The organism is Leptospiraceae bacterium (genome assembly GCA_024233835.1).
GTDB lineage: Bacteria > Spirochaetota > Leptospiria > Leptospirales > Leptospiraceae > JACKPC01.
The window spans coordinates 892,401-950,071 of the sequence record JACKPC010000002.1; the positions used below are offsets into that span (position 1 = coordinate 892,401).

Here is a 57,671-nt window from a genome sequence, read left to right on the forward strand (position 1 = left end):
AATACATCCATTCATTTATGGTATGCAGGGAAGACATAATAATAATGGAAAGTTAGTCTCTCACTGGGGAAGTAAAAATAAACTGGCTCGTATAAAAGAGTTGAGAGAACTAAATCCAAGTATAAAAATCATTCCAACTATATTCAGATGGGAGAATAAAGGCGAAAAAATTTCAGAAAACATTGGAATGAATGGAAGAAAAGACATCAGAGACCTTCATATAAAGTATATATTAGAAGAAGTAGATACATATAACTATGATGGGATTGATATTGATTACGAAGGAATGACCTGTGATAAAAAAGAGAAATTTGAAGAGTTCATAGTTATTCTTTCGAAAGAATTAAAGAAACGTAATAAAATATTATCAGTAGCCGTCCATCCCAAAACTCCCTCCAAATATACCCGCACAAAAAACTGTAAAGGTAAAAATTTAAAAATGGATTTTCAGGAAAACTGGAGAGGACCTCTCACCCATGATTATAAATTCTTAGGGAAATATGCTGATAGAGTTAAAATAATGGCCTATGAATTACATCCGAGAAAATACCATAATCCGGGTCCCGGTCCTCAAGGTCCTAATGTATGGTTAGAGAATATTATTGAATACGCAATTACCCGAGTACCCAATAAAAAATTATTTATGGCTATCCCTACTTATGGATATGATTGGGCTTTAAATTGCAAGAGTCGTGCAAAAGCAGTTTACTATTCTACTGCTTTAAAGATCCAGTCTAAAAAACACAAGTTTTACCAACCTACAGATGTAGAAGAAATTTTTAATCGACATGCAGGTCGCTCAAAAAGCTGGAGAAATATGGGTAAGTTTATGGATATACATAGGGACAAAGTTTATGAAGATCCATCCTTATGGTATACAGAAGGAGGTTGTGATAGAGTAGCCTTTTTCATGAACCGTAAAGCCTTTGAAAAGAAAATGGAACTTTTAAGAAGTTATAATCTTGCCGGCTTCTCCTTCTGGCAATTGTTATCTGACAATGATCCGGGAATAAACAAATACCTGAGTTTACTTTTAACCAACCAGGTTCCTCCCATTCCTATTGCTGAAAGAAAAATTGAAATGTTAGAAAATAGAGAAAGAGAAAAAATCGCTTCAGCTCAAGAGCCAAAAAAAAAAGGAAACAGAGAGAAAAAACAGATAAAGAATTAATACAGCGGTGACAGAACCTTTAGAAACCCTTATTACAACTGACCCTGCGCTTGCCGGAAATATATTAGCAAACGCAGGGATTGTTATATTTCCAACAGAGACAGTATTTGGTATTGGGGCCTCAGCTTATAATGAGGAGGCTTGCAGAAAAATTTATACTATAAAAAATCGACCGAAAGACAATCCTTTTATCCTACATATCTCTAACCTTGATAGAATTAAAGAACTTGCTATACTAAAACCAGAACATCAAGAATTAATCTCAGTGTTCTCGCCAGGACCTATCACTTACATTCTTCCTAAAAAAGATGAAAAGTTATTCTCTTCCGGTCTACCTACTATAGGTCTAAGAATTCCTTCCAATCCTTTAGCACAAAAAATGTTGGAGCATTCAAATCTTCCTATCGCAGCTCCTTCTGCAAACCTATCCGGTAAACCTTCTATAACCCGCTGGGAAGATGCCCGAGAAGTTTTTAAGGGCAAGGTAAATGCAATTCTTATAGGAGAACAATCTGAAATTGGTATGGAGTCTACTGTAATCAATTTAAGTACCTCACCACCTGTTTTACTCAGACCGGGTGGAATATCATTTGAAGAATTAAAGTTTTATTTACCTGATTTAAAATTAGGAGCCGAAATAAATACCGAGCTTATTTTAAGCCCCGGTTTAAAATATAAGCACTATTCACCCGAATGTGTTGTGATAGCTGTTCCAAAACTTCCTCAGATTGAAGAATTAAATGCAGGCCAAATAGGTTTTGAACTAAATGTAAAAATGGGATTAAACTTAAAAATAAATAACAATCAGGAATATATGAAAAATTTATATTCTTTCTTCATTGATTGTGAAAAAAAAGGACTTGAAAAAATTTACTGCGAATTGCCCAAAAATGATAACCTGAAAGAAACAATAATGAATCGTTTAGAAAAAGCAAGTGAGGTATAATTTACTTAGAGATAAAATGGGTTAACTCCATTGCAATTTTATTAATAGCAAAATCCATATAATGTGGATCTTCCAACTTGGTTTTATATAATTCAAACTTCCTTCGAATTGTTTTGCCTGCGATCTTACGATTAATCATAGGATCAACTTCATACTCATCTATATAAAAGAAAGTATCTAAATTACTAAAGGCTGCATTACTCATGGTTTTACTTCCCTGTATGTATCGGGCTTCTCTTCCTTGATAAGCCAAATAAAAATTGTATAACGGTTCTCCAATTTAACTAATACATAAAACCCCATACCGATCAACCAGAAATAGTATTAAAAAAGGTCTTTATAAAAAATTATTTCACCTTTTTGTATATACAACAGGCAAAATGATACATAATACTTGGATAAGAAACCTTTCTCTACCAAAAATAGCTCTGCTAACTTTCTCATTTTGGAAATTTTTTTCTTATTAAAAATTTGGAGGGGGGTATCCAAAAAATCTATTTCCCAATTTTTTACTTCAGAAAAATAAAGAGTCTCACCTTTCTGGCTGATAATATCGATCTCTCCCAGATGCTTACGAAAATTCCTAACAAGAATAGTATGTCCTTCTTTTAGTAAGTATTTCTCTGCCTCATCTTCACCATGTTTTCCCTTAGAAGATGTACTCATTTTTAGAATGGAGAACCTACTGCACGAATAATACTTAAATCGGTATTCTTCATAAGATTAATAAAGAAAGGATTCTCTTTTAGAAGTTTTCCTTCCGGGGTTTTAAAAACAGCAACATTTGGCCTCAAAGGCTTTGAATCATTTGTACTTACCACAGCTGCAATGGAATTATCAGAAAGCTCTACATAGGAACCTACCGGATACATCGATAAGATATTAATAAATAATTTAATAAGACGTAAATCAAATTTATTCATATTTGCACTCAACATACTACGAAGGGCAACATAAGGCATCTTCTTTTCTCTCCAGGGCCTATCATGAATCAGGGCCGCAAAATGATCGGCTATAGCATAGATCCTCGCCATATCATCAATATCAGCTCCTTTCAACCTTTGAGGATAACCACTTCCATCAAAATTTTCATGATGCTGAAGTGCAAGTATCGTAAGAGATTTTTTAACTTTGAATACATTATTCAGTATATGATAGCCAATAATAGGATGCTGCTTGATTATTTTAGCTTCGTCTTCAATAAGCTTTTCTTTTTTTTCGGAAATATCAGGAGGTATTTTTGTCATCCCGATATCGGCTAAAAGAGAAGCAGAAGTCAAATCCAAGAGTTTAGAACGATTTAACTCAAGAGCCTGACCTATCATGGTTGCATAAAAAGCAGAATACAAGACATGATTATAAAGATAATAACCCTCCACTTCGTATTGAAGTAAATGATAGGATATATTACCTGAGTTTTTCACAAGGTTAATGATGTTTTCAGCAATTTCTCGGAAAGGAGTAAATTCTACATTTTTCTTTTCTGCAACTTTTCTGAAATTCGATTTAATTGTTTGAAAAGAGTCACGATAAAACTGGATAAAGGTATATTCAGCATTTTTAATATTCAGGTAATCACGCCTGACTTCTTCAGCTTCCTCCTCAAAACTCTTACTTAAATCTAACTTTTCGAGGATAAAATCATCAGAATCTGCCAGTTTCACACTCGGCTTAACGTTCGCTTCAGATGAACTTTCTGAAGGTTTAGAAAAATCATCCAGAATTTCTCCATTTGTTAAAATCTCAGTAAAACCAAACTTTTTTAGTCGACTAATATCAGCTTCTGTTAAAGGGGTAAATTCGTTAATGAATACATTATCCTGATCTAAGTACACTGGCTTAGAAAATTTTATCCCCACACGCAGTTCTGAAACCTTTATTTTCTTCATTAAAAAGTCATTTCTCCAATGTACAAACTTAACACAAACAAGATTTTAATTCAAATCTTTTTCTATTTTCTGTATAAACCGGTATATGGCAGCCACCGCTTTATATAAATTCTCCGGAATCTCTTCACCTTCCGGTACAAGACTTAAAACATTCGCTAAACCTTCATCCCGAATAATCGGAATATCATTTTTTTCAGCGAGCTTCCGAATTAAGTCCGCAAGGCTCCCTTCTGTATTTATAAGAACCTCCGGGGCTTTATTCTCACCCGGTATGAATTTTAATGCAATACTTTTTTGATTTAAGCCAGCCATTCTGAACCTTTATTCTGGTTTTCAGACGGTTTTAAATAGTATATAGAACTACTGAACCCTTTAAATCCGGAAGCAAGCATTTCTTTTGAAAAATCTTCTATCAAAAAAAGGGCTGTTTCATAGGACCTTTCTTTATTGAAAAAGAAATGCACCTTCAAGTCCTTCAGATCTTTTTCCTGCCAGTCTAATAAGACGGATAAATTTCCTATCTGAGAAGAAGAATACCTTAAAATATATGTATTTTTCTTTGCTTTTTTCCCAAAATACGCTTCTGCTTCTCCATCCTGAAATTTCCAAAAAAAACAGGCAACATCCTCTTTCCACTCCAAAAATGGAAATAATGTATTCAAAATTTGAAACACCTTCAAATCTTCGCTTTTATGTAAAGTGGACATTTTTGCTTCTTTTAGCAAGTTTGAGATAGGTCTTTCTGTAAACCCTTTTAATTTTTGAATAAATTTTTCTTCTTCCAGGTGATGCTTTGAAAAAGATCTTTCTAATAAACGGAATATAAGGCCTGTTTGTCCTTTTTCTAGTTTGAGACTTAATAATTCTCCCGGATGTAATTGTAATCCAGATTTCGCATGTAGAGTTCTTCCATTCAAAACAATTCGGAAAAGTGTAGAAGATAATCTTTCAGTTACTTTTGCTTTAACATAACCTTCTCTGAAAATATCCTGTATAGATTCGCCGGATTCAGAAAAAATCCGTATCGAAAAATTTCGATTTCCAATTTGATTTGTTTTCACTCTCTAAACCTTACATGCCTGCTCAATAAAGACAACAGATTTATTTTATTTGGAAGGATTTTCTGTGTACCTTAGAATATCCCAGTTCCTTAATCTTTTTTCTATGAAGTTCAGTTCCGTAGCCTTTATGTTTTTCAAAACTATATTCCGGATAAAGTTTTGCGAGTTCTATCATGTAATCATCTCGATTTTCTTTGGCAATAATAGAAGCCGCGGCTATAGAAGCAATTTTTTCATCACCTTTTACAATAGAACGGTATTGTAACTTGCCTTCCGGGTCTTTAGATGTAAAATTATAATTACCATCAATTAAAAGGAGTGGTGAGCTTAATCGGGATTTATTTTTTAAAGAGAGGATACCTTCAAAAATAGCTTTAGAAATTCCAAAAGAATCAATATATCTGTGGCTAACAAAACGGTGTAGAGTAAGAGATGAGAATTTTTGTATATCGAGGTATAAACTTTTTCTTTTTTTTGTGCTCAGTTTTTTAGAATCGTTCAAACCCTCTAAAAGATTCCCTGCATATATCTCTTTCAGTATCTGTGGCTTAAAGTAAACTATAGCAAGGGATAAAGGCCCGGCTAAAGGGCCCCTCCCCGCTTCGTCGATCCCGCAGACTTCGAAGTGTTTCTGATATTTCAGTTCTTCCTGTAAAAAACGGGCATTGGAGTTAAATAGATCAGGCTCAAGCAGCGTTAGTCTGCGGCTCCTGCTTTTTTTCCTGCTCTGCTTTCTCCTTTGCAGCTTCTTCTTGCTGTCTCTTACGTTCAGATTGAACAATAGAACGGCTTCCTCTTTTCTCTTTAATTCTGGCATTTTTACCAGATTTGTCTCTGAGGTAGTAGAGCCTGGACTGACGAACTTTTCCTTTCCTTAAAAGTTCTATTTTTGCAATCTTTGGAGAGTACAATGGAAAAATTCTTTCAACTCCCACATCAAAAGAAATTCTTCTCACTGTAAATGTTTTTGAATTTCCTTTATTGGAGATGGCAATCACTACACCTTCATAAACCTGAATTCTTTCTTTACCGGATTCTGTAATCTTGAAGTGGATTTTTACAGTATCACCTACATCAAAATTTTGTCTACGGCTCATATCTTCTTTAAATAAATCGTTTATAATCTGATCCATATTTTCCTCTACCTTGGAATTATCTTCCTATTTAATTCTCTCCATTTTTGAATTTCCGCATGGTTACCGCTTAATAATACTTCCGGAACCTTCCAACCCTTATAATCTGAGGGCTTTGTGTACTGCGGGTATTCTAAAACATCTTCTATGTTATGAGACTCGTCCAGAAGACTCCCCTCTCCTCCCATAAATCCCGGTAAAAGACGAGAAATAGCGTCGCACACACAAAGTGCAGCCAGATCACCGGAGGAAATTACATATTTTCCGAGGCTTATTTCTCTGTCAACAAGATGTTCAGTTACCCTGTGATCGACTCCTTCATAGTATCCGGAAATAAATGTCAGGTTTTTTCCATCATAAGCTAATTCTTTAGCCCTTTCCTGGTTAAAAACTTCTCCACTCGGACTTAAAAGACAAACCAGGCCTTTTTCATCTCCCAGTGATTCTAAAGCTTTCTCAATGGGTTCTACCTGTAACAGCATCCCGGGTCCACCACCATAAATCGTATCATCCACCCGTCTAAATTTATCCGAAGAAAAATCCCTTAATTGAAGAATTTTTACAGAAAACACACCTTTCTCTATGGCTTTTGCTTGAAGACCGGCTTCAAAATAGGCCTGGATCTTTTCCGGAAAAAGACTGATAAAGTTAAATTTCATAGCCAATCGGGCCAGTTTTTTATTTCGATTATTCCTTTTTCGATACTCAATTCCCCTACAAACTTCTCAACAAATGGCACCAAAATTTCAGTTTCTCCATTCTGAATTAACAGTATTGGGTGAGCAGGATTATCCATAATATCTGAAATTGTATATCCCGGTATTTCCTTATTGTCGTATGAAACTTTCAAACCAATAATTTGAAAAGAATAGTATTCCCCTTTTTTCAAAACCGGAACATCTGCCTCCGGTAAAAAAACCTTCATACCTTTTAAGCTCTCAGCAGCTTCTCGGGTTTCAATTCCTTCAAAACGTACAATGCTGAATCCTGCCTTATTTCGTTTAGAAAGCAACCTGAATTTACGAAGGTTTACCCCTTCCTTCTGGCCGAGATAAACTGTTCCGGGAACTTTGTAAGTACGAAGTATTTCACCAGAATAACGTGCTTTTATTTCTCCCTGTAAACCAAAAGCACTTCCTATTACAGCAACATGAATAAACTTTTCAGTCAATTATTTCTAGAGTATAGGTTTTATCTTCTTTTGAAGTAGCAGCTGTTAACAATGTCCTGAGTGATCGGGCTATTCTACCATTTTTTCCAATCACCTTTCCAATATCCTCAGGTGCAACCCGAAGCTCGAGAATAGTTTCTTTATCTCCAGCAATTTCTTTCACTGAAATGGCTTCAGGTTTTTCAACAAGAAATGAAACAATATAGGTAACAAGAGATTCCAATCTTATGCCTCAGCAGGTTTGTTTTCTAATTTCTTTAAAATCCCTGATTTTTTTAAAATATCTCGCACGGTACCGGTCGGCTGAGCTCCTTTTTTGAGCCAGGAAATAGCTTTATTCTCATCCACAACAATCTGTTCTTTTGAAGATGTAGGATGATAGTGCCCAACGATTTCGATAAATCTTCCATCTCTGGGTGAAGTATTCTGCGCAGCCACTATCCTGTATTCGGGGTTATTTTTACAACCCATTCTTTGTAGTCTTAACTTAACCAATGGCAAATCCTTTTATTTCAAAATAGTATATGAGGTCAACTTTTACATCAAATTGATAGGCTTTAATTTGTCAAGCTTTTCAGTTCAAGACCTACTCGGTTTACATCCCCTCCGGTAAATAGAGCCGAACCAGTAACACAAATGTCCACACCTATCTCAGAAAGCATACGAATATTTCCCGAGTTAACCCCTCCATCTACTTCTAAGAGTATCTCATATCCTTTTATCATTTCTTTAGCTTTTCGAATTTTCTGCATACCATTATGGGTAAACTTTTGTCCATAAAAACCGGGATCCACTGTCATAATAAGTAATAGATCAATATAAGGAAGTACAAACTCAATAGATTCTAAAGGAGTGGAAGGATTGAGAGCTACTCCCGCTCGAATACCACGAGATCGTATATCTTCACACAAACGGACCATGAAATTTGTTGTTTCTGCATGAAAGGTTATTATTTCCGGCTTTAGATCGTAGTATTTAGGTACCTCTTTTTCCGGTGAATGCACCATTAGATGAACATCAAGAGGGATTTGGGTAAGCTTTGATACTTCTTTACAAAAAGCCTCTCCAAAACTTATTTGAGGAACAAAATTTCCATCCATTACATCAAGGTGAATATAATCAATCGACTCGTGGTTTAAGGACGGAAGAAGTCCTGACAAAGCTGTTAAAGGACTGGCCAGTATAGAAGCGGATAGTTTCATAATGAAGACAAGGCTTTTATGGCTTGCATTTGTAGCAAGCTTTTTTCATAGATTAAACTTCTTGTATAAACCAAATGAAATGCTCAGAAAGATAAAGGGGGTCGTCCAGACCGCTACAAAAGGTGGCACTGCTGAGCTTTCTCCGAGAGATCTTCCGGTAGAATACATAATATAGTATAATAAAACAACCGCAATAGTTAGCCCTAGGGAAGCCACTCCCGCTGATTTTCGAGTAAATGAACCGGCAATTGCACCAATTATCACCACAATTAAATTCATAATAGGTACAGCAAAAATAGAATGTCTCTCTACCTCCAAATCCGCATAAGGCATTCCTTTCCCGGCTCTCACTTCCATTTCGTCACTCAAATCGGTGAAATTCATTTCTTCAACTTTTTTAATCGGCTTTGCGAAATATTCTGCGTCTTCAGGAAAAGTATATTCCTTTTCTTTAATCTTATTATATGCCTTCAATTCTAAGGTATCAGTGAAAATTATTTCTTCGATTTCTTTCAATTTCCAATTTTTTTTCTCCGGCTGATAGGAGGCTGTCTGGGCTGAAATTATATATTCAGGATGATTTTTCTCTCGAATTCGAATATAATTGAAACCACCCCTGACCGATTTTGTTCCAGGATCATACCAATAAATGTAATAAAATCCTTCTTTTCCTTTTATATGAACCTGATAAACCAGATCTGTTTTTGTTCCTACCCCCTTTTTTATAATGGAATGCTCATAAGCCGCAAGAGAATTCGCTTTTCGAACCAGGTACTCATTGAGAAAAAAAACCAAAAACCACATCAAAATACCAAAAAAAATCAGAGGAGCAATGGTGCGATAAAAGGATACACCGGCAGCCATAATAGAAACCAGTTCCTTGTTAGCACTGAACTGTCCGACCACAAAGCAAACAGAAAACATCAGTGCAGGAGGCACCACCATTAATATCACTCTCGGAAGACTATAGAGTAAAAAAAGGTATACGTGAATTTTAGGTTCTTTGGAAGCATTAAAATCCTTCATATTATCCATTACCACAGAAATTAACAGGATCCCGGAAAGCATTACAAGGGTACCAAAAAAAGTTCTTAAAAATTCTGAAAACAAATATCGATCCAATATTCGTAAGCGATAGAATGGGTTAAGCTTCAGAAAAATAGACATATACCCGTCCATTCTGGAAAGTTATTAGATTTATAAAAGAGTTTTTTATTGAACTTAGCTTCTACGATATTTTTACTGGAAAAAAAAATATCAGAAAGCACTGTTGTATTATGCAACCGGAAGTTTTGATTATTGATGATTTACAGGAAGTCTGTATGTCTATCCAAACCATTCTAAAACATACCGGAATTTTATCGAAATACTTTACCAATCCTGAAGAAGGTTTAATGTATTTTAAACAGGAAAAGAATCCAATTGTATTTCTGGACGTAAAATTACCGGGTAGAAGTGGTATCGAAATTCTAAAAGAAATGAAATCGATTTCTCCACATTCACAAATTATAATGATAACAGCCATTCGAGATATTGAGCCCGTAATCCATAGCCTTCAATATCGAGCCAATGACTTTTTATTAAAACCCTTCTCTGTTGAAACGGTTCGTATTGCTGTTGATAGGGCTCTCGAATATTACAAACTACAGAGAGAAAAAGAAGCTTACAGGCAGGCTATAGAAACCGATTTACGTTTTACAGCAAAAATTCAAAGAAAGTTTGTTTCACCTGAATTAGAACAAGAAAATAAACTTTTTCATATCCATTCAACTTCAGAAGTCAGTACAGATTTTTATCATTTTTTTCCTTTGGATGATGATAAAGAACTTCTGTTTTTTGGAGATATAGAAGGAAAAGGTATCTCCTGTGGTTTTTTAGCCCTGATAACAATTCAGTTTATTCAATGCTCGGTTAATAAAGATATTGATTCTAATCAAATTTTATATGAATTGAATAATCAATTCATATATGAGTTTGGAAGTCATACCCTTTTAGCTTCCTGCATTGTTGTTGATAAAAATAAGAAGACACTCACCTTTTCTCCTGGAGGAATGCCCTCTCCTATTCTTTATTCAGTAGAAACTTTTAAAATTATAAATCCAATAGAAAATCAGGTTATTGGAACACTACCAAATTTACAATTTGAACAACAGACTTATCTTTACAAACCGGGAGATTGTCTGTTTTTATATAGTAATGGTTTTTGTGAATCTCCCGATTTTCCCAAAGACAGTCAATTTCATACTCTTATTAAATCTCTTGGACAACATTTTTCCTCTAAGAAAGAACTCAAAAATACTAAGACAATCATGGAGGAATATATCAATAATCTACTAGAAGAAAATCTAATTTTTGATGATCTTTCCTATTTATTCTGGCAACTTGAGTGAGAGAAAAGCAGAATAGTATTTATAAAATTCTTTATAATATTCTTTTTTCCATTCCCTTATATTCTGTCCCGGCATAGAATCCAATTTATTCTTCAAGGAAATATTTTCCTCCAATAACTTCCCTTTCTCCGGAGTATTTGATTTTTCTAACATTTTAAATGATTTGTATAATAGGTAATCCATTTTTAGAAAATATTTCCTTTGCTCTGCTGAGTGAGCTAAGACAAGCATTCTGTTTTTTTTATTATAGTCCCCGACTAGCTGGTAAATATTCTGAAGCCTTTCTTCGTCTTTTTTACTCCTTTCGGATAAGCTATATAAATTAGAAAAAAATACCAATAAAGAGAAAACGGTGAGAGGTAAAACTACATTTCTTGTAATAACAGCTTCTTTATAAAGTAAAACACTCAGAAAAGATAAGGGCAACCAGTAAATAGACATGAGATCCCAATCAGCCGGAAAACCCAGCATAGGATTATGGATAAAGGCATGAAGAAGATACCCATAGAAAATAAGTAGAATAAATTTTTCTGCTGTAGATGTTTTAAACTTTTTCCAGAACTCTCTCCTGAAAAACAGGGTATATAAGAATATTAATAAAGGAACAAAGGCAGTAAAAAAAAGAACCGAAAGAATTTCATAAATGTGATTGGCAGATACCAATCGTTTTAGAGGATAAAAAGGTGGAGATGCAATATGAGAATCACTCAAGTCCAATCTGGTATCTGAAAAACATAAAAAATAGATATAGACCGGCAAAATAATGATCAAAGCTGTTATCAAAGAGAAAAAAGCATTTTTTAAGAAACTGCGAAGATCTTTAGAAACTTTATAGGTTATAAATACTAAGGCAGGTAAAAGATAGCCACTAAGTAAATGAAATAAAGCCGCCAGGGAAGATAAGGCCGCTATCGGCAATAAAATATGAAGAGGCTTTTTATTTTCTTTTATTCCCATATACCCCCATATCATAATAGATAAAATAATTGTTGTACTAATCGTATAATTTTCCATATAGGAAAAAAATAAAAACATTCCTCCGCTACTCAAAATAAGCAAAAAAGCTTCTTTCGGTATTTGATATTTTTTAAAAAAGTAATATAATAAAGACAGAGAAAAAAAACCGGAAAAAAGGCTGGTAAATCGATAGGCCAGTTCCGGATCCTGAAAAACATTTCGGTATAAATAAGAATGGACTAAGGTTGATAGGATCTCATCTGCACTAAGTTGGTATCCTAAAACAGAACTTTCTAAGGCAAGCATTTCTCTCAGTAAAAGACCATCTCCTAAATTAAGAGCTTTTACAGACAACAAATACATGGCGATTATGTAAGTGCTTAAAAAAAGGAAAAAGTAATACTGATTTTCTTTTTTAAATAAACCTTCTTCAAAAAAACGGAATATCCAGGAAAGTAAAAATATAAAAACAAAAGCACCTGCAAGAATATAAAAAGCCGGAACAGGCATAAAAACATACCAGCTCCTGGAACTTAATGAAAAGAGAATATAGATTAAAAAATAGAAACCTGCAAAAACAAATGCTTTCTGATATTTTAGAAATTTCAACTTTAGTTCCTTGTAATATAATTTTGTCTATGAAATTAAAAAAAGCGAGAAATGAATTCTCGCTTCTTAAAGTTTGAGTTCCGGCAATACTCTATTCCGGTTTTGCAATAATTTTTCCATGCGTTTTCCGTTCTCCGATCTCTTCCAGGGCAGAAGGTATATCGGAAAATGGAACCGTTTTTTGTATAATCGGTTTTATCTTACCTTTTTCATACCAGGCAAGAATATCTTCCACACACTTGCGAATTTTATCAGGATGATCTTTCTGATAGAGATTCCAGTGAAGTCCAACAATACTGATGTTGTTTAAAAGGACGAGGTTAGCCGGGATCTGAGTAATCGTTCCGCTGGTAAAACCGACCACAACCAATCGTCCTTCAAACTTCATACACTTTAAAGATTTTAAAAGTGTATCTCCTCCTACCGGATCAATCACCACATCTGCTCCGCCCATTTCTTTTCGAACAGTTTTGTCCCAGTGCTGGTTTTCTCTATAGTTGATAACCTCATCTGCACCACAGGATTTGGCAATCGCAATTTTCTCCTCAGAACCAACAGTAGCAATTACCTTAGCTCCTATAGCCTTTCCTATCTGTATGGCAGAAGTTCCGATTCCCCCTGCACCGGCATGAACAAGCATAGTTTCCCCTTCTTTTAACTCGGCTCGACGAACCACCCCAAAATAGGATGATTGATACGTTACGGTTATACCGGCTGCTTCTTCATAACTCATTGAGTCCGGAATATTATATACGTCGGTTACAGGAGCTTTTACTTTATTGGAATAACCACCTAACCAACATAAAACCGCAACTCTGTCACCCACCTTTTTATTGCTTACACCAGGTCCCACAGCACTCACAACGCCTGCTACCTCGACACCGGGGATAAAAGGTCTCGGAGGTCGCACCTGATATTTACCGGCAATAAACAGGATATCGGGAAAGTTTAAACCAATCGCGTGAATGTCAACTAAAACTTCACCTTCACCGGGAACCGGATCGGGAAGTTCTTTTACTTCCATCTCCCGTGGAGTACACCACTTATTTACAACATAAGCTTTCATATTCCTGAATTTAAAAAAGACCCGATGTTTTTCAAGCGATTTATTATGACTTAATCATAAAATCCTTCTGTTGCATCTTCCACATAGTCTTCGAGTTTAGAATTACTGGAATTATCCAAAACAATCATCGTATAGCCATCCTCAAGATCCCGTCCAAAATAGGTTTGGAACCCCGTCCAGGAACCACTATGCTCAACAAAGCTTCCACTCGGATAAAGCATCCAGCCATAACCATAATAACTTTTTTTTCTCCCGGTTTTGCCCGGACGATAGGCTTCTTCGGTCATTTTTTTTGAAATTAGCTTATAGTTTCTCATTGCCATATCAAATTTTAAAAGATCATCTACCGTACTACATATATTTCCATCTCCTGTTATTCCATCGAGATACTCTATATTATTTTCTTTATATTTTTTACCGCGTTTTTTAAAACCGATGGTTTTGTCCGGATGCTGTTTCACATCTGTTGTACAGGTATAAGTTCTATCCATATTTAAGGGTTTTAATATATTCTCATCTATAAATGAATGATAGCTTTGTCCGGATACTTTTTGAATGATAGAGGAAAGGAATACATAACCGGTATTACTGTATTCGTGTTTGCTTCCGGGTTTAAATCTCAAGGCTGGTCTATATTTTTTAAATAATTCATATACATCTTCATTTTTTACAATTTTTTTGTTTCCTAAGTATTTATCACATAAACTCATATAATCAGCGAGCCCGGAAGTATGTTGAAGTAAATGCTTAATCGTAACGGCATCTGCTTTTATACCGGGTAAATATTTTACAATGGGGTCTTCAAGACTTAAGGTTCCTTTTTTTTCCAAAAGTAAAATAGCTGTAGCTGTAATAGGTTTACTCACAGAAGCCAGGTTAAAAATCGAGTCTGTTTTCATCTTTTGATTTGTTTTATAATTCGCAATACCATAAGCCTGTCGATATAAAACTTTACCATTTTTTGCAACAAGCACCGTTCCGTTAAATTTACCTTTATCGGCCAGTTTACTAAAGGTTTTTTCAAACTGTAGGGCAAGACCCGAATTTGCTTTTACGGATTGGGAAAAAACCTGATTCGAAAACAAGAATAAAAAGGAAGCAGAACTCATCATTATAGAAATCCATTTTGTATTCATCATATTGAAATTTTATAAATAAAGAAAAGATGAGAGCAAGTCATTTTTTATGTATCTGAAAAATCGAAAACTCTCTTTACAAGCATCCTAAAGATGAAAACATATCTCAAAACCATCTTTTGGAGTTAGTATGAGAAAGTTTTCTTTACTTTTCACAGTGCTCTTTGTATTTTCGCACTTATCTTGCCAACTATTACAAGATAAGTTAGCCACTTATGCACCGGATATTTCCTTTAGTTCTGCAAATATTAAAGGCATAGACATGTCGGGAGTAGATCTTGACTTTTCTTTTCTTGCAAAAAATAAAGTTCCGATTCCTATAAACTTTGCAAGTGTTGCCTCAAAAATTTATGTAGATGGAGTTAAACTATTCGATGCCAACGTCCCAAAAGGAATAAAACTTCCGGCCAGTGGTAGCTCAAATTTTACTGTTTCCCAGAGAATAGAATTTAAAAGTATAACAAAAGATCTATTAGAGCTTTTCAAAAAGGATTCAATAAACGTAAAAGTAGATGGAACATCCAAATTTGCCATGGGACAATTCGGTAATGCTGATGTACCATTCAATGCTTCTCATGTAGTTCCGGTCCCCAAACTACCGGAAATTAAATTTGGATCACTGGATTATAAAAATATCAACAAAAGCTTAACGAATCCCAGTGCCTTATTTGAATTAAAATTTTCTATTAAAAATCCGAATGCTTTCGGTTTAGATATGAACTTTTTAAAATATTCTTTTACAGCTGAAAATCGCAATTTAATTTCCGGACAGGCACCCTCTCTTTCCCTGGCTTCAAAAGCAGAGAAAAGCTATTCAATCCCGGTAAAAATTGAAGGACAGGACATCATCAGTCTGGTTCCCAAGTTAAAAGATTTCTCTAACTTGAAATATCAATTTAAGAGTAACATGAATTTAAATGCAGGAAAAATTCCCTTCGATATGCCTTACACATATCCATAATCAGAAGAAGCGAGCCTTCTATGGCTCGCCCACAAAAATCCTACTTTATTAACTGCCGTAAACTATCCGGAATGCGACAGGGCTTCCCTTTTACAAAATCGACCCAGACAAAATCTGCTGTACAATAAATCACACACTCATTTTTCTGATTCCACATAGAGCAAAGCATAGAAAAACCCCTGCTATTTACAGAATCCAGCTTTAAAGTAATCTCCAAATTCTCCGGGTAAAAAACTTGCTTACGGTAAAGAGTTTCAAGACGGGTAAGAACCATCCCTTCTTTGGGACTCACAAAACTATCTTTGTTCCAGATTTCTTTATCTGTAAAAAACTTTGCCCTGGCAGTCTCAAAATATCTTAAATAAGCCACGTTATTCACGTGGCCAAAAGCATCCAGATCACCCCAGGCTACTTCATGATGAGTCGAATAATCATATTTTTTATATTCCGGCATTTATATAGTAGGCTCCAAATCACTTTTCTTACTTGTATTATATTTTGTATTGTAAAAGATATATACACCCAGTTCTGTCTTGAAAAAAATATACAATAACAATATAATACCCAGAAATATAGATAAAGCAAGATAAGTATTATATTCTTCTTTATAGTAAATCTTGCCTTCTCCTATACGCGGAGTTTCTTTCGGACTTATTGGCAATCCATATTTGGCTGCTAATACTTTAATTTGAGTTAGATGGATTACAGGAACATCCTTCTGTATAAAACGCTTCATAACCGAATCGATCCCTTTTGAACGTCGATTATTTAGACTCAAATTCAAGCCGGGTTGGAAAAGTTTTTTCCCAGCTTCGCTACCCGTTGAAACAGTTCCTCCTCCCACATTTATATAGGCTTTAATCTTCTCTCCCATAGAAAGCTCTTCAAATATTCTCATATTTCTTTCTACCTTTTCCTTCATCCCTGGAAAATTCTCCATTATAGGAATTCCATTTCTTAGCACAGCCTGTTTTAAAAGTCCGATACCCAGATCCGGCATTCCTTTTCCCGCATCATCTTTCCCACCGAGAGTAGCATAACTTGTCCTGTATGGGAATATCTTCTTATCAAACAGTAACTTTTCAATATCCAGCCAAACAAAATCCGGGTCATTTGCACCATATTGAGAAGCTGAAGCACTGGTAAGAATTAAAAGCTTTAGATTCAATGCTTTAGCTGCAGCTAATACAGAAATATTCAAAGCCGGAAAAGAACCAGAAAAACCCACAGCTACAATATCTCCTTCTTTTACATCCGCTTTTTTCAACTGCTCCAATATAACTGCTGCAAAATTTGGGTTTATTGATGTTTGCTTGGCTTCTAATACTCCGGTTTTACTTGTAACAGGAGTCATAAAGTAGCCAATCATACCGGAATTTGCCGGATCATCTTCCCGGTTTATTTTCATGTTTCTTCGTTTTTTTTCCTGTTTTACAGCATTCATAGCCTTACTTGCATAATTCGCTGCTACAATTTTCTTCTTATAATAAGGCTGTTCTTTACGAGATAAAAAGAACTCAACCACCATCAATCCTGCCAAAGAAAATACGGATAATATAATTAAAATTGTTTTAGAAATTTCTTTTGGTCGCCAATATATTTCTTTCATACTTTAAGTTCCTGTCCGAGAAAAATAATTAATAATAAACGCACCAGAACGGAAGCGATAATCAAGGAAGTTGTGGTTTCAATAAAACCCTGCCTATCATACCAGATGGCAATGAGACCGGGAATGATATAACCTATAACTCCATACTCTATATTTGGATTATTGTGCAGTAAACTTCCGGCAATGATTCGGATAGTATAACCAACCAGATAACCGATAAGCACCATAAATACCGTTCTTCTCTTTCCATATATAATGATGATAGAAGCCAGAACTCTGACCACTACAAAAGTAATAAAGGCAGCTGCAAGAGTCATCACAATTTCCAATGGCTTACTTAAATGTAATGCCATATAACCGGGAACAATCATCCCTCCGGTAGCTAAACCTAAAAATTCGGAAAATAATAAACTGACTCCGAGTCCAACACCTATAGAAACTGAAAGTAGATCCATTAAACAGCCTCCTTTACTATACTTCTGTTTTTAAAATATTGAACCAACTCAAGCCCCTGGCCTCCAATATTCCCCATTCCCATAATAACCGCCTTTCCATTTATTTTATCAATAATTGCTTCAAAGATTTGCTCACAGGTCTTACCCTCAACAAAGGATATTTTCATACTATCAACTCCTCGCTTAACGGCTTCTCTGGCAAAAACAAAAGTTCCTGTTCCCATAAGAATAATATGATCTGCTTTTTTCCAGGTCACATAAGCTTCTGCTAATTGCCGAGAACGATCCGCCCTATCAACCCTACAATTAAAAATAGCTATTCTTTCTGTGTAATCCTCATATCGGTTAATTACCATATTCCAAATTCTTTCAGTTGAATCCGGATCATTTGCTGCAAACGCATTCACAAAATAAAAATCTCTTCCAAAAAAAGCTATTTTATAGGCCACTAATACACCCGGATCCGGTTTAGCTGACCACATTCCTTTTAGAGCGGTTTGTTTATCCACTCCGAAATCTGCGCATACCTTTAAAGCAAGAGCTACATTTTCTTTATGCTCTAAATAAGCGAAACCTGCCATATCGTCATCGCTAACAGAAGCTAATTCTTCTTTGCTTACTGCATGAACTGTACTATTCTTTGCTTCACAGGCTTTTTGAAAAGTGGGAAGATATTTTTCTTCCCCCGTAAAAAATTTCCCTCCCGTACTTACTGTAGCACAAAAGGCTCTGGCAATATCAGCTTCGGTGGGGCCCATCACGTCTAAGTGATCTGCCCTTACATTTGTTACAACTGAATGAGTTGCCCTAACCAACTTTTCCTCAGATAACTTTTGCAGTAAAGGTTGTAAAGCCATACATTCAATGACAAGAACATTCGCGCCGGCAGAAGAAGCTGTCCGCATAATTCGAATCTGTTCAATAATGTTTGCCCTTGTATTTCGAAAAACCGGGTATTCCCTGCCATCGGGAAAAATCATGCGGGGAAGGGTTCCCGTAGTTTTCGCACAGGTAACAATTCCACCGGCCCTTAGTGCAGATGCAATAAGTCGCGTAACACTGGACTTTCCACGGGTTCCGTTTACATGAATTCGATTCGGTATTCGATTCAAACTTTTAATATGCAATACATATTCAAGAATCCCGAAAAAGCTCACTACCGCGACAACAAATAATAAAATATAAAGGTGTATCACTGTCTTTTCCTATAGTGAAAATAAGATGAAGAAAATAAACCGCCAAGGTTTGTATACAAAAAACTAAAATTTTCAGGAATTTTTGTTATTTAAGATATCCAGAAATATCCTGTAATAGACTTCCGCTGACTTTTCCCAGCTAAAATCTTTTAAATCAATTTTAGAAACTTCTTTTCTTTCGCTTAACAAGAGCATACTCTCCAGCCAATCATTCGGCTTTTCAAGGGAATGATAAATGATAGCTTCTTTTCCAATCTCATGGAAAGTTGGGATATCTGAAACAATCGCTTTTTTTCCATGAGCTAAAGCTTCTAAAAGAGGAATTCCGAATCCTTCGTATTTTGAAGCAAATAGAAACGCTATCGCTCTCCGGTAAAGATGGTGGAGATCCACATCACTTGCATTTGAAAAAAGAATAATATCTTTATACTTCTCTATATCTCTTTCTAAATCTTTATAGAAATCTTCAGACTCCCAACCTCTTCTTCCAACAATAACCCAATCACATTTATTTTCTCCGGATCTTTCTCTATAGCTTCTGTAAAGTTCCAGTAAAAATTTGTAGTTTTTTCTCGGCTCAATTGTTGATACAGAAAGAAAAAATGGGTTTTTGATTTTTTCGATTTCTTCAGAAGGTTTTTGATTCAAACAATCTGTAATCTCTTTAAAACTAACACCCGGATAGGCCACATCTGTTTTTTCAAGAGGATATGAAAACAATTTTACCATATCATTTCTTGTTTGCATAGAATTAGAAATGATAAAATCGGAACGCTTTACCGAATACTTTAAAAAAGTCTGCTGCTGCCATTTTGCAATCGCTCTCATTGTTTCCGGTAAAATATAAATCACCGAATCATGATAGGTTAAAACAGCCGGTATTGTAGAAGAAAGAAAGGGAGGAAGAACCTGTTGCGTTCCCCAGAATAAATGTAATTTTAGTTTTTGCATATAAAACGGAAGATAAAAATTAAAATAAAATCCGCCTTTTTTTGCGATCCAACCCTTTCCTATATGTAAAGTTACATTAGGTAAGTTTAATAATTTCTCATGACCGAAATGCAAAGGGCGATGTGAAAAAAAATGAAACTCAAATTTTTCCTTTTCCGGAAACCCGATAAGTGTTTCAGCAATTAAGCGTCCTACACCCGAAACAGGTGTAGATAAGGGCCTCGCATCAATACCGATATGAAATTTTTTTAGCATTATTGAAACATTGGCCTTCTGGCCTCCACAATGGATCTCATTCCCTCCTGTCCGTTAGGTGCGGCTATCGTTCTTGAAAATTCGTAAACATCCTCCCGACCTAAAGGTTCCATGATAGGCTTCATATAATCCCGTAAAGTTTTTTTCATTCCAATAACAGACTCTAAAGCCATATCCTTATAGTTCGAAAAAATTTTATTCAATATTTTTGGAATCTCTTCTTCTTTACCTATTGCATCAACAAGTCCGATTTCCAGTGCTTCTTCCGCTTTATAAGCTTTTCCAAAATTTAGAACATCACGAGCTGCACGATAACCCAATAACTCTTTTAAAAAAAATCCGGTAGCTGAAGGGAAACCCACTCCTATTTTGGATTCAGGAAAACCAAATCTTGCTCTCCCATGCAACATGACACGATAATCCGATACTATAGCCACAACCGAACCTACTCCCATAACATGTCCATTTATATAGCAAACTATAGGCTTAGGATAAAATGCCAGTTTAAACACAGAGTCTAATACAGGACGGAAAGCTGTTTCTATTTCTTTTTGAGTTTTTCCGATAAACATAGTGGGTTCAAATCCATTGGAAAAAAATTTCTCATTTTTAGAACTAAGAAAAATTGCCTTTACAGATCTATCGTCTTCAACCGCAGATAAACACTTTTCTAATTTAAGAAAAAACTCATCTGTCATTGTGTTTTTCTCATTTGTATTTATAAATACTTCGTGGATAAAATCCCTTCGATTTTCTTCAATCATACTACTCTACCTGCTTAATTTATATAATTTATTTAGGTACCGTTACACTATATTCAAGATTTAATTTAACTTTTTTTTCCGGTTTCAAGTTTACAGTCCAAAAATATATTCCCGAATTCTTAGTTTCTTCTTTTAAACCTGTTGTTGTTTCAGAGGTATTAATTTTAATTTTAATATCCGAACTTTCTGATACAGGTAAAGTTTGGTATACTTTTACTGTTTCTTCATTTCGTGCAAATGAATCTAATTCAAGTCGAATTTTTTTTATATCTTTTTCTTCTTCCTTAATTAATCCACTGGTTTTGTTATCTACATAAGTATTATATAATACACGTATATCCGATCTTACTCCCAGAGAGGTTTTAAATTTTTCTCCCGGAGAAATATAAGAAATTTTTGTTGTTCCAACAAGTCCCTTTTCTCCGAACACGGACACTTCTCCGGCAAGCAAAGGATACGAGGAAGTATTTTGCAAAAAAGCCTCCTTATATACTTTATTAGAAATTGCCGGAATACACATTAAATTCGTTTTTTTATCAGTAAAAATAGAACGGATTTTAAGTTTATGTGTTTCATTTGAAGAGTTTAAAGTACTTCTGCCCGGAACTCGAAAAATAATATTTGAACCCTCGTCTGTATCTTTTAAAGCTTTTGTATCTTTTGGAGCTCCGGGAGCTACATTGGACTGCTCAGCTTTATCATAAGACTGAGCGTAAGAAAAGTAACTTTTCTTAGTCTTAACTTCTCTTGCACTTAAACGAAGAGCCTTAATTTTTTTTCGAAACTGTCTTTTAGAAGGTTCTGAAGGAGAAAGACGAACTACCACATCTTTCCAGTCTTCACCTGTTTCCTGTGTAATTTCCGCCATATATTCAATTTCTATTTTAGCCCCTTCTCTATCATAAAAATTGTAAGTGGGTTTCCAACTGGAACCACTAATTAAATAAGATAATCGAATTGTGTCTGTTTGTTTTGATGAAGAAGAGTTTAAAATTTTAATCTCTGTTTTTCTTTTTCCTTTCTCTGCAATAGAAACGATCTCCTGAAAATTCTTATCCAGGACTTCTTTTTCTTTTTTTTCTTCAATCACTCGATTTTCAGTTCGCGTAATTTTCTCTTCCATTTTTAGTAATTCTGTTCTGAGTTTTATGAAATCTACCTGCCAGGAGGAATTAGAATTTCCTTCATAAGCAATTCCTCTTGAAACAGAATCCGTGCTCAAATTTTGAAACTCTTTTAGCCTGCGTTTTTCTTCCTCTATGACCTCAATCCTGGCTTCCAATGCTTTTATTTTTCTTTCAGCCTTCTCTATTTTTTGTTTTAAATCCCTCGCTTCTTCCCTTCCATACTGCAAATCAGGTTCAATAAATGAATTCAAAGAAGAAACAGAAAGATTCTTATTTTTAAGAAATATAGCTCGTAAGCTGGATTCTTCAAGTTTTAAAGGTAAATCAGTGACAGAAAGACTATACTCTCCCGGCGGGAATGTAAAAACTCCCTTTCTAGTTATCTGGGCTCTATCATTATAAAGCAAAACTTCATAAATCGGCAACTCATGTCCATTAGAATATATAGATATACTTATAAAGCTTAATAATAAAATTAGTAAACGTTTCATTATATTTCTCCCTGGTTAAATAGTTTTTCCAGGATATGTCCATCCGGTATACTTACTGAGTAGATAAATTCTAATTTTCGAACTTCTCCGGGTTTTAAATCTAACTGCATTTTTAAAATTCCCCTTTCTTCCTCTTTCATACCTGAAGGTTTTTCCATTAACTTTATTTCAACTTTGCTATCTTCCGTAAAGGGAACTCGATCAACAAGAAGAAGAGAAGCCGAACTTTTTTTACGGTTTTTTATCTGAAGTTCCACTGTGTACTTAATATTTTTTGTTTTTGAAAAAATACCTGAAACCGAGCGAAATTCATTTATTTTTCGTTTTACTTCGATATCTTCATCTCTACCAATATGTAAAACAATTTTCTCACCTTTAAGAGTAGTCTGCAATTCTGATTGGGCAATGAAGTCCTGCTCAACATAAATAGCCATAGGTCCCTTTAGAAGTGGTTCTGAGCTTTTCGAGAACGATGTAGCTACAAGATAGGTTGATTCATCCTGAACCGGCGAAGCCTCATATTTCAAATTGGCCTTCATTTGATAGTCTCCTATCAATACCTTACTCAAAGAGTTATCTGAAATAAGAGTTTCTTTTCCCAGGGAACGATACCTGTAATCAGAACCCTTGCTAATAAAATTCAAGGATAATGCATTGAGTGGTTGTAAACCGGGAATTTTAGAATTCTTTTCCGCGGATGCCCTCTGGTTTAAGTCAGAAATCTCTTTTTCTGCATCATATAACATCTGTCTGTGAACCGGTTTTAGAAGACGAATTTTAGCTTTCGCTTTTCTCCCTGCATCAAGAACCGTATCAAAATCATTGCTCGAAAAATTACTTCTCTGTTCATTCAAATTTGATATAATTTGGCTCAGGTTATCTTCTGCTTGAATAGAATCTGCTGCCATCAAATTATCCTGCAAAATTTGCCGACTTTTTTTCTTTCTCTCTACCTGGATCTGACCGTAATCAACAATTTTAGAAGATGTTTGAACTGGTTTTGCCGGCTCAGGTGCCATCTCACGTGCAGGCATTTGCTTTCGATCCATTTTTCTCTCATCAGCAACTTCATACACATCTTCTTCTTTACTTTCTGCATAAATCCTTGGACTTTCTGTTGCCGTAAGACCTCTTGCAGATGCAGTCTCAGAAAATCCGGAAGCCCTTCTCCTGGCTGAAGGTTTTTTAGCATACAATTCCTTTTCTTCTACTTCTCTTTCCGCTATTCTTTCTTCTTTTATTCCGGGAAGGGATATATCTGTGTTTGAAGAAGTTGTAGAAAAAAATAGTCGAACATTCTTCCAATCCTCCCCCGTATTATTTCTCATCACAGCGTACATTAACAAGCGACTCCGATTCTGTTTTCTATCAACCCGAACTTCATAATACGGAAGCCAGTTCACATCGGAAACCCGATATTCTAACTCAAAGCTAATATTCCCGGAAAGGGAGGTTTCATATTCCACCCTGAGAAGAGATACCTCCATCCGCCTGGCATGTTTATAATAATTTAAACGCGTTTCTGCCACTAAAAGCTTCTCATTAAGTTCATCTAATTCAGACAGTATTTCGATCTCTTTTTTATAATTTTCTGCCAGAATTTGACTCACTACTTTGTTATAATGAATCCAATGTTCTGCTCGAATTTTAATCTCTTCAGACTTAATTAAATTTGTTTTCTTCTCCTTCGGTTTAAGATTTTGTAACAAATTTTTATAGTTTTTAATCTCTTCAAATTTACGGTTTAATACCTGTATTTCCCTCGATAACTTATCGTAGTCTTCCTGGGCCTGCTTTGCTTTTTCATTCTGATAATTTACCTGAATTTTTTTTTCAATGTGTAGCTTTTTAATACGTATCTTTTCCTTGCCCGGAAAACGAATGGAAATAGAAGATTTCTCAAGCGAAGGAGGAAGTTCATCTATATAAAAGTAGCCTGCCGTTCCGGAAGGATTCCAGTTTCCCAGTCTTGTAACAAATGCAGAACCCGAAAACACTCGAACTTCTTTAATTTTTGTTTTTAAACTATTCGGATACAAAGAAATTGAAAAGAAAATCAAAAAATTGACCAGTACAAACTTCATAGATTCTAAATTTTCGACTCTGCAAAAATTGTCTATTGAATATTTTCTCCTGCCAAAACCCAAAAAAACCTGATATGTTAAACGGTAAGAGAGACTCCGGAAATAATTTTTTTACTTTTTTAGTCAAAAATTTATTAAATAATAACTTGACAAAAACTTTCTTTCCGTTATGCTATTTACGATTTTTTGCGGGAGATTACCGGGTTCTCCCCTCAAAACTACCGGCTTAAAAATTGAGTAATCGAGAGATGGATGGCCCATAATAAAATGAAATCAAACAATCCGAAACCATATAAACCTTCTAAGAGCATGCTCAATCTCCTGAAAACCAGGAACCTGAATGAAAGCACAAATAGCTCGTATCTTCATTACTATGGTGAGTTTTTAAAATTTATAAATAAATCTCCCAAAGATATAGACAGCACAGATATCCAAGCTTACTTAAATCATCTTCGAAAGAATAAATGTGCCTATTCAACTTTCAATATAAATCTAAATGCTCTTAAAGTTTTTCATGAAAAGCTTTTTTCCGACCCCCTACTACAAAATATCAAAAGGCCAAAGATAAAAAACCTGAATCTTGATGTACTCAGCCATGAAGAAATTATACATATTATAGAACATATTGATAATATAAAGCATAAAGCTATTTTTGCAATTATCTATTACTGTGGTTTGAAATCCAGTGAGGTAGTTCGATTAAAGTTCAACCATATAGATTTCAAAAAAAAGAAAATTAAAATTCCTCCTGTAAGTGAATCAAAAAAAATTAGGCTAATCGATATGAACGATGATATATTTCCAATCTTACAGGAGTATGTAAAAGCCTACGGAAAAAAAGAATGGTTGTTTCCCGGTAAACCTTCCACTAAGCCTTATAGCGTAAGAAGCCTGCAAAGACTATTTACCGAAACAGGAATTCGATTTGGAATTGAAAAAATCCTCACACCGATTACCGTAAGAAGAAGCAGAGCTATAGAACTTCAGAAAAAAGGTTTCGATTGGACTTTTATTAAAGATTTCTTAGGCCATGAGGGAAAAGACACAACCAGAAGGTTTTATAGAGAACTAAGTAGGACTTCCGAATAGTCCTGCTTGCTTTCAGGCATGAAATCATTATATTATCTCATATTACTAATATTTCTATCCTGCTACCCCGCCGACCCCGAATATGCCCTGAAACCCATGTTAAACACCAGTGATTCGGGGTTTATCTCCAGAGACTTTTTTCAAGTTATTATTCAGGCAAGCCCCCCAATGGGAGATTATAGCATAGAAAGAGAAAGAATAGAGTGCAAAAAAAATGCTCTCATAGAAAGAGACAAACAAACTATTCAGATTTTGAAAAAGATTCTCAGTGAAAAAGATAATAAATGGAAAAATGACCTCTCTAATAAAAATGTGCTAAAACTTGATTCGCTTACTACATCTACAGATAAACAGGCTTCAATAGAGCTTTCAGATACCTCAATAAACCGGGGAGAATTTAGCTGGATGTTAGACAGACTTAAAGTCTATATGGAAGATTATTCGGAAAAGAATAAATGTAAATTTGTTTTCAGAGCTATTGAAAAAGGTCTATATGAAAAATTAGAAGCAACAAGGCTTAGTCGAGGGACAATTCCTTCTAATAACTGATAAGTTTTTTACGATTACGTATAAAATCAAAAAGGATAATTTTATTCAATTCATTCGGATGAGGATAAAAAATTCGGCCTCTTGATATTTTAGCAAATTTCTTAATAAAGCTTTCTTCTCCAAAATAACTAACGTCCCATTCGTTTGTCAAAAGAAAGGTATTCACTACAATGTTTTCAGCTGTGCACTGCATTAATTCAAAAAGTGCCTCGTCAAAATCCTCTTTTCTCGGTGGATAATTAATGTACAAACAGGAACCCTTACAATGAGCAGTAGGAACTCCATCAGTAATCAGAATAATTTGTTTGTTTTTAATCTGAGAAGAAGAAAGAATTTGTCTTGAGAGCTTCAAACCTTTTTGGAGATTTGTGAAATACATCGGTATGAAAGATTCGATTTCTTTTTCAACAATATTTGATAAGTCAAATTTTAGTTTAATATAAGGCTCCAATTGATTCACAGAATACGGTTGTAAAATCGGTAGATCGGACACAGATATTCGCTTTGCAGTTGTTCCAAATCCAATGATACTCAAATTTTCATCTTTATACTCACTACGAATTAAAGAGTCCAGTGACATACAAACTTTTTTCGCATTATAAAACCGCATTCCTCTTGCCATCGAACCGGACATGTCTAATAGAATTACAGTAGAAGATCGCAAAGCACCTCTTGATTCATATACCCTCAAATCGTTCAGCGCCGGACGTGTTCCATTCCCACGTATAGCACTTTCTATAATACTTTCGGAGTAATCAATATTTGAAATATTATCACCAAACTCGAGTACTCTGGATATGGAATCTACATTTTCCGATTCCCCTTCTATCCTGCCTTTATATATATTAGAAGAAGAATTATCCGGTTTTAAATCAGAAAAAACTTCGCTAAGTGCTTTCATTCCTATCTTACGAATCGAATCAGGACTTAAACGTAATTCTCCTTCCTTATCCAGAAACAACTTTCCGTTCTTTTGCAGTAAAGCTTTTAAGCTCTCTACAATTTTATTTCTTCTTTCTTCAAATTCCATATAACTTTCAGGTCCGAGAAACTGAGCCAGACTCTTAAAGTCAAAATCCTGAAATTCACCGGTTCGAATCACATCATCGATAAGCATTTTCAATTCAGAAAGGCTTTCTAATTCCTGAAGATAAGTAAAGGCCTCCCTGTGTTCCGGTATTTCCTTTCCCGTAAAATGATATTTCTCCTGAGCTTTTTTGAAAGCATCGATATCTTCCATCACTTCAATCAAACGCAGGAGATAAGCCTGGATTCTATAGTAAAATTCCCTATCTTCTTTAGGAAAGTTCCAACGAAACTTTCGTATAGCATCCTGACTTCTTTCCGCCAGGGCTTTTTTCAATTCTAATTGTAAGTCACGTTCCTGTAATAATTCAGATTGAGCAAGATTACCAAGAGAAATATAATCCTCTTCTTTCATCTGACATACTTTCTCAAGGTTGATTGTACCCAGTATTTTAACCTGCAGAGACTCAATTCGGCTTCTAAATTCTAATAATAAATCTTCCAAACCCTTATTTTGTAATTCAAGCTCTACCGGTAAACCTTTTTCGACCAGCGTCTCTAAAGCTTTTTCAAGGGACATATCTTCCTTCATGACATGCTCAGACACAAGGGACATGAGCTTATCAAGCCCGGCAGGTTCTTCATCCTCCGGGCGAAAGTAGGAATATTGGTAGGTGATCAAGGAATCGTTTCCTCTTTTTGAATTTTAGCGAACTGACATATATTTTTAACATAATCACAGTAAAAAACCTTACCGCTTATCTGCAAAGTTCCCTTTCCCTTCAAACTTACAGGCATATCATTTACTTTTTTAAAATAGTCCTTTTTGGAAGGATTGATAGGGCCACTAAAACGTGTGTTGGCTTTAAGAATTTGAACCCCATTTCCACTGAGTAAAATACGATTCGGTGCCTCTCTCTGGATTCCAAAATCCTTAGGAACGGATACTCGAAGTACATACCCTTTATTCTTCTTAAAAAGACTAACATCAACCGGATGAGACTCAGCCAAAAGAGAAAAGAAAAATGAGAAAACAATAAAAATCAAAATGCTTTTTTTCATAATATATTTTAGACTGAATGAATGATTGGAATAAAACAAGAAAAAAAGGCATATACCGCATTTTTAAACCCGTGATTTTAATCAATAATTGATATTTATTACCTTTCCAAGCAGACTGTCTAAAAATTTGCTTGCAATATTTTAGAATGATTCTAAAATATACCCGAAAAAGAATATGAAAACAATCTCTTTGCCGCTTATCTGCTTACGTAAAAATACTTGAAGTCTCAGCGGAATGGAGAATATGACTACATAGGAGAAGATATGGAACATAAACTACCGGAATTACCTTATGCGATGGATGCACTGGCTCCCCATATATCAAAGGAAACCTTAGAATTTCACTACGGAAAACACCATCAGGCTTATGTCACAAACCTGAATAAACTTATTCCCGGAACCGAATTTGAAAACCTCAGCCTCGAGGATATTGTGAAGAAATCTTCTGGAGGAATTTTCAATAACGCGGCACAGGTATGGAATCATACTTTTTACTGGAATTGCCTCTCTCCCAAAGGTGGTGGTGAACCCGGCGACAAATTAGTAGAGGCCATTAATAAAGATTTTGGTTCTTTTGCAAATTTTAAAGAAAAGTTTAGCACTACAGCAGCGACAACTTTCGGATCCGGCTGGGCCTGGCTTGTAAAAAATCCCAATGGCTCTCTCGAAATAATCAGCACCAGTAATGCAGGCTGCCCTCTTACAGAAGGAAAGACACCACTTCTTACCTGTGATGTATGGGAACATGCGTATTACATTGATTATCGCAATGCAAGACCCAAGTATATTGAAATTTTTTGGAATCTTGTAAACTGGAGCTTTGTAGAAAAAAATCTATAGTAAGAATGGACTTCTAAAAAGGCGCAAAGCTTTTGCGTCTTTTTGCTTTTATAGTTTAATCGGAACCCCTATATAAAACCCCTGTCCGTATTCAAATCCTTCTTTCCTACAAAATTCTAACTCTTCTTGATTCTCTACATTTTTAACGACAACATCAATATTCATAGCCTTACCCAGTGCCAATAAAGCTTTTATTGTGAGTAAAAAATCCTTATTTTTAAAAGATTGCTTTAATAATTCCGGGTGCAATTTTACACAATCTATAGAAAATTTCTTTAAATCAATAAGAGAAATTTTACCTAATCCAAAGTTATCAATACAGATAGAAACCCCCAATTGTTTTAAGGACTGAAAAATTCGCTTCTGATAACTTTTCTCTTCAGAAAAAATGGAGTCTGAAACTTCTATTTGAATTTTTTTCGGATTTATTTTATTCTTTAAAATACATGAAGATATATTCTCCAGAAATGATTTGCTTTGAAGACTCCAAAATGATAGGTTCAAAGAAAATATTTGCGAGAAAGCGTTATTTTCCATAGGACGTAACAGGGCACAAACATGCTCCAACAGCCATTCTTCAACCCGAATAATTAAACCGGTTCTTTCCACTACCGGCAAAAATGTCGCTGGCTTTAAATGTCTTGATAAATTATTCCATCGTATAAAGGCTTCATAAGAGACTACCCTTCTGTCCTGTATATGTTGCACAGGCTGATATAACAGAAAAAATTCGTTATTATCCAGAGCACCAACTAACTCCTCTTCCAAATTTTTTCTTTCAATAGCAAGTAAATTTAGCTCTTCCATGTAAAAGCTAAATTGGTTTTTCCCCTTTATTTTTGCCTGATACAGAGCAAAGGCTGCACACTTCAATACCTCATTTTTATCACGAGCATCCTCGGGATAACTAGCAATCCCTATACTGGCAGTTATAGATACAGAGTTCAATTCCACCTCAAAAGGTTGCTTCATTCTTTTCAAAAGCCTGTATAAAAAAGGAACAGATTCTTCTTTATTATGTGCTCCCTTAACAAGAAAGGCAAACTCATCTCCTCCAACTCGAAAGACAATGTTTCCGGGAATAATTTCTTTCATATAATTACCAATACTCATCAGTAGTGCATCACCAACCGGATATCCATAACGAGCATTAATACCGGAAAAATCATCGAGATTGATTAAAACAAGGCTAAACCTATCCGATTCGGCTTCCATACTATTAATATACTCTTCCAGATGCTTTTGAAATGCTCTCTGATTACCAAGGCCGGTTAAAGGATCAAGATTAGCCAGATACTTAAAACGAAGTTGAGCCTCTCTCTGAACACTAATATCCTGACCGATAGAAGCAACACCTATGATTTCCCCATCGGGGTTATAAATAATTGAATTATTCCAGGCAATGTAAAATTCGTCTCCCTGAAAATTTATTATCTCATTTTCGTAATAGGAAGGAATGTTTCCTGTATGAATATTTTTAAAAAATAAATCCTTTACATCTTCTCGATTTCTTTCAGGCAAAAAATGTTTAAACCAATTAAGGCCAAGTAAGCTCTCTTTTTCTTTATTAACTAACTTAGAAAAGTAATTATTTATAAATGTAAGATTTCCATTTCTATCGAGGATAATAGCAATCATAGAAACATTTTCTAATATACTTTTTATTCTTCTTTCTGATTCACGCAGAGATAACTCTATTTTCTTTCTCCTGGTAGCATCAGATACAATTCCTAATATTCCAATAACATCTCCAACATCATTGATAATAGGATTAGAAGAAATGCTTAACCAGACATAAGAACCATCTTTTCTTTTAAATAAAAAATCATGTTTTTCGATGGTATCTAACTTCTTCCTGGTAATGTTTTCTCGAACAATGAAGAACAATTCTTTTTCTATAAAATCATATACCGACTTCTGCAAGAGTTCATCTAAAGAGCAGGCCAGTAGATCGGCTGTTGCTCTATCTGCATAAACAGTTTTTCCTTCTGTGTCAATTATCCAGATCGATTCACCTGTTAAGTTAAGAATATTTTTCTCAAACTCCATCTTTTGGACAAAATCAGAAAGGGTATGAATAGTTCCTGAACTCATTTTCTCTATATTACTGAATACTTTGATTCAGCCAAAAATAGCAATAGAAAAAGCTTGGCATAAAAAGAAAAGATTCCCATAAAGGATTCATGAGAGCATTCCTGCAAAGAGTAAGAAAAGCCAGTGTTACGATTGAAACTCCATCTTATTTTTCTTCTATCCAAAAAGGTTACCTTGTTCTACTGGGAGTTGCAGAAGAAGATACAGAAAAAGAAGCTGAATATCTTGCCCAAAAAACTATCGGTTTGAGAGTTTTTGAAGATAAAGAAGGGAAAATGAATCTATCAATTCAAGATATTCAAGGAGAAATCCTATCAGTCTCCCAATTTACCCTTTATGCTGATACAAAAAAAGGAAACAGACCGGGCTTTTCCAGGGCTGCCGAACCGGAAAAGGCCAAAAAACTTTACGAACAGTACAACAATTTTTTAAGAAAAGAACTGGGAGATAGTAAAGTTCAAACCGGGATCTTTGCCGCCAATATGCTTGTAAGCCTGGAAAATGATGGACCCGTAAGTATTCTCCTCGATTCAAATAAAATCCTATAACATTTTTAATCTCTACCGATAGTAAAGTCAGGTAGCAATGTTTAGTAAAAATTTTTATAAAATAATTTACTAAATACCAATTTTTTTTATGAAAAACTCTGGATTTAAACCCAGTCTTATTATAAGGTAAATAAAAAACGGTACAAAAAATGGACGAGAAATATATCCTGACTGAAGACATAGAGATTAGTTCCATCGAAGAAGAGAATCAGGCCCAGAAAAAAAGGGAGGAAATCACAGTGGAAAGTCAACCTATGGACTTATTTAGTTCGGATGAAGAATTTAACCCGGACATGGTTTTAGAGCTGATAGATATTGCGGCAGAAAGAGCATTAAAAGGCTCTCATCATAACCAGGAATTTATTGAGCAAAAAGATCAGGATGAGCATTTTGGTTTAGAAGAAGCGTCTCAAATTATTAATCGTGCATCTGATGAGATTCTATCCGGCAATCAGATTGATGAGCTATCCAATCGAATTTTTCAACGTTTCGAAAAGATAAAAGAGATGGACGAAGACAATTACAATGCCTTTGAGTTAGCCATGCTCTGTCAGAAACTGGCAAAAGACTATAAACAACTGGCTCATCTGAAGAAATGGACAGAAATCGAGGCCTTATTCTCCTAAGAGCTTATTTAAAGCATTCTTTTGCAGGTAAGAAAATACTCCCTTGCCTGCATTCATGCTGCTTTCACACTCTTCAATGCCTCAGGACTTCTTATAAACCTGATTAAAGTCGAGATTCGAACCCGAAATTGATTTTTCTGTTAAAATAAGCTTCCAGATAATACTCGTTAAAAGGATATAAAGAATCTTGGGTTCTGCCTGTATAGCTTTCATCAGAGCTTCCAGATCAAATACCGCTAATTCTGCAATATCAGATAAAACAATCACGGAATGTGTTCTGGAAAGAGGGCTTACTAAAGATACTTCACCAAAAAAATCCCCTGCTTCAAGTGTGTTCACTTCAAGATTATTATTTCCATATTTTTTTGTTACGGCAAGACTACCACTCAAGAGAAAATACATTTTTTTATCCGAAGCATCACTCTCGGAATATATCTTTTCTCCTCTATTCGAAATGGATACATCAATGTTAAACAAATAACTGAAGAAATTTAGGTTATTGATCCTCGCCTGTTCAAGTTTTCCGGTCAGCAAAGGATCAAAGTGTTTAATTGTATGTTCCTGTTTAAAAAGCAAAGTTTCTGCTTTATATAAGCGTGCAATAGTTGCTTTTACAAAAGAAAACATGAAGTCCGGGTTCTCAGCTGTCTTTCGTATGAAATTTTTCTTGGCTATCGGGATAAGGGTAACTTCCTTTCCAATAGCTTGAATCGTAGCATTTCGGGGCTCTCTCGAAATAAGGGCCAGTTCTCCAAAAAAATCTCCCGGATACAGAGTATTTACATGGACTCTTCTTTCTGGTGTATTTTTTAATACATTGCATTGACCTTTTAAGAGAAAATACATACAATCGTTTGAAGGTTCTCCTTCTTCTACAACTATCTCTTTATCTGTAAAAGCTAAAATATCGCTTGGCTGCTCGGTGCCGAGATTCAGTCTCGTTTCCAAATATTGCTGAACTTTCTCTGTTGTATTCAGCTTCCAGATAACAAATTTTAAGAAGTTGAAATACAACAAAGGACTGATTGTACAGAGACGAAAAAAGGACTCTCTATCTATTTCCTTTACAACTGTATCCTGACTATTAGAGTAAACATGAAGCGGACTAAAATGGTTATTTACCAGAAACGTTTCAGCAAAAAAAGTTCCCTTAGGAATTGATACCGATACTTTATGCTGCTTGTTAAACATCCGCTCAACCTGCAAACTACCCTTTTCCAGATAATACATCTTTCCCGGAGAGGGCGAATTCGGGGAATACAGGTTCTTCCCATCACCCAATTTTATTTGAGGTAGGTCCCTGATGTAGTTTCTAACAGCCGGATGATGGATTTTGATCTTATATTCATGTAGTTTCTCGATCAAATCCAGCTTTACACGAGAAATATCAGAAATGATTTCATGAGTTACAGCTTCTGCTTTAAGTAATCGAACAATAACTGTTTTTAAAATAGCAAACACCATGCCGGGCTTTTGAGCTGCTAATTCTAAAATCCGTTCTTTAGAAAAAGAGAGTACCCGTAAAGCTTCAGATTTTACTTTAATTGTATATTTATTTGGTTTTGGACTAATCAGGGCAACTTCACCAAAAAAGTCCCCTCCGGAAAACTCTGCAAACTCGATTTCAAGTTCACCATCGGTTTTATAGGCACTACAATTTCCTTCCAGTATTAAATACAGGGCTGCTTCAGAGACTTCTCCTTCCCTGGAAAGAATATCTCCCCTGTAAAAAATTTTGGATTCTGTATAGACCGTTGTATTATTTGCAAACTTTATGACCATTCCTGCCAATACCCTTTCTTATAGAAGAAAGGTACTGTATAAGCTCTCAAAGATAAAGCGATTTTTTCTTTTTTTGAAGTTTCTTCGAAGAAAGCGAATGATTTATTTTTTACCTATCTCTGTAAAAAAGCCAGGAGTGTTTTTTAATCATAGGTGCGCCATCGATGGCTTACCTGCTCTCTATTTCTATTTTCCAGACTCTTCTATTTGCTCGGATTCATACACAAAGGAGCCTTTCTCGGCCTTTTCGGCAAACTTCAGCATTGCCCTGGCTACCACTCTACTGTGAATTGGACGGTATTTCCTCAATTCAGAAAAGAAAAATAAAGGGGAAGCCATTTCAAAGATAGAAGCTGCCACTTTCTCCATAGGTCGACTTTCCTTTCTATCCCCCAGAAGAAGAGAAGGCCTGAGAATATATAAAGACGGAAAATTTAATTTTTGTATATAGGCTTCTGTCTTTCCTTTGACTTGATTATAAAAAAATAAAGAATTAGGATTGGCCCCCATAGAGCTGATTAAAATAAACGTTTCAAAACCCTTTCCCAAAACATACCTGGCAAATTCGGTAATGTAAGAATAATCTACCTTCTCAAAGTTTTCCCTTGAACCCGCTTTTTTCATTGTAGTGCCCAGGCAGCAAAAAACATCTCCCGGTCCCTCTAATGATAAATCAGATAGATGTTCGAAATCAATCACATGGGATTTTAACTTTGGATGCTCAATCGAAATATTCTTTCGAGCGACTGATTCAACTACAGAATAGGCAGGGCTCTCCAACAATAACTGCAAACACTCAGAACCGATTAACCCATTCGTTCCTATAAGTATGGCCTTTTTTCCCATTTTCTATCCAATTAATACGGAATTTTTGTCTCCGGGCTACTTTCTATATAAACAGTACTGTTCAATTTTATATTATTCAAATGCTTTTTCAATTCATCCTCTAAAATACAACGACTAATTGTACTCTTTGGATGAGTTACTGTAAGATAAACTTTTAAACCATCATCTTCAACAATAAATAATTTAGATTTCTGAAAGAGAAGAGGATTCACCTGGTAATGAGCAATCAAAATTTCCTCTGTTTTTAAATCGACGCTAAAAACCCTGGCTACCGCTTTTCCCGGCCTATTGGATTCATGATTTTCCAGTTCCAGGCTGGATTTCAGGTTTTCGGTCATAGCAAGAGTGATACTTCTTATATCGGGAGGAACGAGAGAAGCATTCGTCACCGTTTCTTCTGCGGTTTTCTGGTTTAAAATGGCTCTTTGAAGAATATCAGATCGTCTATAATGTTTTCTTAAGGCAATAATAGGAAGATTTATAGATTCCAATTTTCTTCCCATATTCAAGGTCCAACTCAAGAAATCTTCATCCTTAGAATTGGTTTCATAGAACCCTTCCGGTGTAAACAAAAGCCAGTCTCTTCCGTTTGAATGTAGGTACAATCCAAAAAGCTCTATACCATCTTTAAATCGATACCAGCGTATTGTACCGTCTGAATGTGCAGCAACAATGAACTCATCAGCTGCTGAAATATTTACAACTCGAATTTCTCGGTTTAAATTTGTTTTCCATACAACATTTCCACTCATGTCCATCCGATAAAGAGAACGATTAGTCCCAAGGACAAAAAACTTTTCATTCGTAGAAATTGTAATGCTCTTACAAATTTCCCCTGCGGCCAGTTTAATAGGTTTATCGTTTAATAAAGGTTCTTTGCTATTTTTCCAATCTTTAAAAACATAACCTACGACTGCCATGTTGGGTCTTAAATAGTGAGCGGTATTCTTAATAGTCCGCATTTCCAACTTTTTTTTGCTTAAAGAAAATTCCAGCTCAAGCGGATTGGCACCCTTCACCTGTAAATGAACCACACGAGCATCTCTTGAAATGTAAAATTCTTCTTCTATATGTCGGAAATTTAAAATGGCTGATTTTTTTAGAAAAGTAGAATTACCTTCTTCATTCAAAATCTGAAAAGAAGAGGGTAATGCAGAAAGAAAAAAAGATCCGTGTATCAAAGGAAAAATACCAGTAATCCTGTCCAATTGAGTTGAATAGTCTTTGATCTCTTCCAACTTTCCAAGATTCCAACGACGAATTACGGAGGTCTTTGAATTATCCTCCATACTTCCGCCTGCATACAGATAGTCTCCTTTTTTAGAAAAAGTAACAACTTCCAGATTTTTCACTTTTAGATCAGCAGATTCAAGGGTAGTAATATGGCTCAAAAAATTTCGTAAAAAAAATGTACTCTGCCCTGAATATAAATCAACTTTAGAAGAATCATTATATCCGACCGCAATTAACTTACCATCCGGCGAGAAATGTATACTATGAGGTTTTTTACCGCTCAATTCTTTTTTCTTCTCTATCAAGTTAAAAGCTGAATCGTATAAACGAATAAATCCATCATAAGAACTACTTACCAGGCGATTTGATGAGTCAAAGTCCAACCAGTTACTATCTCTTCCATAGTCCTTATCGATTCCGGCCAGAGAAAAGTCCTGAAGTTTAAAAACACGAATACCGGAACCTCCCCCCAGACTGGCTCCCAGATAAGATCCATCCTTTGAAAATTGTAAATGTAAAATGGCCTCAGGTAAACCCGGAATTATATTCATAAGTTTTCCGGATTCACGATTAAATAAATAGATGGAAAAAGTATGATCCCACTCATCTCCCGTCCAACCTCCGCAGGCTACTAATTTTCCATCAGGTGAAATAGCAACCGCATAAACCTGCCCTTCCCTTAAATGGCCGATAGGAAATCGTAAAACATTTAAAAGTTTACCTGTATATAAATCCCAAACCCTTACAGTTTTGTCCCTTGAAGCTGAGACCACATATTTCATGGAAGGATCTACTGCTGTCTTTAGCACTTCTCCGGTATGCTCACCTATTTCAAATTGCAAAAAGGGTTCCTGAGGTGGTTCTCCTTCTGCCTTGGGTAGTTCCTGTATTTTTGGAGATTGCTGGAAAATAATGGTTGAACAGGCTGATAGCAATACCAGATATAAAAGCAGGGTAATATATATATTTTTTTTTATACTATAGTCCATATAGAAAGTAGAGAAAGTTTTAAACCGATAACACTCCCTGTTAAAACCCTACGTAAAAACCAGTAAGTCGGAAAAGACAGAGTCATTTTACTCCGACTCCGTCTTTGTTATTTTACCTTAATTCAATTATGATCTTATTTTTGGGTAATCTGTATATGAACCTGCCCGCCTTTTACTTCTTTACTGGTAAAATTTATTCCATTCATATCTTTCTTAGCCTGGATCAAGCGCTTGTATAAACGTGTTCCATCAAACATAGCCTGAACTTCCAGAACCAGTGGCCCGCGGGTGTTCCTCTCATTTACAGAATTCACTCCCTTAATCTTCCGAATAATTTGATCCATTTCTTTTTCGAGATATTCATCATAAGTAATCCCTTCAATAACAAGACGAATCGTTCTTCCTGCTTTCCACTTTTTCATAACCTGGGAAACAATACTATTGGCTGATGAATCAATACCTTTCTGAATAGACTTCTGGGCTCCCTGTTCTTTATTAATATGGGGATAGGCTCCACTGGAATTATTTGCAGCAATAATCCTTGCTGTTCCAACATCAATAATTTTATACTCAACTGTAGATTGAATAGAAAACATACCACTATTCATCACTTCCGCTCCCTGGATAACCTTGGTTCTCCCAACCAGTAGAAAATCAACTCCCTGCTCGGCGGCTACCTTCAGAGCTTTTTCCTGGGCAGTTGGATCGTCATAAGCACCAATAATCTCTCCACCTTCCCTGGCTATGATCTTCTGAAACTGGTTTCTATCCATAAACTCAAAATCCGGAAACTTCACGACCAGTTCTTTTTCAGTAATGGAATCTCCGGGTTCTCTCAGGGTTCCAAAAAAATCTTCTTTTATTAGAACCATGAATCTCGGCTTTCCAATTGTTTTTAAACGTTCTTCAAGGGCATTTTTTAAGGCTTTCCGATTCACCCTTCCTTTTGCTTTCATCTGATAGCCTGCATCACCGAGATCCTTCTCTTTGATAATCGTAAAGTGTGTTACATACCCTTCCACACTCTCGTAAATTTCTCGATAGTCTAACTGCCCATCAGTAGATTTGGACTCACCTTCAATCAGCGCACCGAGTCCGATTTCTAAAATTTTCTTCTTTGCATTAAGTTCGGCATCATCTCTGTCCACACCTTTTTCCGTCACAATAATATATCCATCATCCACTTTTGTAGGTGTTGAGGGACAATGTAAGAGCAAGGCCGAGGTAAATAAAATACCTATATATAAAAATGTTCTTCTCATCATTCTATCCTTTTATCCTTATTTTAGTAATAGAGTCACTTATTCATTAATATTACAATCTCAATGTCCGGTTTCGAGTAGTTTTACATATTCTCCTATGGCCTTAGACAGAGGTGTAAAACCCTGAGAATACTTTGTTTGAAGTAGCTTTTCTGTATCTGATTTAGTAAAATACTGGTATTTTTCTTTTAGATGCTCCGGCATTTCTGAATACTCTATATTTTCCGGGATACCCAGTGCTGAAAAAATAGCAGTCCCCAATGAATTCCAGGTTTCTGCGACTCCTCGACCTACATTATAAATACCATAAAAAGCCCCGGATAGCAGATGCAAAGTAATTCTAGCGGCATCCTGTACATAAAGAAAATCTCTTTTCTGCTCCCCATCTTTATATTCCTTTCGATAGGAACGAAATAAACGCAATTTACCGGTCTTCTTTATTTCTTCATAACCCTTTAAAACAACACTCCTCATATCTCCCTTATGAAATTCCCCATAACCAAATACATTAAAATATTTTAATCCGGTTATCTTATTTATTAAACCGGTTTTCATGGCATATAAATCAAAAAGATGTTTGGAGTATCCGTACATATTCAGTGGACGTAAAGAAAAGATATCGACTTTATCATCATATCCATTTTCCCCAAGACCATAAGTGGCAGCACTGGAAGCGTATAAAAAACGAATTCCATTTTCTACACAGGTTTCGGCCAGTATTTTTGTATATTCATAATTATTTCGAATTAAATAACTCGCATCGATTTCTGTAGTGCTGGAACAGGCACCCATGTGAATCACATGAGTATAGGAATTCAGAAATCCATTCTGAACTTTTTTTAAAAAATCATCCTTTTCCATGTAATCTTTAAAATGAAGCCTGCTTAGATTTTTCCATTTCTCGGAAGTTCCCAGATGATCAACAATCAGAATATCTTCTTCACCGGAGGTATTCAATTCCTGTACAATATTAGATCCGATAAGACCTGCTCCACCGGTGACAATTACTCTGCTTTTTTTCAATTCAAATCTCCTGTATTAGATGGATAAGGAAACTCACGATCCCCGTAAATACATAAAAAAGAATAATTGCATATAACACCATCGGAAAACGATTCAAACCTGCAAGAATAAAAATCGCCAGAAGACCTGATAGCAAAATCATAAGTTTTCCGCGAGTAAGTTTCCCCCTCATTGCAACCTGCGGTTTAGAATAACGAATTTTAGAAACCATAAGCAAAGCGATACAGACAAAAGTTGGAATGGTGATATAGGCCGGAACATTCATAGAATAAAATGTCATCGGGAAAAGAGCTACCAGTACTCCGGCAATTGGAGAAGGTAAACCATCAAAATAAGCCGGATCATGCCCTACTGTAAACCTCGCCAGACGATAGGCTGCACAAATAGGGAAAATCGCAGCAATCATCATTCCAAATGGGAACTCCTGTTCAAAACCCGGAAGACCTGAACGAAAATTAAATAAGATCATCTCATACATCAGTACACCGGGAGCAATTCCAAAGGTAGTAAGGTCTGCGAGAGTATCTAATTCCGCACCTAAATCACTGGTTGCGTTTAAAGCTCTGGCAATTATACCATCGAAACCATCAAAAACCGCAGCCAGAATAATAAATATTCCGGCGAGAATAAAAACTCCTCCGGGATTTGAGCTCTTCGTTGATTCAATTGAGATGAGCATAGACACGAAACCAAAACTTAAGTTTCCGAGAGAAAGCGCATTGGGAACCCAGGATAATCTAGATTTTTTCATGTATATATCTGCCTATTTGGACTCACTTTAAAGTCAATTTTATCTATTTTTTGTTTTTGAAAAAGGTAATATCCCAGACTGGCAACCATAGCCCCATTATCCGTACACAGCACTTTCCGTTCCGGATAAGAAATCTGAATATTTTCCTTTCCTGCCAGCTTCTTCAATCGAGCTTTCAGGGTATCATTTGCCAGGACCCCGCCTGCTGCAACCACTCTACGAATACCTGTTTTTTTAACCGCTCTTTTTATATTCTTTTCTACCAATTGAAATGCAGTATTTTGAAAATGATAGCAGATTTTAGAAATTTCCCTTTCCTTGAGAGAGACTTTTCTGCTGTAATATAGTACTCCCGTTTTAATTCCACTGTAAGAAAATTGAATTTTGTTGACGGGCAAATCCTTTAAAAGTTCCGGAAACAAACGTTTTTCGTCGTTTAGAGGAACATATTCTCCCGCACGTCTTTCGATTTCAGGCCCTCCCGGATAAGACAAACCAAGAATCATCGAAACTTTATCAAAGGCTTCTCCCAGGGCATCATCCATTGTATCTCCCAATAAGTCCATTTCTCCAAAATTTTTTACAAGGTATATAGAAGAATTCCCCCCCGACAATAAAACCCCTAAAAAAGGGAAAAGTGGTTCTTTATTTTCTAAATAAATAGCTGCCAGATGGGCTTCCAGATGATCCACAGTAATAATCGGTATGGAATGAACCAGGGACAAACAACGGGCGAATTGTGCTCCTATCATCAAAGAACCCATTAAACCCGGTCTGCTGGTAACAGCCACATAAGATAGACTTTCAGGTTTTAAAAAAGTCTCTTCTTTCAACTCTTCAAATAGTAGGTTGATCTTCTCGAGATGAGCTCTTGAAGCAATTTCAGGAACGACTCCTTTAAATTTCTTATGCAAAGCAATCTGGCTAAAAATCTTAAGCCCTAAAAGTTTTTTTCCATCCTCCACAAGACTCAAAGAAGTTTCATCACAGCTTGTTTCTATGCCCAGACCGATCATTTTTTCTTTCCCAGAATCTGTATGGCTTTACGAAGTTGTGGATCGAACTCCAGATCAAACACAGTTTCATGGTTTAAATTATACTCTTTTTTCAGTAAGGACAGGGCAATTTCACGAGAGAGGTGGATGGACATTCGATTCAGCTCTTTTAAAAACCTCTGTCGATTCTTCCTATTGTATCCATCAGGATGTTTTTTTACAAAAGTTTCAATAAAGGAACTTTTGAATAACTTGATCAGGGCTTTTTTTTCAAAATCCCTCGGTTTTAAAGATTCGACTACAACATCGGGTTGAATGCCAATTCCATGAATCGACTTTTCACTGGGAGTATAATATTTTTGGATAGTAAGCGCAAGACCCGTATCATGAGGCAAACTATAAATATTCTGAACAGAGCCTTTACCAAAAGATTTCTCACCCAGAATAAGTCCCCGTTTATTATCTTTTATAGCACCCGCGAAAATTTCCGATGCACTGGCTGAACCTTTATCAATTAGTACCAGAAGAGGAATTTTTTCAAGAGTCTTATCTCCGGAACTGGATTTAGATACCTGGATTAACTTACCTCCTCTTCCTCTAACAGAAACAATTACTTTTCCTTCAGGCAAAAATAAATCAGATATTTCGGTTGCCATCTGAAGCAGGCCTCCCGGATTCATCCTGAGATCAATAATAAAACTTCTTGCTCCTTTCTTTAACAGGGAATGAAGTGTCTTTTGAAATTCCTCAAGGGTATTCTCAAATCCCATAAATTGAGTCAGACGAATATAACCTATCTTCTGTTTAGAAATATACTCAGATTTAATGTAATGAATCTGGATAAGTTTGCGAACAAAGCTAAAGTCAAGAAGCTCATCGTGTCCTTTCCGTTTGATTTTGATTTTTACAGAACTTCCAATTTTTCCTCTCATTATCTTGATAGCATCCGGAATAGTCATTTTCCTGGTCTGTTTTCCATCGATTTCTACGATTCTATCACCGGGTAGAATTCCGGCTTTCTTGGCCGGAGTTCCATCGATAGGCGAAATAACAAGAATACTTCCATTTCTATAGGTAACTTCTATTCCGATCCCACCATAACTTCCACGAGTCTCTTCTTTATGTTCTTTAAACTCATCTTCATCTAAAAACCTACTGTGTGGATCTCCGAGACTGCTTAATACTCCCCGAATAGCCCCTTTAAAAAGATCTGCTTCTTTTACCTCCTCAACATAATCCATTCGAATAAATTTTAAGGCTTCATGGAAAATATTGAGATACATTTCTGTTTCCCTGGAAACTGCTTTTACTCTATCCGGAATAGTAAAGTGAGAGAGAAAAAGAAGGAAACTAAGCAAAAACCAGAATAATCGTTCTCTTTTACTCATCCTTCGCCTTGAACAGTTTATAAAGTTCGGGTTGTTTGGGTTTTAATTTATCCAGAACCAGAATTGGATTGAGACGTAAAATTTTGCAGGAATCCAGAAAAATCCTCCGTTCACTTTTCGGAATGGCACCTTCTTCGAGGCTAAGGTGGTGATATAGCCTGGTTCTAGAAATCGTTTCAAGCAATCTCTTTAAATCAATTTCAGAAACTTCATTTTTTACCGGGGCACAGGTCATAAACAAGAAAAGATAGAGTATGAATATATTTCTCTTCATTGTTTATGAATAGGTTTGTAACCCGGTGCCTGTCAATTAGTATATTCTGTAAAGGCCAATAAGTTTTCCAAGAACTGTTGCTTTTTTCGTTTTAATGGGTTTATACTTCGAGTTACGGGGTTCGAGACGAACATGATCTGTATCTTTATAGTAGTATTTTAATGTGGCTTCGTTTTCAATCATAGCTACTACAATTTCCCCACTCCTGGCCACTTCTTTTTTTTGAATAATGGCAATATCCCCATCTAAAATTCCCTCATCCTGCATAGAATCTCCAACCACTCTCAGTGCATACAGGGTACCTTTTTTATTTAAATTTTCAGGTACAGGGATGTAATCTTCAATATTTTCTTCGGCTAAAATGGGTAAACCGGCTGCTACACGGCCAACCAGCGGAATACTGGAAGCCCGAACCGGAAGAGGCTCTTCTGCACTGTGCCGAATGAGCTCTATAGCCCTGGATTGATTTTTAGAAGTTCGGATATAACCTTTTTTCTCAATCGCCTTTAAATGATCGTAGGCACCCTTTGCTGTGATTTGAAACTCATCACCAATCTCGCGGATTGTAGGTGGAAAACCCCTATCTCTAATAATTCGAGTGATAAATTTTAAAACCAATTCCTGTTTTTGTGTTAGTTCTTTCATACTACACAACATAATAGTTAAAATATGTATATGTCAAGTGCTTTTTTTAAAAAAATATAAGAGCCTGCTGAAAATGAAGCTACAGGCTCTTGCAGCTTGCTTTTCTTTAATAGGTAAGTCTATTTTAAGACACGCTGTAAGACATAAAAATTTATGCAGCACATAAATGAAATCAAACCCAGGAAATATAATAGATGCAATCTCCTCCTTCCGTTTTCATGCTTACCCGACCATGAACACCACACATAGTGAGAATTCCTAAAAAAACTCCTTCGATTAAAACAGGAGAGTAGCCGGGAGAATTAGCTATAATGACTACATTTTTATCCTCTGCATGTAGAATTTTCCTTGGCTGAATATCCTTTCCCCTGTGATTGTCCAAAAAGCCTTCAGCTTCATATTTTATATAATCGAGAGGCTTCTTTAAATGCTCAGGTAAACCTACAGTATTTTTTATGGTTGGATACACCTGTAGGCCAATACGTTTAATAGTAGCCCTTGCCAGTGCCAGATCCATTTTTTTCTCAATAACAGAAAAAACAGCCTGAAATACTTTCGTATCATACCAACCTTCCGATTCGAGTTCTGTATATTTCAAACCTGTATATTTTTTAACTTCCCAAAGAGCCTTTTCTTTTAATTCTTTATCTGTATCAAGAATAGAACAGGCAAGGGTAATAAATTTCCCTTTTACTTCAGCCATTTCTTATACCCAAAAGCTCATATAATACCCAGTCATTGTATTAACCTCTAAAATACAATACTTTCTTTCCCACTTTCGCTTAATACTTTTTATGATTAGATCCACTTTTAAAAATTTGACGTTATAATAATAAAAAAACTTCTTATTAAATTCAAAGAGAATTTAATAAGAAGTTTTCAGAATTCCATCCATCTTTTTAAAGCTTCTTAAAGAAGCAGGTGCTTAAAAAGACCCTCCCGTATTTATCCTTTCAAAACTACTAACTATAGATTCACTCCACTTTTTTGACTTCTATTTTTTTTATATCCTGTTTTGCGACTTCAATTCTTGGAACCCGAATTGTCATCAAACCTCCCTTAAATTCAGCTTCTATCCCCTCTTGATTGACTCCATCCGGAAGCTCAATTCTCCTGCAAAATTTTCCATAAGAGCTTTCAATTAGCCTGTAGTTTTCTTTCTCATCTTTTTTCTCAATCCTCTTTTCCCCGCTAATACTCAGGACATTTTTTTCGAGGTTCACTTCTATATCTTTTTCTGTAAGACCCGGAAGCTCAGCTTCAATACGAATTTCCGCTTCATTTTCCATAATATTTATACTTGGCTGAAATGTTTTCCCCCAGGTTTCATTTCGTTCTACCGGGAAATGAAAATCACTAAAAAAGCCATTCATGAGACGGTCAAACTCCCTGTCAAAAAGGCTCAAAGGTCTGCTATTTTCTTTTAGTTCTTTATTATCCTTATTCCAAAGAATCAAATCTTTTAATCTCATTGTCGTATCCTCCATTTTAGCACTCTAACTATTAGAGTGCTAAAAAAAGAAAAGGTTCATTTTTTTAGAATTATTTTTAAGGCTTTAAGGCGGGAAGTTTGTCCCTCTTCCGAAATAACTCCGTAAGAGGGTAATAAAAATTGTATTTCTTCTGCAAGTCCTGAGCTCTTTCCCAACTGGCATATTTTTTCTGGGAAAGATTATTACAGGAAATTAACACTACAGCATGCCTCGCTCCAAGAGAATACATTTCATGAAGAGGAAATACTTTTCGCAGGCGAGAATAAATGAGTGTAAAACTTTTTGTTCCATAATGCAAATTACTCACAAAGCAACCCTCATCCTGAAGGTGTGACTTGAGCAGACGAAAGTATTCTTCAGTCATCAATTCGGTAGGGATATAACCTCCCCTATAGGTATCACCAAGAATAACATCATATTTCTTTTGAGATCCAGCCAGAAACTTCTTAGCATCCGAAATGTATATTTTTTGTTTAGAATCCTCTTTGACACCAAAATATTTTATAGCACAGGAAACAACCTCCGAATCAATATCCACCAGATCCAGATTTAAATTTGGCATATGCCTGTGTAAATAATTAGAAACTCCGCCGCCTCCGAGTCCGAGCATTAGAAGGGAATCCTGTTTCGGAGTATACAAAAAACCGGTAGACATAAGGCGGTTGTATAAAACAGGCAAGACCTCAGGATTCGAAAGATCCGAGCGGGATTCGAGATAGCGATGTCCTTGATTTACAAAATACAGGCTTAGATAATTACCCTGCTTTACAACCTCTATCGAATTATAGACACTGTTTTTTTTAAACAAGAGAACCTCCCCCCCTTTCTGTTGAATTCTACCCTTCTCTGCCAGAAGGAAAATGGAAGGTAAAGCGAAAAGACTAAATAATACTGTTAGAAACTTTTTATTTTCACTAAGGTAGTTTCGTAATTTCATCGGGTAGCTGGATAAATTCTTCAAACTCCATTCCATAGTACATGGAATCTATATTGGTATAAGAGGAACGCAAATACCATATCAATTTTGCCCTGGCTCTTATTTCAACCCCTTCATTTTCATCATCCTCTGCTCGTATTATCCTCAATTCATAGTATCGATTTTTTTGAAGAAATGTATCCAAAGCTGTAATGACACAAATCCCACTCAAGGATCAGCAATTCCCGCTTTGCTTGTAACAGGCAGATAAGGCTAAGATTTTTGGGTTTACAGGGAAAGCTTTCGTAAACTTTTTCATCAAAAATCGCTTGTACCTGTGCAGGGATATAGTCTTTTTGACTATATGCCAGCCAAAAACGAGTTACACGCACGGGTAGATTTATCAGCAGATGGACTTTATCAAGCAATTCGGGAGGAATTTTCTAAAATTCCAGACCACAGGGTCAATCCTTCGATTTCTCTAACAGATGCTTTAATGTCAGCCTTTGCTATCTTTTCTCAAAAGAACGCATCACTTCTTGAGTTTGAAAGAGAAAAAGTGAAGAATAAAAATCTTCAAAGTATATACAAGATTCAAGAGATACCCTCTGACACTCAAATGAGAGAAATTGTTGATGAAGTTTCAACAGGAGCTTTCAGGAAAATATATAAAAACCTTTTTTCAAAACTTCAGCGTGGCAAGGTTCTCGAATCTTATCGTGTCCTTGATGATTATTATATTCTTTCCGGGGACGGAACCGGATTCTTCTCTTCAGGAAAAATTCATTGTAAATCCTGTCTTGTAAAGAATAAGAAAAGTGAAACTCTCTACCAGCATATGATGTATGGTGCCTGTATTGTGCATCCGGATAAGAAAGAAGTTATCCCTCTTATGTTTGAACCTATTACAAACGAAGATGGGAAAACAAAAAATGACTGTGAGTTAAACGCCTCTAAACGATTTATTGAAGATTTTAGAAGAGAGCATCCTCATTTAAAAACAATATTTGTAGAGGATTCTCTGTTTTCAAATGCTCCCCACATTGAATTACTGAAAGAGAAGAATCTATCCTTTATCATAGGTGCAAAAGAAAAAAATCACAAACACCTTTACAATCAACTTGATAAGCTACAGGAATTAAAAAAGACAGAGCAATTCTGTATAGAGAAAGATAGATTTTCTCATTACTTTTCTTTTACAAACCAAATTTCTTTAAATGAGACTTCAGAACTCAAAGTCAATGTTCTTGAGTATAAGCAGGTTGATAAAAAAGAGCATATGATTGCTTTTAGCTGGGTTACAGATATTGAAATTACAAAAGAAAATGCTTATGAATTGATGCGAATCGCGAGAGCACGATGGAAGATAGAAAATGAAACCTTCAATACTCTGAAAAATCAGGGTTATCACTTTGAACACAATTATGGACATGGCAGTAAGAATTTGTCTAATAACTTTGCAACTCTTATGATACTTGCTTTTCTTGTAGATCAGATCCAACAATCAAGCTGTGCATTATTTCGAAAAGCACTTGGAACTTTTCATGCAAAAAGATTGTTCTGGCAAAAGATAAGAAACTTGTTTGAAATATTTGAATTTTCATCTATGGAGCAACTATTCCAGGCTATTGCTTATGGATTTAAAGCAAATATTTCTATAGGAGAAAATTCATCATAGCGAGATTTTTAAAAACAGTGAAAAATTTTCTGAAGGAGCTATTCATTCATTTTTCCTTGTACTAATTTTACTATGATTTTAGCTCAATTTTTACTATACATAAGTATTTTGGGTTCTTTTCCTCGAAGGAAATCCGGAAGTTATGGATTAAAAAACAGGCTTAAAGAAGCCTTGTACTCTAAAGCGGGAATTGCTGCTCAAGGATATGTCTCGTATATATGCATTAGAATAGCTATTAGGACCCAGTTGAATTTCTACCCGGTATGGATTTTGCGGATCAAAAAAATACCGTTTATTCCTTCTTTTGTCTACAGACATAATACTACATTATTTACTATTTTAGTAAAATCAAGTATAAATATAGTCAGAATTTTTTTTTACAAACATATCAAAAAGTTTTTTTGTATCCTTCAAATAAAACCGAAAAATGAAGACTTCGGTTCTAAGTCGTTTTCTTTAACCTCTCTTTCAAATATAAAAAGGGAGCTTCTACAATAGCATAGAGAAAAAATGACCAGATCATAATAACAAGCACTCCGTATAAAAAAACTGTTCCGAACTCCAGCCAGGTAATTGTTCCCTTTTCAATGACTTTTTTGGAAATTTGCGTGCCATTAGTTGCAGTAATAAAAATATGGATATGCCATAAATAGATTGTATAACTTAATCTGGCTATCGGAGTAAAAATTTGAAAACTCATTACTTTAGAAATAATGGAGTTTTCATCCAGACACAGTAAAAATAAAATAGCAAACCCAATATCAAATCCATTATAATTCAAGACTTGAAAATAAATAGAATTTACTTTGGAAGTATCTACAATATGACTTAGAAATAAAATAAAGAAGGATATAAGGTATAGCTGAAATCTTAGAAAAACTTTATCATGTAAGAATGCAAGAATATTCCAATTTGTATGAAGTTCCATGAGAATTATCCCCAGCAGCAGAGCATCAAACCTGGCATGTATTGGATAGTGTGTATAATAAATACGATATCCTTCCAGGGAAAAATCGGTATTATAAAAAGTAATAAATCGAAATAGAAGAGGAAGAAAATACAGTAAAGATAAGGTATAAAGCCTACTCTTTTTTGCTAATCTAAAATATATAAAATGAACAAAAAAAGGAAGAACCAAATAAAATTTTTCTTCTACCGACAAAGACCAGGTATGAATATGTATCCCTTTGAAATAATCAGACATATAAATAAAATCCATCGGCCACCACGAATAGACTTTGATTATATCTTTATACTGAGGCAGAGTCTGAAACTTTGGATTATTAATTATTATCGTATATATCACAAAAATAACAGTCAAAAAGAAATAGTATGCAGGAAAAATTCGTAAGGTCCTTTTTAAATAAAAATTTTTAAAATCAATCTTCCCGTATTTGTTCCATGTATTTTGCAATTCTTTAGAAATCAAATAACCACTTAATATAAAAAACAAATCAACACCGGATACAAAATTTCCAAAAAAATGATGTATTATAGGATTAGTATTTGGTATATTTTCTAATAAAGGTTGAATATGGTGTAATAAAACTAAAAGTATTGCGAGAGCCCTTAAGCCATTGAGAGAACGTAATTCTCCCTTACGAGTAAAAAAAACCTGCTTCAACAAATCAAAATATTTCATCTATAAATTCCCATTAGATTATAACTTATATATCCAGCAAGCTGATTTTTTACTTTTCCCAAACAATTAAAAACTTGACAAATCTTATCCTTCATCTCTACCTATCAACAATCAATAAATATAAACAAGCAAAAAAAGAATACCATGACTCTAAATCACAGCATATTTTACCTGATAATTATTTTAAATATCTTATCTTCTTCGTTCTCCATTTTTTTAGCCATAACAGCTTATAGAATGAAGAGTAACAAAATAGCTTTCCAGTTCGCTTTATTAATGAGTATTTTCTCTATCTGGGCACTATCCAAACTCGCTTCTCTTTTTGTTTTTTCTTTAGAAATTCAGATTTTTCTTTTCCATGCAGTTCGTTCCTTAACTATTTTCACACCCTACATGATTCTTCTTATAATAACAAAGTATTTAAAGCATTCTACAAAATACTTAAATATTTTATGGATATTGGCTGCTTCATTATCAATATTCTCTTTGTCTCGAATTTTTTTTGGCTCTACAAATCATTCTTATCATATTATATATCTTTACAAGATTCCTATATTACAATTCGTACCCAATCTCTTTTCAGCTCTATACATCCTGTTTTTATATTTTTGCTTATTTTTAACATTCGCGATACTCCTATATAACCTATTCAGCAGTTCACAATATTTTAAAAAACAATTATTCTATATCTTGATAGCCATTAGCCTCCCGGCCATCAATGATTTACTATTTCGATTCGGTATTTCGATCATTCCCGGTTACCATTTAACTCCGGAATTTTTCATGATAGGAAATTACTTTTTCGCAAAAGCATTATTTGAGGAAAATTTTTTAAATATTATCCCGGTTACAAGGAAAGTAATTTTAAATAATATCGAAGAAGGTATCATAACCGTTTCCCCCCATGATATTATTATTGAGTCAAATCAGTATTGCCAGTACATATTTAATTTATCAATTTCTCAGATAATCGGAAAACCTTTTTTTGATGTATTTCAATACTATCCGGAATTTATCCAACTATACAAAAAAGCTGAGAATGGAGAAATTATAGTAAATACTTCAGAAGGAATAGAAAACTATTTTATAGTAAAATTCTCAAATGTAACCGATAAAAATCAAAAAAAAATAGCAACCATAATCATTCTACAAAATATTACAGAAAGGAAAAATACAGAAAATCAACTTCTAAATTACTCCACTGAATTAGAAAATATGAATATAGAAAAAAACAAATTTTTTTCTATTATCTCACATGATTTAAAAAGTCCTTTAAGCGGTATCATCGGAATATCAAGTATTATCTTAGAAGAACTTGAAAATACAAATCATGAGGAAATAAAGGAGTATTCCCAAATGCTTCATGATTCTATTCTAAAAACATTTAAACTCCTGGAAAATTTATTAGAATGGTCAAGAATCCAGACAGGTTCTATAAAATTTATACCTGCACCCCTTGCTGTAAAATCTCTCATAAATGAATCAATTGAATTAATCAAAATGTCTGCTTTAAAAAAGCATATTTCAATTATAAATGAAATAATGGATGATAATCTTTATATTCATGCAGATCCGAATATGTTCCAAACTATTCTGAGAAATATTCTTTCTAATGCTGTCAAATTTACAAAACCAAAGGGTCAAATTCTTGTTAAGGCAATAACTCTGGAAGAACAGGATAAAATTCAATTTGATATCATAGACAATGGCATTGGTATCAGCGAAGAAGAACAAGAAACGATCTTTTCTATCTCCCAAAAACAAAGTAAACTCGGAACAGATATGGAAACCGGAACCGGTCTGGGTTTAATTCTATGCAAGGAATTTGTCCAAATAAATCGGGGAGAATTATCTATTAGAAGTAAAGTTAATGAAGGAACCTGTGTCAGCTTTACCCTTCCTCGAATTCGTAAACAATAGACTTTTGGAGCAGGCAGTTTCTTGAATCTAGAATCATATCAGATACCTTTTCTTGACAGAAAGAAAGCCTATTCCATTCTTGGTTTATTCACATTTATTCAGAAGGTGCCCATGCTAAAATTAGTAATTTTACTTATTCCCATTCTATTCTTGTTTCAAACCTCCATTTTTTCTAATTCCTATAATAAACAGATTGCCAGGCTCGACAACGAATACATCCAGACTTATAAAGGTCGGGATGGTAGATGGGTTCAGCCCTATTACCTGACTTCTTCTTTTAAAACCGTAATGAAACGCTTCGGAACGAGTGAAAAAGAAGTAAAACAAATCAATGAAATACCGGAAGATGGGCATTTACCTCTACGGGGTGCCATTTTCTTTCCTTTCTCCCGAGACTATATGAAGAAACTATTTAATCAGGGAAAGGGAAGAAAAATGATAGAGTCCGATGTAAGAGAACTCATCTGGCCGATAGGCACGAGTTCCCGTTATGTTTCCATTACTTCGAGACTCGGAATGCGTAACCTCGGAAAATTAGCTATGCACAAAGGTATTGACATTGCCTGCAAAAGAGGAACTCCCATTCTTGCTGCCAATGATGGAATCGTCGAAATAGCAGGTGAGAATGGTAATTTTGGGCTTGCCGTGTTAATACAGCATAAATTCAATAACTTAAAAACACTCTATGCTCATGCTTCTTCCCTGGTGGTTAAAAAAGGTGACTTTGTAAAAAAAGGCCAGATTATTGCTCTGGTTGGAAATACCGGTCACTCGACTGGACATCACCTGCACTTTGAAGTTCGCTATAGAGATATTGTTTTAAACCCGGAACACTATTTTACACCTCCGGGACAGGAATACGATGAGAAAGTAGTAATGCATGAAAAACTCCTTGATTGAAACTTTTAATCAGAACGCCTGGACTAAGGAAAACTTTGACTTCCTCCAGGATTTCATTCCGGCCAACGAGGGTTCTCTGGCCTGTTTTGACTTTGATAATACTTTAATTAAGAATGATCTGGGGGAAAGAGTCATGCTTTCCCTTCTGGATGATGGCTTAGAGCATTTTCAGGGTCTCTTTTCCTCTTATTTTAAAGAGCCAAAGGTAGCAGATAGTTTTTATAAGGATCGATTTAAGAACCCAAAAGCTTTTACATCCTTTGTTTTCTCTGAATACGAAAGAATTCGAATCGAAGAAGGGCTGGAAAGGGCATATCGCTGGACTTCCTTTATTTTTTCCGGATGGAAGGAAGAAGATTTCAGGCTCTATGTCAAAAAAGTCTGGGATGAACAAAAGGAGCTTCCAAAATCAGAAGCAGCTCTCCCTTTTCTGGAAATGAAAGAACTCATAGCTTTTCTATTAGAAAATTCCTGGGATATTTATGTGCTTACAGCTTCTCCGGAACAGGCTATACAGGAAGCGGTTTATGATTTTGGAATATCTCCCCAAAAGGTAATCGGAATGAGGTTGGTTTCAAACCTTGAAGGTGATTCCACGCCCGGAATCAGTGAACCTTATACGTACGGAAAGGGAAAAGTAGAAGCCATTAAGAAATTTATTAAAAAGGTTCCCTGCCTGGCCTTCGGAGACTCGATTAATGATTTTCCCATGCTTACCTATGCAAGAAAAGCTGTTTTATTTGATAGGGGAGACGAAAATCTAAAAACTGAGTGTAAAAAAGCAGGAATTTATATCCAAAAACCATTTTACTAAAATGTCCTGTTTATACCTAATTTCTGTTCCGATTGGCAATAAGGAAGATTATAGCCTCCGGGCAAAGGAAGTTATCTCAAAAGCCCAGCTCATTATCGGAGAAGAATTTAAGGAGACTTCGAAGTTTTTAAAATCTCTGGGTCTGGAAAAACGGGATTTTGAACTTTATAATGAGCATAGTTCCGAAATAGAAGTCCGAGAACTGGCAGAAAAAGTAAAAAATTCCTCCCAATCCGTACTATTGCCGGATGCAGGAAGTCCGGGAATAGAAGACCCGGGCCGCAGTCTTGTCAATATATGCAGGTCTATGGGAGTCAGTATACGAGTGATTCCCGGTCCCTCGGCTCTTACAGCAGCTCTTTCTCTATCCGGTTTTTCGGTAAGACCCTTTACCTTTATAGGATTTTTAAATCGAGATGATAAGAAAAGGGAAGAAGAACTTTTACAGTATCTCAAACTAAAACATACCCTTGTTCTTTATGAAACTCCTTACCGTTACAAAAAGGTACTGAAAGAACTTGGCAGGCTGGCAAAGCGAGACTTAAAAGTCTTTTTAGGTTTATCCTTAACTTCTGAAGAGGAATTTCAATATATAGGAAATTTAAAATCTCTTCTTCCCCAATTAGAATCTTTACCCAAAGCTCCTCCCGTTATTGTGATAGACAATTCTTAAAAATTTTATTTACTTTCCCTAATCGCTTATAGTATTTTTAGAATAACATCAAGTGAGGAACTTATGTGGTTTTACAAAATTTTAATTTTAACTTTATTGCTGGTTTTTCCTGTTTTTTCAGAAGAAAGCTCTACTTCAAAGCCCTGTTTACAGGGAGATTGTCAGGATGGAGAAGGTATTTATCTCGATGAAATAGGAAATCTCTACCGGGGAACATTTTCGAAAGGTTTTTTTTCAGGTAAGGGAGCCAGTATCTTTAAAAATGGAGATGTTTATACAGGAGATTATTCATCCGGTAAACCTGAAGGTTTTGGTTCCTATCATTTTCATAATGGAGATTTTTATACCGGAAATCTGAAGGAAGGAAGGCTTGAAGGTAGAGGTTATGCAAATTCTTACCACGGACACCGCTATATTGGAAATTTTAAAAAGCAAAAATTTCATGGTGTTGGATATTACATTTATCCGGATACTACCTCCTTCTTTGGAAATTTCGAAGACGGTTTTCCGAGGGGAAAAGGGCTTTTAATCGGAAAAAACGGCTCTATGTATGCAGGAGAGTTTGATGGGATCTCAAACATACCCAGAGGTTTCTTTATTCATCCGAAGAGTAATCGGATTTACGGTCTGGTGGAAGAAAGTAAAATTACTAAAAAACCGGAATATATTCATTCAGCCGGAGAGCGTTACGCCGGTAATTTAGAAAATGATAAGTTTTCCGGAAATGGTGTTTTGATTTCCGAACTGGGGAACTTATATTATGGAAATTTTGTAGAAGGTAAACTGGAAGGAGAAGGAATTTTTCTATCTTCTGCCGGAAACAAATACTATGGATTCTTTAAGGACAACCGCTTTCATGGAAAAGGAACCTTATACGATAAAGAGGGCTATGAAATTTATTCCGGAGAATGGGAAAATGGAGCTCCTGTAAATAAAGAAATCAAAGAACTTCAAAACTAATATTATAAATAGAGACAGCGGGTAAATACCCACTGTCTTTTTTCATTATTTACGAATTCTTTTTTTAGTTGTAGTTCTGGTAGAGACTTTACTGAGCCTGGGAATGTATTTTTCCAATAAGCTACTTGCCATCTTATCAGCCTGGGTAATTCCTTCCAAACCAGCTAAATCGAAGCTTTTCAAAAATTCTTCTAACTTCTTTGTATTTTGGAAAACTTTATTTTTACTATCGGCGATTAGACGGATTTCAAAACGGTTTCCTACCAACAACCAGATGTGGTTATTTTCAGAGACTTTAGCCGGGTATTTCCCATCGACTACTTTCTGAGTAGCTGTTTTATAGCTATCGATAACAGAAGCATTTCCAACCTGGTCAAACATCTGGAACCACATAACCCTTTTGCTTCCCTGTTGCACATCAGCACTTAAGAATGTTCCGAGTGTGCTTACGCGGGAATATTTTAAAGGAGCAGGCCCGCAGGCAACCAGACCTAAAACAAAGATTGAAATAAAGAGAAGTAAAAACTTACGCATATATCCTTCCTTAGTTTTTTTGCCATGGTGCTTTCTTTTTTCGAAATTTGTCCAATAATTTTTTTCGTAAAAACTCTATTCAAAAAAAAGAATTAGGATAAGTCAGAATTAGAATCTAACCATTCTTCTGCTTCTCGAAAACTTAAAAAACTTTTATAGGATATACCCGTCTTCTGTAAAGAATATAAAGAAGGAATCTGCCTGAGCGGAGATTCCGGAAAGATAATCGCTACATTTCCAAGGCCTTTTTCCTGAGACATCTCCTGAGTCCTGGCTATTTCATCAGCTACGGCCCGGCAATATGGAAGACAATAGCGCTTATCGGATAAAACAGAAAACCCTGGCTGTAACCTGGAAAGGGCTTTTTCAAAAGCAGGAATATATTCAGAGATTTCTTCAACGAAAAAAATGGGTTTAGATGTATAATAAAGATAGAGACGGTTCTTTTTCTGATTTATGCTCAGGGTAAAATAATCTGTTTTCTCAATAATTTCAACTTTATCAATCAGAATACTATTACTCAAGTTCATTTTAGCTTACCTGATTTACAGATATTGTAAGTAGTTTTCTTTGCCAAGAGAAAAATTATGAGGACAACTCCTATTTATAAAATCTAAGTATTGCATCCTTTTGTACTGGCTTGAATACGAAAAAAGACTTGTTTAATCCTGTGCTTATCAATATATTCTTTTAATTATTAGCCTGATTGATTCGGAGGACTTATGCTGGAAGATTTAGTTAAGGGAATTGTTAAAGAATTTGCAGAAGAATTCATGAAAGAACTGGTCATGGAAAGGCCGGATGGTTCCAAGCAATCTATAAAAGGTTATCAGAAATCCAAAGGTAAGGATTCTGCAAATAAGTTCGTTTCCAAACGTTTTAATAATCGAAATTTACCTCCAAAAGTAGATATGAGAAAACTGATGACTGCGATCGAGCAACAGGGAGACACATTTAGCTGTACTGCAAACGCAACCGCCGGAGCTTATGAATATCTACTAAAAAAACATCTTGGTGATAATGCTTATGACGTAAGCCGACTTTTTTTATACTACAATGCTCGAAAAATGGATCCGGAATATAAGAAAATGAAAGACCAGGGGAGTTGTATTGATCTAGCAGTGAAGAGCTTGAAAGAATATGGCATTTGTTCGGAAAATACCTGGCCTTTTGATGAAGATAATGTGAACGAAGAACCGTCAAAAAAAGCCTATGAAGAAGCCAGTAAATTCCTTATCGAAGACTATATGGTGGTTCCCACAGAATTGGATGCCTGGAAATCCTGCCTGGCTGAAGGATATCCGATTATTTTTGGTCTCTCCCTGTTTAAGTCTTTTGATAAACATCGAAAAGGTCTGGTTCCTAAACCTACACCCAAGGAAGTTTCCAGAGAAGAGCATAGCGGCCATGCCATGCTCTGCGTGGGCTATTCAGATGCGGATAAGGTCTTTATCGTCCGCAATTCCTGGGGAAAAGATTGGGGAGATAAAGGATATTGCTATATTCCTTATGACTATATTATTAATAAGAAATATAATGATGGAGATACCTGGATAATCAAGAAGATCGATACCGATGAGTTAGATGAATCTCATTGGGGAGATGACGATTCCCTATTAGAAGACTTTGACTCAGAACTTGATAATATGTCTGAAGATGATTATGAAGAAATGCTCGATGCCATGGGAGATTATCCGGTTGAATACAGGCTGGGATTAATTGCTCTTCACGCTGCCAATGCGGATGATGAGTTAAGTGATGAAGAGTTAGAACAGATTTCTTCCTATCTGAAAGATACTTTTAAAAAGTTAGGTTCGGAGTATTCAGTAAAAGAGGTTTTGAAATTTGCCAGAAAAAATCTGGATGATGAAGATCTTTTAGAAGAATCCATAGAACTCTTAGGTGAACACCTGAGTAATAGCTTATTAGCTAATATAACAAACAGCTTATATGAAATTGTGGAGGCTGACGATCTATCCGAGGAAGAAGAAGAGTTTGTCGATGACTTAGTGGATGCCTGGCAAGTTGATGATGATGAAGATGATGAAGATGATGATGATGAAGATTATGAAGAAGATGATGAGGAAGACGAGGACGATGTAAAAAAGAAGAAGAAAAAAAAGAAAAAAAAGAAGAAATAATTATTAAAGTAACAGCAGGGATAAATTAAATATATGAACGTACAAAGATTCACAGGATTTATTTTTCTATTTTTAATCTTTCCCTGTTCTCTTTATGCAGATAACCTCGGAGCTCTGGTTTATGGTTTTCTCTGGGTACTGGGTTTAGCTCCTCTCGCTTTAATTTATTCTTTACAATTAATCTTTGCTTTTTATTGCAAAAGAAAACCTGTATACTCGTTATATGTAAAGATTGTAAATTATGTTTTTCTTATTTTTGGTACCGTTTATGGAGGTTTTGTATTTTTATTTTCTTATCTCTTACTCGATACCCACTTTAATACGATGGCAAGAGATACTTTCATCATTACCTGT

The 57,671-nt window shown here is 35.4% G+C and carries 61 protein-coding genes (2 of these 61 cut by a window edge); 17 read left to right on the top strand and 44 right to left on the bottom strand.

Going from position 1 to position 57,671, the window contains the following annotated elements; translation table 11 throughout:
- Together H7A25_13215 and H7A25_13220 are read left to right on the top strand one after the other, a co-directional pair.
- Nucleotides 1-1,171, top strand: the 3' portion of a protein-coding gene (locus H7A25_13215) for a hydrolase (GenBank protein MCP5500860.1). It extends 29 nt beyond the left edge of the window; only the last 1,171 of its 1,200 coding nucleotides appear in the window; its start codon lies off the left edge, out of view; its stop codon occupies nucleotides 1,169-1,171.
- A 7-nt stretch (nucleotides 1,172-1,178) separates the two neighbouring features.
- Entirely contained in the window at nucleotides 1,179-2,117 is a 939-nt protein-coding gene (locus H7A25_13220) for a threonylcarbamoyl-AMP synthase (GenBank protein MCP5500861.1), read from the top strand.
- Nucleotide 2,118: 1 nt separating this feature from the next.
- Here H7A25_13220 and H7A25_13225 read toward each other — a convergent pair whose 3' ends face one another.
- The 13 genes from H7A25_13225 to H7A25_13285 form a co-directional block, all read right to left on the bottom strand.
- Nucleotides 2,119-2,322 (bottom strand): hypothetical protein, encoded by a 204-nt coding sequence (locus tag H7A25_13225; GenBank protein ID MCP5500862.1) that lies wholly within the window; start codon nucleotides 2,320-2,322, stop codon nucleotides 2,119-2,121.
- Nucleotides 2,323-2,441: 119 nt separating this feature from the next.
- Entirely contained in the window at nucleotides 2,442-2,783 is a 342-nt protein-coding gene (locus H7A25_13230; GenBank protein ID MCP5500863.1) for a YraN family protein, read from the bottom strand.
- Nucleotides 2,784-2,785: 2 nt separating this feature from the next.
- Complete coding sequence (locus H7A25_13235; GenBank protein ID MCP5500864.1) at nucleotides 2,786-4,006, bottom strand: HD-GYP domain-containing protein; 1,221 nt, start codon at nucleotides 4,004-4,006, stop codon at nucleotides 2,786-2,788.
- Between the two features lie 45 nt (nucleotides 4,007-4,051).
- The gene (locus H7A25_13240; GenBank protein MCP5500865.1) at nucleotides 4,052-4,318 is read right to left on the bottom strand and encodes an EscU/YscU/HrcU family type III secretion system export apparatus switch protein; all 267 of its coding nucleotides are present in this window, start codon (nucleotides 4,316-4,318) and stop codon (nucleotides 4,052-4,054) included.
- A complete protein-coding gene (locus tag H7A25_13245; GenBank protein MCP5500866.1) occupies nucleotides 4,306-5,067 on the bottom strand; it encodes a hypothetical protein in 762 nt (253 codons plus the stop codon). The genes H7A25_13240 and H7A25_13245 overlap by 13 nt, the downstream gene beginning before the upstream one ends.
- A 40-nt stretch (nucleotides 5,068-5,107) precedes the next feature.
- Complete coding sequence (locus tag H7A25_13250) at nucleotides 5,108-5,569, bottom strand: ribonuclease HII (GenBank protein ID MCP5500867.1); 462 nt, start codon at nucleotides 5,567-5,569, stop codon at nucleotides 5,108-5,110.
- A 184-nt stretch (nucleotides 5,570-5,753) separates the two neighbouring features.
- The gene (gene rplS / locus H7A25_13255; GenBank protein ID MCP5500868.1) at nucleotides 5,754-6,200 is read right to left on the bottom strand and encodes a 50S ribosomal protein L19; all 447 of its coding nucleotides are present in this window, start codon (nucleotides 6,198-6,200) and stop codon (nucleotides 5,754-5,756) included.
- A gap of 8 nt (nucleotides 6,201-6,208) precedes the next feature.
- Nucleotides 6,209-6,859, bottom strand: a complete 651-nt coding sequence (trmD, locus tag H7A25_13260) for a tRNA (guanosine(37)-N1)-methyltransferase TrmD (protein ID MCP5500869.1) — start codon at nucleotides 6,857-6,859, stop codon at nucleotides 6,209-6,211.
- Nucleotides 6,856-7,371 carry a 16S rRNA processing protein RimM gene (gene rimM / locus H7A25_13265; protein ID MCP5500870.1) on the bottom strand — a complete coding sequence of 172 codons (516 nt, stop codon included), beginning with the start codon at nucleotides 7,369-7,371 and terminating at the stop codon, nucleotides 6,856-6,858. The genes trmD and rimM overlap by 4 nt, the downstream gene beginning before the upstream one ends.
- Nucleotides 7,364-7,594, bottom strand: a complete 231-nt coding sequence (locus H7A25_13270) for a KH domain-containing protein (protein ID MCP5500871.1) — start codon at nucleotides 7,592-7,594, stop codon at nucleotides 7,364-7,366. The genes rimM and H7A25_13270 overlap by 8 nt, the downstream gene beginning before the upstream one ends.
- Nucleotides 7,595-7,596: 2 nt before the next feature.
- Nucleotides 7,597-7,866, bottom strand: coding sequence for a 30S ribosomal protein S16 (rpsP, locus tag H7A25_13275; GenBank protein MCP5500872.1), 270 nt, complete (start codon nucleotides 7,864-7,866; stop codon nucleotides 7,597-7,599).
- A 62-nt stretch (nucleotides 7,867-7,928) separates the two neighbouring features.
- Nucleotides 7,929-8,573 carry a ribulose-phosphate 3-epimerase gene (gene rpe, locus H7A25_13280; GenBank protein MCP5500873.1) on the bottom strand — a complete coding sequence of 215 codons (645 nt, stop codon included), beginning with the start codon at nucleotides 8,571-8,573 and terminating at the stop codon, nucleotides 7,929-7,931.
- A gap of 45 nt (nucleotides 8,574-8,618) precedes the next feature.
- Nucleotides 8,619-9,740: an LptF/LptG family permease gene (locus tag H7A25_13285; protein MCP5500874.1), complete on the bottom strand. Its 1,122-nt coding sequence runs from the start codon at nucleotides 9,738-9,740 to the stop codon at nucleotides 8,619-8,621.
- Nucleotides 9,741-9,850: 110 nt separating this feature from the next.
- Between H7A25_13285 and H7A25_13290 the strand changes: the two genes are divergently transcribed.
- The gene (locus H7A25_13290) at nucleotides 9,851-10,963 is read left to right on the top strand and encodes a fused response regulator/phosphatase (GenBank protein MCP5500875.1); all 1,113 of its coding nucleotides are present in this window, start codon (nucleotides 9,851-9,853) and stop codon (nucleotides 10,961-10,963) included.
- On the opposite strand, the gene H7A25_13295 is transcribed toward H7A25_13290, so the two are convergent.
- The 3 genes from H7A25_13295 to H7A25_13305 form a co-directional block, all read right to left on the bottom strand.
- On the bottom strand, nucleotides 10,943-12,529 hold the full coding sequence (locus H7A25_13295; GenBank protein ID MCP5500876.1) for a hypothetical protein: 1,587 nt from the start codon (nucleotides 12,527-12,529) through the stop codon (nucleotides 10,943-10,945). The two genes, H7A25_13290 and H7A25_13295, sit on opposite strands and share 21 nt — an antisense overlap.
- 91 nt (nucleotides 12,530-12,620) lie before the next feature.
- On the bottom strand, nucleotides 12,621-13,595 hold the full coding sequence (locus tag H7A25_13300; protein MCP5500877.1) for an NADPH:quinone oxidoreductase family protein: 975 nt from the start codon (nucleotides 13,593-13,595) through the stop codon (nucleotides 12,621-12,623).
- A 50-nt stretch (nucleotides 13,596-13,645) separates the two neighbouring features.
- A complete protein-coding gene (locus H7A25_13305) occupies nucleotides 13,646-14,734 on the bottom strand; it encodes a beta-lactamase family protein (GenBank protein ID MCP5500878.1) in 1,089 nt (362 codons plus the stop codon).
- Nucleotides 14,735-14,861: 127 nt separating this feature from the next.
- Here H7A25_13305 and H7A25_13310 point away from each other — a divergent pair, with 127 nt between their 5' ends.
- Nucleotides 14,862-15,692 (top strand): LEA type 2 family protein, encoded by an 831-nt coding sequence (locus tag H7A25_13310; protein ID MCP5500879.1) that lies wholly within the window; start codon nucleotides 14,862-14,864, stop codon nucleotides 15,690-15,692.
- A 40-nt stretch (nucleotides 15,693-15,732) separates the two neighbouring features.
- Here H7A25_13310 and H7A25_13315 read toward each other — a convergent pair whose 3' ends face one another.
- The 8 genes from H7A25_13315 to H7A25_13350 form a co-directional block, all read right to left on the bottom strand.
- Nucleotides 15,733-16,146 (bottom strand): acyl-CoA thioesterase, encoded by a 414-nt coding sequence (locus H7A25_13315; protein MCP5500880.1) that lies wholly within the window; start codon nucleotides 16,144-16,146, stop codon nucleotides 15,733-15,735.
- Complete coding sequence (pgsW, locus tag H7A25_13320; GenBank protein ID MCP5500881.1) at nucleotides 16,147-17,301, bottom strand: poly-gamma-glutamate system protein; 1,155 nt, start codon at nucleotides 17,299-17,301, stop codon at nucleotides 16,147-16,149. It abuts the gene before it with no gap.
- Nucleotides 17,298-17,756 (bottom strand): poly-gamma-glutamate biosynthesis protein PgsC, encoded by a 459-nt coding sequence (gene pgsC / locus H7A25_13325; protein MCP5500882.1) that lies wholly within the window; start codon nucleotides 17,754-17,756, stop codon nucleotides 17,298-17,300. Before pgsC ends, pgsW begins: the two co-directional genes overlap by 4 nt.
- Nucleotides 17,756-18,952 carry a poly-gamma-glutamate synthase PgsB gene (gene pgsB, locus H7A25_13330; GenBank protein ID MCP5500883.1) on the bottom strand — a complete coding sequence of 399 codons (1,197 nt, stop codon included), beginning with the start codon at nucleotides 18,950-18,952 and terminating at the stop codon, nucleotides 17,756-17,758. Before pgsB ends, pgsC begins: the two co-directional genes overlap by 1 nt.
- A 72-nt stretch (nucleotides 18,953-19,024) precedes the next feature.
- Nucleotides 19,025-20,158 (bottom strand): glycosyltransferase family 4 protein, encoded by a 1,134-nt coding sequence (locus H7A25_13335; protein MCP5500884.1) that lies wholly within the window; start codon nucleotides 20,156-20,158, stop codon nucleotides 19,025-19,027.
- Nucleotides 20,158-20,922 carry an enoyl-CoA hydratase/isomerase family protein gene (locus tag H7A25_13340; GenBank protein ID MCP5500885.1) on the bottom strand — a complete coding sequence of 255 codons (765 nt, stop codon included), beginning with the start codon at nucleotides 20,920-20,922 and terminating at the stop codon, nucleotides 20,158-20,160. Before H7A25_13340 ends, H7A25_13335 begins: the two co-directional genes overlap by 1 nt.
- 28 nt (nucleotides 20,923-20,950) lie before the next feature.
- The gene (locus tag H7A25_13345) at nucleotides 20,951-22,540 is read right to left on the bottom strand and encodes a mucoidy inhibitor MuiA family protein (GenBank protein MCP5500886.1); all 1,590 of its coding nucleotides are present in this window, start codon (nucleotides 22,538-22,540) and stop codon (nucleotides 20,951-20,953) included.
- Nucleotides 22,540-24,624, bottom strand: a complete 2,085-nt coding sequence (locus H7A25_13350; GenBank protein ID MCP5500887.1) for a DUF4139 domain-containing protein — start codon at nucleotides 24,622-24,624, stop codon at nucleotides 22,540-22,542. The genes H7A25_13345 and H7A25_13350 overlap by 1 nt, the downstream gene beginning before the upstream one ends.
- A 267-nt stretch (nucleotides 24,625-24,891) precedes the next feature.
- Here H7A25_13350 and H7A25_13355 point away from each other — a divergent pair, with 267 nt between their 5' ends.
- Both H7A25_13355 and H7A25_13360 read left to right on the top strand, forming a co-directional pair.
- Nucleotides 24,892-25,713, top strand: coding sequence for a tyrosine-type recombinase/integrase (locus H7A25_13355; protein ID MCP5500888.1), 822 nt, complete (start codon nucleotides 24,892-24,894; stop codon nucleotides 25,711-25,713).
- Nucleotides 25,714-25,731: 18 nt separating this feature from the next.
- Nucleotides 25,732-26,262: a hypothetical protein gene (locus H7A25_13360; GenBank protein ID MCP5500889.1), complete on the top strand. Its 531-nt coding sequence runs from the start codon at nucleotides 25,732-25,734 to the stop codon at nucleotides 26,260-26,262.
- Here the strand turns inward: H7A25_13360 and H7A25_13365 are convergent.
- Together H7A25_13365 and H7A25_13370 are read right to left on the bottom strand one after the other, a co-directional pair.
- Nucleotides 26,252-27,970: a VWA domain-containing protein gene (locus tag H7A25_13365; protein MCP5500890.1), complete on the bottom strand. Its 1,719-nt coding sequence runs from the start codon at nucleotides 27,968-27,970 to the stop codon at nucleotides 26,252-26,254. The genes H7A25_13360 and H7A25_13365 overlap by 11 nt on opposite strands.
- A complete protein-coding gene (locus H7A25_13370; protein ID MCP5500891.1) occupies nucleotides 27,967-28,350 on the bottom strand; it encodes a hypothetical protein in 384 nt (127 codons plus the stop codon). The genes H7A25_13365 and H7A25_13370 overlap by 4 nt, the downstream gene beginning before the upstream one ends.
- Nucleotides 28,351-28,614: 264 nt before the next feature.
- Here H7A25_13370 and H7A25_13375 point away from each other — a divergent pair, with 264 nt between their 5' ends.
- The gene (locus tag H7A25_13375; protein MCP5500892.1) at nucleotides 28,615-29,190 is read left to right on the top strand and encodes a superoxide dismutase [Fe]; all 576 of its coding nucleotides are present in this window, start codon (nucleotides 28,615-28,617) and stop codon (nucleotides 29,188-29,190) included.
- Nucleotides 29,191-29,238: 48 nt separating this feature from the next.
- Here H7A25_13375 and H7A25_13380 read toward each other — a convergent pair whose 3' ends face one another.
- On the bottom strand, nucleotides 29,239-31,284 hold the full coding sequence (locus H7A25_13380; protein MCP5500893.1) for an EAL domain-containing protein: 2,046 nt from the start codon (nucleotides 31,282-31,284) through the stop codon (nucleotides 29,239-29,241).
- Nucleotides 31,285-31,373: 89 nt separating this feature from the next.
- On the opposite strand from H7A25_13380, the gene H7A25_13385 reads away from it, so the two are divergent.
- Both H7A25_13385 and H7A25_13390 read left to right on the top strand, forming a co-directional pair.
- On the top strand, nucleotides 31,374-31,832 hold the full coding sequence (locus H7A25_13385; protein MCP5500894.1) for a D-tyrosyl-tRNA(Tyr) deacylase: 459 nt from the start codon (nucleotides 31,374-31,376) through the stop codon (nucleotides 31,830-31,832).
- Between the two features lie 149 nt (nucleotides 31,833-31,981).
- Nucleotides 31,982-32,458, top strand: coding sequence for a hypothetical protein (locus H7A25_13390; protein ID MCP5500895.1), 477 nt, complete (start codon nucleotides 31,982-31,984; stop codon nucleotides 32,456-32,458).
- An 81-nt stretch (nucleotides 32,459-32,539) separates the two neighbouring features.
- Here the strand turns inward: H7A25_13390 and H7A25_13395 are convergent, their stop codons facing one another.
- The 14 genes from H7A25_13395 to H7A25_13460 form a co-directional block, all read right to left on the bottom strand.
- The gene (locus H7A25_13395) at nucleotides 32,540-34,240 is read right to left on the bottom strand and encodes a cyclic nucleotide-binding domain-containing protein (GenBank protein ID MCP5500896.1); all 1,701 of its coding nucleotides are present in this window, start codon (nucleotides 34,238-34,240) and stop codon (nucleotides 32,540-32,542) included.
- Between the two features lie 186 nt (nucleotides 34,241-34,426).
- On the bottom strand, nucleotides 34,427-35,086 hold the full coding sequence (locus H7A25_13400; GenBank protein MCP5500897.1) for an oxidoreductase: 660 nt from the start codon (nucleotides 35,084-35,086) through the stop codon (nucleotides 34,427-34,429).
- 11 nt (nucleotides 35,087-35,097) lie between these two features.
- Nucleotides 35,098-37,308 (bottom strand): hypothetical protein, encoded by a 2,211-nt coding sequence (locus H7A25_13405; protein ID MCP5500898.1) that lies wholly within the window; start codon nucleotides 37,306-37,308, stop codon nucleotides 35,098-35,100.
- Nucleotides 37,309-37,442: 134 nt separating this feature from the next.
- Nucleotides 37,443-38,570: a hypothetical protein gene (locus tag H7A25_13410; GenBank protein MCP5500899.1), complete on the bottom strand. Its 1,128-nt coding sequence runs from the start codon at nucleotides 38,568-38,570 to the stop codon at nucleotides 37,443-37,445.
- A 60-nt stretch (nucleotides 38,571-38,630) separates the two neighbouring features.
- A complete protein-coding gene (gene rfaD / locus H7A25_13415) occupies nucleotides 38,631-39,593 on the bottom strand; it encodes an ADP-glyceromanno-heptose 6-epimerase (protein ID MCP5500900.1) in 963 nt (320 codons plus the stop codon).
- 1 nt (nucleotide 39,594) lies between these two features.
- A complete protein-coding gene (locus H7A25_13420; GenBank protein MCP5500901.1) occupies nucleotides 39,595-40,344 on the bottom strand; it encodes a CDP-alcohol phosphatidyltransferase family protein in 750 nt (249 codons plus the stop codon).
- Nucleotides 40,341-41,360, bottom strand: coding sequence for a tRNA (adenosine(37)-N6)-threonylcarbamoyltransferase complex transferase subunit TsaD (tsaD, locus tag H7A25_13425; GenBank protein MCP5500902.1), 1,020 nt, complete (start codon nucleotides 41,358-41,360; stop codon nucleotides 40,341-40,343). Before tsaD ends, H7A25_13420 begins: the two co-directional genes overlap by 4 nt.
- Complete coding sequence (locus H7A25_13430) at nucleotides 41,357-42,727, bottom strand: S41 family peptidase (protein ID MCP5500903.1); 1,371 nt, start codon at nucleotides 42,725-42,727, stop codon at nucleotides 41,357-41,359. Before H7A25_13430 ends, tsaD begins: the two co-directional genes overlap by 4 nt.
- Nucleotides 42,720-43,001 (bottom strand): hypothetical protein, encoded by a 282-nt coding sequence (locus H7A25_13435; GenBank protein ID MCP5500904.1) that lies wholly within the window; start codon nucleotides 42,999-43,001, stop codon nucleotides 42,720-42,722. The genes H7A25_13430 and H7A25_13435 overlap by 8 nt, the downstream gene beginning before the upstream one ends.
- A gap of 36 nt (nucleotides 43,002-43,037) precedes the next feature.
- Nucleotides 43,038-43,646: a transcriptional repressor LexA gene (gene lexA / locus H7A25_13440; GenBank protein MCP5500905.1), complete on the bottom strand. Its 609-nt coding sequence runs from the start codon at nucleotides 43,644-43,646 to the stop codon at nucleotides 43,038-43,040.
- Nucleotides 43,647-43,818: 172 nt separating this feature from the next.
- On the bottom strand, nucleotides 43,819-44,349 hold the full coding sequence (locus H7A25_13445; protein ID MCP5500906.1) for a hypothetical protein: 531 nt from the start codon (nucleotides 44,347-44,349) through the stop codon (nucleotides 43,819-43,821).
- Nucleotides 44,350-44,620: 271 nt separating this feature from the next.
- Nucleotides 44,621-45,118 carry an Hsp20/alpha crystallin family protein gene (locus H7A25_13450; protein MCP5500907.1) on the bottom strand — a complete coding sequence of 166 codons (498 nt, stop codon included), beginning with the start codon at nucleotides 45,116-45,118 and terminating at the stop codon, nucleotides 44,621-44,623.
- A gap of 76 nt (nucleotides 45,119-45,194) precedes the next feature.
- Entirely contained in the window at nucleotides 45,195-45,947 is a 753-nt protein-coding gene (locus H7A25_13455) for a fused MFS/spermidine synthase (protein MCP5500908.1), read from the bottom strand.
- Between the two features lie 106 nt (nucleotides 45,948-46,053).
- Nucleotides 46,054-46,260 carry a hypothetical protein gene (locus H7A25_13460; protein ID MCP5500909.1) on the bottom strand — a complete coding sequence of 69 codons (207 nt, stop codon included), beginning with the start codon at nucleotides 46,258-46,260 and terminating at the stop codon, nucleotides 46,054-46,056.
- Nucleotides 46,261-46,419: 159 nt separating this feature from the next.
- Here H7A25_13460 and H7A25_13465 point away from each other — a divergent pair, with 159 nt between their 5' ends.
- Nucleotides 46,420-47,733: a transposase gene (locus H7A25_13465; protein ID MCP5500910.1), complete on the top strand. Its 1,314-nt coding sequence runs from the start codon at nucleotides 46,420-46,422 to the stop codon at nucleotides 47,731-47,733.
- 442 nt (nucleotides 47,734-48,175) lie between these two features.
- On the opposite strand, the gene H7A25_13470 is transcribed toward H7A25_13465, so the two are convergent.
- Nucleotides 48,176-49,375 (bottom strand): acyltransferase, encoded by a 1,200-nt coding sequence (locus H7A25_13470; protein ID MCP5500911.1) that lies wholly within the window; start codon nucleotides 49,373-49,375, stop codon nucleotides 48,176-48,178.
- A 144-nt stretch (nucleotides 49,376-49,519) separates the two neighbouring features.
- Here H7A25_13470 and H7A25_13475 point away from each other — a divergent pair, with 144 nt between their 5' ends.
- From H7A25_13475 to H7A25_13495, 5 genes are all read left to right on the top strand, one after another.
- Complete coding sequence (locus H7A25_13475) at nucleotides 49,520-51,295, top strand: PAS domain S-box protein (protein MCP5500912.1); 1,776 nt, start codon at nucleotides 49,520-49,522, stop codon at nucleotides 51,293-51,295.
- 111 nt (nucleotides 51,296-51,406) lie between these two features.
- On the top strand, nucleotides 51,407-52,195 hold the full coding sequence (locus H7A25_13480; GenBank protein MCP5500913.1) for a M23 family metallopeptidase: 789 nt from the start codon (nucleotides 51,407-51,409) through the stop codon (nucleotides 52,193-52,195).
- The gene (locus H7A25_13485; protein MCP5500914.1) at nucleotides 52,176-53,009 is read left to right on the top strand and encodes a haloacid dehalogenase-like hydrolase; all 834 of its coding nucleotides are present in this window, start codon (nucleotides 52,176-52,178) and stop codon (nucleotides 53,007-53,009) included. The genes H7A25_13480 and H7A25_13485 overlap by 20 nt, the downstream gene beginning before the upstream one ends.
- Nucleotide 53,010: 1 nt before the next feature.
- Complete coding sequence (locus H7A25_13490; protein ID MCP5500915.1) at nucleotides 53,011-53,682, top strand: 16S rRNA methyltransferase; 672 nt, start codon at nucleotides 53,011-53,013, stop codon at nucleotides 53,680-53,682.
- Between the two features lie 63 nt (nucleotides 53,683-53,745).
- Nucleotides 53,746-54,642: a hypothetical protein gene (locus H7A25_13495; GenBank protein MCP5500916.1), complete on the top strand. Its 897-nt coding sequence runs from the start codon at nucleotides 53,746-53,748 to the stop codon at nucleotides 54,640-54,642.
- A gap of 45 nt (nucleotides 54,643-54,687) precedes the next feature.
- On the opposite strand, the gene H7A25_13500 is transcribed toward H7A25_13495, so the two are convergent.
- Nucleotides 54,688-55,176: a hypothetical protein gene (locus tag H7A25_13500; protein ID MCP5500917.1), complete on the bottom strand. Its 489-nt coding sequence runs from the start codon at nucleotides 55,174-55,176 to the stop codon at nucleotides 54,688-54,690.
- 92 nt (nucleotides 55,177-55,268) lie between these two features.
- Nucleotides 55,269-55,706 carry a hypothetical protein gene (locus H7A25_13505; GenBank protein MCP5500918.1) on the bottom strand — a complete coding sequence of 146 codons (438 nt, stop codon included), beginning with the start codon at nucleotides 55,704-55,706 and terminating at the stop codon, nucleotides 55,269-55,271.
- A 192-nt stretch (nucleotides 55,707-55,898) separates the two neighbouring features.
- On the opposite strand from H7A25_13505, the gene H7A25_13510 reads away from it, so the two are divergent.
- Both H7A25_13510 and H7A25_13515 read left to right on the top strand, forming a co-directional pair.
- Nucleotides 55,899-57,317, top strand: coding sequence for a TerB family tellurite resistance protein (locus tag H7A25_13510; GenBank protein ID MCP5500919.1), 1,419 nt, complete (start codon nucleotides 55,899-55,901; stop codon nucleotides 57,315-57,317).
- A 33-nt stretch (nucleotides 57,318-57,350) separates the two neighbouring features.
- Nucleotides 57,351-57,671, top strand: the 5' portion of a protein-coding gene (locus H7A25_13515) for a hypothetical protein (GenBank protein ID MCP5500920.1). 96 nt of this gene lie beyond the right edge of the window; 321 of the gene's 417 nt are visible here — the first part of the coding sequence; its start codon is at nucleotides 57,351-57,353; its stop codon lies beyond the right edge, outside the window.

Excerpts from the sequence above, each read along its gene's own strand:
- H7A25_13225 (MCP5500862.1), bottom strand. The coding sequence starts at position 2,322 with ATGAGTAATGCAGCCTTTAGTAATTTAGATACTTTCTTTTATATAGAT.
- H7A25_13230 (MCP5500863.1), bottom strand. The coding sequence starts at position 2,783 with ATGAGTACATCTTCTAAGGGAAAACATGGTGAAGATGAGGCAGAGAAA.
- H7A25_13235 (MCP5500864.1), bottom strand. The coding sequence starts at position 4,006 with ATGAAGAAAATAAAGGTTTCAGAACTGCGTGTGGGGATAAAATTTTCT.
- H7A25_13240 (MCP5500865.1), bottom strand. The coding sequence starts at position 4,318 with ATGGCTGGCTTAAATCAAAAAAGTATTGCATTAAAATTCATACCGGGT.
- rplS (MCP5500868.1), bottom strand. The coding sequence starts at position 6,200 with ATGGATCAGATTATAAACGATTTATTTAAAGAAGATATGAGCCGTAGA.
- trmD (MCP5500869.1), bottom strand. The coding sequence starts at position 6,859 with ATGAAATTTAACTTTATCAGTCTTTTTCCGGAAAAGATCCAGGCCTAT.
- rpe (MCP5500873.1), bottom strand. The coding sequence starts at position 8,573 with ATGAAACTATCCGCTTCTATACTGGCCAGTCCTTTAACAGCTTTGTCA.
- H7A25_13285 (MCP5500874.1), bottom strand. The coding sequence starts at position 9,740 with ATGTCTATTTTTCTGAAGCTTAACCCATTCTATCGCTTACGAATATTG.
- H7A25_13290 (MCP5500875.1), top strand. The coding sequence starts at position 9,851 with ATGCAACCGGAAGTTTTGATTATTGATGATTTACAGGAAGTCTGTATG.
- H7A25_13300 (MCP5500877.1), bottom strand. The coding sequence starts at position 13,595 with ATGAAAGCTTATGTTGTAAATAAGTGGTGTACTCCACGGGAGATGGAA.
- H7A25_13305 (MCP5500878.1), bottom strand. The coding sequence starts at position 14,734 with ATGATGAATACAAAATGGATTTCTATAATGATGAGTTCTGCTTCCTTT.
- H7A25_13310 (MCP5500879.1), top strand. The coding sequence starts at position 14,862 with ATGAGAAAGTTTTCTTTACTTTTCACAGTGCTCTTTGTATTTTCGCAC.
- H7A25_13315 (MCP5500880.1), bottom strand. The coding sequence starts at position 16,146 with ATGCCGGAATATAAAAAATATGATTATTCGACTCATCATGAAGTAGCC.
- pgsW (MCP5500881.1), bottom strand. The coding sequence starts at position 17,301 with ATGAAAGAAATATATTGGCGACCAAAAGAAATTTCTAAAACAATTTTA.
- pgsC (MCP5500882.1), bottom strand. The coding sequence starts at position 17,756 with ATGGATCTACTTTCAGTTTCTATAGGTGTTGGACTCGGAGTCAGTTTA.
- H7A25_13335 (MCP5500884.1), bottom strand. The coding sequence starts at position 20,158 with ATGCTAAAAAAATTTCATATCGGTATTGATGCGAGGCCCTTATCTACA.
- H7A25_13340 (MCP5500885.1), bottom strand. The coding sequence starts at position 20,922 with ATGATTGAAGAAAATCGAAGGGATTTTATCCACGAAGTATTTATAAAT.
- H7A25_13345 (MCP5500886.1), bottom strand. The coding sequence starts at position 22,540 with ATGAAACGTTTACTAATTTTATTATTAAGCTTTATAAGTATATCTATA.
- H7A25_13350 (MCP5500887.1), bottom strand. The coding sequence starts at position 24,624 with ATGAAGTTTGTACTGGTCAATTTTTTGATTTTCTTTTCAATTTCTTTG.
- H7A25_13355 (MCP5500888.1), top strand. The coding sequence starts at position 24,892 with ATGAAATCAAACAATCCGAAACCATATAAACCTTCTAAGAGCATGCTC.
- H7A25_13360 (MCP5500889.1), top strand. The coding sequence starts at position 25,732 with ATGAAATCATTATATTATCTCATATTACTAATATTTCTATCCTGCTAC.
- H7A25_13370 (MCP5500891.1), bottom strand. The coding sequence starts at position 28,350 with ATGAAAAAAAGCATTTTGATTTTTATTGTTTTCTCATTTTTCTTTTCT.
- H7A25_13375 (MCP5500892.1), top strand. The coding sequence starts at position 28,615 with ATGGAACATAAACTACCGGAATTACCTTATGCGATGGATGCACTGGCT.
- H7A25_13380 (MCP5500893.1), bottom strand. The coding sequence starts at position 31,284 with ATGAGTTCAGGAACTATTCATACCCTTTCTGATTTTGTCCAAAAGATG.
- H7A25_13385 (MCP5500894.1), top strand. The coding sequence starts at position 31,374 with ATGAGAGCATTCCTGCAAAGAGTAAGAAAAGCCAGTGTTACGATTGAA.
- H7A25_13390 (MCP5500895.1), top strand. The coding sequence starts at position 31,982 with ATGGACGAGAAATATATCCTGACTGAAGACATAGAGATTAGTTCCATC.
- H7A25_13395 (MCP5500896.1), bottom strand. The coding sequence starts at position 34,240 with ATGGTCATAAAGTTTGCAAATAATACAACGGTCTATACAGAATCCAAA.
- H7A25_13400 (MCP5500897.1), bottom strand. The coding sequence starts at position 35,086 with ATGGGAAAAAAGGCCATACTTATAGGAACGAATGGGTTAATCGGTTCT.
- H7A25_13405 (MCP5500898.1), bottom strand. The coding sequence starts at position 37,308 with ATGGACTATAGTATAAAAAAAAATATATATATTACCCTGCTTTTATAT.
- H7A25_13410 (MCP5500899.1), bottom strand. The coding sequence starts at position 38,570 with ATGAGAAGAACATTTTTATATATAGGTATTTTATTTACCTCGGCCTTG.
- H7A25_13420 (MCP5500901.1), bottom strand. The coding sequence starts at position 40,344 with ATGAAAAAATCTAGATTATCCTGGGTTCCCAATGCGCTTTCTCTCGGA.
- tsaD (MCP5500902.1), bottom strand. The coding sequence starts at position 41,360 with ATGATCGGTCTGGGCATAGAAACAAGCTGTGATGAAACTTCTTTGAGT.
- H7A25_13430 (MCP5500903.1), bottom strand. The coding sequence starts at position 42,727 with ATGAGTAAAAGAGAACGATTATTCTGGTTTTTGCTTAGTTTCCTTCTT.
- H7A25_13435 (MCP5500904.1), bottom strand. The coding sequence starts at position 43,001 with ATGAAGAGAAATATATTCATACTCTATCTTTTCTTGTTTATGACCTGT.
- lexA (MCP5500905.1), bottom strand. The coding sequence starts at position 43,646 with ATGAAAGAACTAACACAAAAACAGGAATTGGTTTTAAAATTTATCACT.
- H7A25_13445 (MCP5500906.1), bottom strand. The coding sequence starts at position 44,349 with ATGGCTGAAGTAAAAGGGAAATTTATTACCCTTGCCTGTTCTATTCTT.
- H7A25_13450 (MCP5500907.1), bottom strand. The coding sequence starts at position 45,118 with ATGAGATTAAAAGATTTGATTCTTTGGAATAAGGATAATAAAGAACTA.
- H7A25_13465 (MCP5500910.1), top strand. The coding sequence starts at position 46,420 with ATGCCAGCCAAAAACGAGTTACACGCACGGGTAGATTTATCAGCAGAT.
- H7A25_13470 (MCP5500911.1), bottom strand. The coding sequence starts at position 49,375 with ATGAAATATTTTGATTTGTTGAAGCAGGTTTTTTTTACTCGTAAGGGA.
- H7A25_13475 (MCP5500912.1), top strand. The coding sequence starts at position 49,520 with ATGACTCTAAATCACAGCATATTTTACCTGATAATTATTTTAAATATC.
- H7A25_13480 (MCP5500913.1), top strand. The coding sequence starts at position 51,407 with ATGCTAAAATTAGTAATTTTACTTATTCCCATTCTATTCTTGTTTCAA.
- H7A25_13485 (MCP5500914.1), top strand. The coding sequence starts at position 52,176 with ATGAAAAACTCCTTGATTGAAACTTTTAATCAGAACGCCTGGACTAAG.
- H7A25_13490 (MCP5500915.1), top strand. The coding sequence starts at position 53,011 with ATGTCCTGTTTATACCTAATTTCTGTTCCGATTGGCAATAAGGAAGAT.
- H7A25_13495 (MCP5500916.1), top strand. The coding sequence starts at position 53,746 with ATGTGGTTTTACAAAATTTTAATTTTAACTTTATTGCTGGTTTTTCCT.
- H7A25_13500 (MCP5500917.1), bottom strand. The coding sequence starts at position 55,176 with ATGCGTAAGTTTTTACTTCTCTTTATTTCAATCTTTGTTTTAGGTCTG.
- H7A25_13505 (MCP5500918.1), bottom strand. The coding sequence starts at position 55,706 with ATGAACTTGAGTAATAGTATTCTGATTGATAAAGTTGAAATTATTGAG.
- H7A25_13510 (MCP5500919.1), top strand. The coding sequence starts at position 55,899 with ATGCTGGAAGATTTAGTTAAGGGAATTGTTAAAGAATTTGCAGAAGAA.